The 43,132-nt window shown below is 53.9% G+C and carries 28 protein-coding genes, 1 tRNA gene and 2 pseudogenes; 18 read left to right on the plus strand and 13 right to left on the minus strand.

Translation table 11 applies throughout. The features are described from left to right. Positions 1–860: 860 nt before the first annotated feature. Positions 861–3,572 (plus strand): hypothetical protein, encoded by a 2,712-nt coding sequence (locus tag H8527_RS08675; RefSeq protein ID WP_187547422.1) that lies wholly within the window; start codon positions 861–863, stop codon positions 3,570–3,572. Between the two features lie 132 nt (positions 3,573–3,704). On the opposite strand, the gene H8527_RS08680 is transcribed toward H8527_RS08675, so the two are convergent. After that, positions 3,705–5,978 carry a thiol protease/hemagglutinin PrtT gene (locus H8527_RS08680; protein ID WP_187547424.1) on the minus strand — a complete coding sequence of 758 codons (2,274 nt, stop codon included), beginning with the start codon at positions 5,976–5,978 and terminating at the stop codon, positions 3,705–3,707. Positions 5,979–6,329: 351 nt separating this feature from the next. Beyond that, positions 6,330–7,634, minus strand: a complete 1,305-nt coding sequence (locus tag H8527_RS08685) for a BACON domain-containing protein (protein WP_187547426.1) — start codon at positions 7,632–7,634, stop codon at positions 6,330–6,332. 210 nt (positions 7,635–7,844) lie between these two features. Here H8527_RS08685 and H8527_RS08690 point away from each other — a divergent pair, with 210 nt between their 5' ends. From H8527_RS08690 to H8527_RS08700, 3 genes are all read left to right on the plus strand, one after another. Next, complete coding sequence (locus H8527_RS08690; RefSeq protein ID WP_187547428.1) at positions 7,845–8,690, plus strand: AraC family transcriptional regulator; 846 nt, start codon at positions 7,845–7,847, stop codon at positions 8,688–8,690. Between the two features lie 220 nt (positions 8,691–8,910). Continuing rightward, the gene (locus H8527_RS08695) at positions 8,911–9,837 is read left to right on the plus strand and encodes a magnesium transporter CorA family protein (protein WP_187547430.1); all 927 of its coding nucleotides are present in this window, start codon (positions 8,911–8,913) and stop codon (positions 9,835–9,837) included. A gap of 177 nt (positions 9,838–10,014) precedes the next feature. Next, positions 10,015–11,934, plus strand: coding sequence for a DUF349 domain-containing protein (locus H8527_RS08700; RefSeq protein WP_255498560.1), 1,920 nt, complete (start codon positions 10,015–10,017; stop codon positions 11,932–11,934). Between the two features lie 150 nt (positions 11,935–12,084). On the opposite strand, the gene H8527_RS08705 is transcribed toward H8527_RS08700, so the two are convergent. Beyond that, on the minus strand, positions 12,085–14,016 hold the full coding sequence (locus H8527_RS08705) for an HD domain-containing protein (protein ID WP_187547431.1): 1,932 nt from the start codon (positions 14,014–14,016) through the stop codon (positions 12,085–12,087). A gap of 211 nt (positions 14,017–14,227) precedes the next feature. On the opposite strand from H8527_RS08705, the gene H8527_RS08710 reads away from it, so the two are divergent. The 3 genes from H8527_RS08710 to H8527_RS08720 all read left to right on the plus strand — a co-directional run bounded on the left by H8527_RS08710 (position 14,228) and on the right by H8527_RS08720 (position 18,192). Next, positions 14,228–15,088 carry an RNA polymerase sigma factor RpoD/SigA gene (locus tag H8527_RS08710; protein WP_187547433.1) on the plus strand — a complete coding sequence of 287 codons (861 nt, stop codon included), beginning with the start codon at positions 14,228–14,230 and terminating at the stop codon, positions 15,086–15,088. Positions 15,089–15,337: 249 nt separating this feature from the next. Further along, entirely contained in the window at positions 15,338–16,141 is an 804-nt protein-coding gene (locus H8527_RS08715; protein WP_222935139.1) for an ABC transporter ATP-binding protein, read from the plus strand. Beyond that, positions 16,138–18,192 (plus strand): DNA topoisomerase 3, encoded by a 2,055-nt coding sequence (locus H8527_RS08720; RefSeq protein ID WP_187547435.1) that lies wholly within the window; start codon positions 16,138–16,140, stop codon positions 18,190–18,192. The genes H8527_RS08715 and H8527_RS08720 overlap by 4 nt, the downstream gene beginning before the upstream one ends. 131 nt (positions 18,193–18,323) lie before the next feature. Here the strand turns inward: H8527_RS08720 and H8527_RS08725 are convergent. Both H8527_RS08725 and H8527_RS08730 read right to left on the minus strand, forming a co-directional pair. Beyond that, positions 18,324–18,396: transfer RNA gene (locus tag H8527_RS08725), tRNA-Thr, on the minus strand. A gap of 147 nt (positions 18,397–18,543) precedes the next feature. Then, positions 18,544–19,332, minus strand: coding sequence for a carboxymuconolactone decarboxylase family protein (locus H8527_RS08730; RefSeq protein WP_187547437.1), 789 nt, complete (start codon positions 19,330–19,332; stop codon positions 18,544–18,546). A 462-nt stretch (positions 19,333–19,794) separates the two neighbouring features. On the opposite strand from H8527_RS08730, the gene H8527_RS08735 reads away from it, so the two are divergent. From H8527_RS08735 to H8527_RS09760, 5 genes and pseudogenes are all read left to right on the plus strand, one after another. Next, positions 19,795–20,145, plus strand: a complete 351-nt coding sequence (locus H8527_RS08735; protein WP_187547438.1) for a VOC family protein — start codon at positions 19,795–19,797, stop codon at positions 20,143–20,145. 45 nt (positions 20,146–20,190) lie between these two features. After that, positions 20,191–20,523: a TfoX/Sxy family protein gene (locus H8527_RS08740; protein ID WP_187547440.1), complete on the plus strand. Its 333-nt coding sequence runs from the start codon at positions 20,191–20,193 to the stop codon at positions 20,521–20,523. A gap of 65 nt (positions 20,524–20,588) precedes the next feature. Then, positions 20,589–21,149 carry a flavin reductase gene (locus H8527_RS08745; protein WP_187547442.1) on the plus strand — a complete coding sequence of 187 codons (561 nt, stop codon included), beginning with the start codon at positions 20,589–20,591 and terminating at the stop codon, positions 21,147–21,149. Between the two features lie 13 nt (positions 21,150–21,162). Then, positions 21,163–21,288 (plus strand): annotated as a pseudogene (locus H8527_RS09935) (HXXEE domain-containing protein); the annotation flags it as partial. Positions 21,289–21,631: 343 nt separating this feature from the next. Next, positions 21,632–21,949 (plus strand): annotated as a pseudogene (locus H8527_RS09760) (IS1380 family transposase); the annotation flags it as partial. A gap of 358 nt (positions 21,950–22,307) precedes the next feature. Here the strand turns inward: H8527_RS09760 and H8527_RS08750 are convergent. Beyond that, positions 22,308–23,438, minus strand: a complete 1,131-nt coding sequence (locus H8527_RS08750) for an RES domain-containing protein (RefSeq protein WP_187547444.1) — start codon at positions 23,436–23,438, stop codon at positions 22,308–22,310. A gap of 138 nt (positions 23,439–23,576) precedes the next feature. Here H8527_RS08750 and H8527_RS09765 point away from each other — a divergent pair, with 138 nt between their 5' ends. Next, positions 23,577–23,771 (plus strand): hypothetical protein, encoded by a 195-nt coding sequence (locus H8527_RS09765; RefSeq protein WP_222935140.1) that lies wholly within the window; start codon positions 23,577–23,579, stop codon positions 23,769–23,771. 431 nt (positions 23,772–24,202) lie between these two features. On the opposite strand, the gene H8527_RS08755 is transcribed toward H8527_RS09765, so the two are convergent. The 7 genes from H8527_RS08755 to H8527_RS08785 all read right to left on the minus strand — a co-directional run bounded on the left by H8527_RS08755 (position 24,203) and on the right by H8527_RS08785 (position 37,303). Then, positions 24,203–26,794 carry a BamA/TamA family outer membrane protein gene (locus H8527_RS08755; protein ID WP_187547446.1) on the minus strand — a complete coding sequence of 864 codons (2,592 nt, stop codon included), beginning with the start codon at positions 26,792–26,794 and terminating at the stop codon, positions 24,203–24,205. After that, entirely contained in the window at positions 26,791–31,404 is a 4,614-nt protein-coding gene (locus H8527_RS08760; RefSeq protein ID WP_187547448.1) for a translocation/assembly module TamB domain-containing protein, read from the minus strand. Before H8527_RS08760 ends, H8527_RS08755 begins: the two co-directional genes overlap by 4 nt. A gap of 99 nt (positions 31,405–31,503) precedes the next feature. Continuing rightward, on the minus strand, positions 31,504–32,865 hold the full coding sequence (locus H8527_RS08765) for a dipeptidase (RefSeq protein ID WP_187547450.1): 1,362 nt from the start codon (positions 32,863–32,865) through the stop codon (positions 31,504–31,506). 178 nt (positions 32,866–33,043) lie between these two features. Beyond that, the gene (locus tag H8527_RS08770; RefSeq protein WP_187547451.1) at positions 33,044–33,460 is read right to left on the minus strand and encodes a DUF1934 domain-containing protein; all 417 of its coding nucleotides are present in this window, start codon (positions 33,458–33,460) and stop codon (positions 33,044–33,046) included. 186 nt (positions 33,461–33,646) lie between these two features. After that, positions 33,647–34,492, minus strand: coding sequence for a S1 RNA-binding domain-containing protein (locus H8527_RS08775; RefSeq protein WP_187547453.1), 846 nt, complete (start codon positions 34,490–34,492; stop codon positions 33,647–33,649). A gap of 12 nt (positions 34,493–34,504) precedes the next feature. Further along, positions 34,505–35,206, minus strand: coding sequence for an ABC transporter ATP-binding protein (locus H8527_RS08780; RefSeq protein WP_187547455.1), 702 nt, complete (start codon positions 35,204–35,206; stop codon positions 34,505–34,507). 33 nt (positions 35,207–35,239) lie between these two features. Next, the gene (locus H8527_RS08785) at positions 35,240–37,303 is read right to left on the minus strand and encodes a cation:proton antiporter (protein ID WP_187547456.1); all 2,064 of its coding nucleotides are present in this window, start codon (positions 37,301–37,303) and stop codon (positions 35,240–35,242) included. A 225-nt stretch (positions 37,304–37,528) separates the two neighbouring features. On the opposite strand from H8527_RS08785, the gene H8527_RS08790 reads away from it, so the two are divergent. From H8527_RS08790 to H8527_RS08810, 5 genes are all read left to right on the plus strand, one after another. After that, entirely contained in the window at positions 37,529–38,545 is a 1,017-nt protein-coding gene (locus H8527_RS08790) for an aspartate-semialdehyde dehydrogenase (RefSeq protein WP_187547458.1), read from the plus strand. A gap of 207 nt (positions 38,546–38,752) precedes the next feature. Continuing rightward, the gene (locus H8527_RS08795) at positions 38,753–39,268 is read left to right on the plus strand and encodes a rod shape-determining protein MreD (RefSeq protein WP_187547460.1); all 516 of its coding nucleotides are present in this window, start codon (positions 38,753–38,755) and stop codon (positions 39,266–39,268) included. 12 nt (positions 39,269–39,280) lie between these two features. Beyond that, a complete protein-coding gene (locus H8527_RS08800; RefSeq protein WP_187547462.1) occupies positions 39,281–41,131 on the plus strand; it encodes a penicillin-binding transpeptidase domain-containing protein in 1,851 nt (616 codons plus the stop codon). 38 nt (positions 41,132–41,169) lie between these two features. Then, a complete protein-coding gene (rodA, locus tag H8527_RS08805) occupies positions 41,170–42,627 on the plus strand; it encodes a rod shape-determining protein RodA (RefSeq protein ID WP_187547464.1) in 1,458 nt (485 codons plus the stop codon). A gap of 65 nt (positions 42,628–42,692) precedes the next feature. Beyond that, the coding region (locus H8527_RS08810) for a hypothetical protein (RefSeq protein WP_187547466.1) at positions 42,693–43,132 on the plus strand (440 nt) is incomplete at its 3' end.

The following is a 43,132-nucleotide window of genomic DNA, read 5'->3' on the forward strand; positions in this document are numbered from 1 at the left end:
CATCTCGACGTCGGATTTGACCACAGAGTTCCGATTTTAACTTGACTTTAACATTTCCGACAGTGGAAGTGTGCGGCGGCCGATTTCTTCATTGCCGCATCCATCTACCTCAGACGTAGAATTTTCTATCTCTGATCTACGAAAAACTACCTCTGAGTTTTTTTGTGCAGCGATGGAGGGTGGAAAACAGAAAAACCGCTGCCGAAAAGGACAGCGGACTCGTTGTGTAGAAGCGCCTCGCGCGCGTATACTACAAGCACAATGATGTTTTTTACCTTCACCTCCTTCACCCGAGGTTTGTAAGGCTTTTGTTTTCAGAGGGTTATGCGAATTGATAAAAGGTACTTCCTCTAAGCCGGATGAAGGAAGAGGGTGAAGGATGGAAAAACAAAAATCCTTCACCCGAAAGTCGCTGAAAAATAACCAGTTAAGCAGTCGGGTGAAGGATTGAAGGATAAAAACTGTTTTAATAGAGGGTAACGCGCACGCGTGAGGGCATGTTATTAACCTGAGTTCGGGCTAAGAAAACGCTTAAAAAAGGATTTCACTTCTATCTTGAAAGTAGAAGTGTGGGGAAATGTACATACGTGCGTCGGTGTGGCGAACGGCTCTCGGACAGACTGCGCAACGAGCGGACGGGGCGGCGGTGAAAAAACATGAAAAGGGGGCGGATTTCTTGAGAATGTCATATCTTTGCACAAGAAAGTGGCGGTAAGCGAGGTGAACCCCGTCGGCCGCGATGCTTTTGGGAGGAGGAAAACCACAGGCCGGCCTGACGCTGGAAGATGTGCAGGCCGTTTCGATATTCCGTGGATTTTCCGTGACAACCTCATTGCTTACATTTACACACAACCCTTTTTATGCAAACATTTTCTTCAAAATATCTCGGTTTAATCTTTGCTTTCCTGTTGCTTATGCTGCTGCCCACCCTTAGCGATGCGCAGACGTGCAATAAGGGTTGGGGAATAGGCTATACGATTGTGCAATCTACCTGCCAATCGAATGGCGTAGTGACACTTGGGGTGACGGGCGTTACCACGGGATTGAATAATATCAACTATCGACTCAAGCAGATTGGAGGACCGCTTACGTTTGGTCCCAGCAATAACAATGTGTTTACGGGGGTTCCGAGTGGTCGCTACACCGTGGAGGTGTCGGCCTATTGTGCTACTGATCCTTCTTATTTCCATACGAAAAGTGTACCTATTCAAGTGGGAGGTAATTATACACCGCCTACGATTGTGCTTCATAGTGGACGCAGTCGTCTTTCCGATCAAAATTGTCCATCGGGTATTATTTCGCTCGATGTGAAATTCGGTCTTAAACCTTATACTTTCCGTATCCTTGAAGCGCCGGCGGGAGAAACTGTTCCTAGTGAGCCTACTTTTACACAAGCAAGTACGTATTTCTACGATTTTGATCGCCAAGACTATCCTGCCGGACACTATAAAGTGGAGGTAGAAGATGCTTGCGGCTATAAGACCAACACAGAGTTTGATCTTGATGGCGGTGACCTACTCTTTACGCCCAGGGTGATGTCGTCGCGCTTCTATGCTGATGTAGATGGGCAACGCGGATTGGATTGCAACACGTTGCGCTACTACTGTGTTGCTGAATTTCCTGCGGGCACAGCGGGCGGTATGATGGGACGCTTGTGGCGGGACGGCCTTTATGAGGTGGCTCTCGCTCCTACCGGCCAAACGCCTACGAACTGGACGGAGTGGGTGCGCACGGACAATGGTGTCGTGAATTTCGACATGACGCCCCATCATTCGCAGGACTTTACCGCCAAAAACTCCCTCGAACTTTGGGTGCGTTTCAAGAATTGTCCCACGCGTGTGAAGAGCTGTGGGACATTTGAAATACAACCCATTTACTTTTACACTACGTTTGAGGATATGCCCTGTGAGCAATATCGATATTATGCCCAACTCAGCTATGGGGCTAACGGTCTTTTTTGCTATCCGCTCCACTACACCATCACGCGCAATAGTGATGGTGCTGTGGTCTACGATGAACCCAATTGGCTCAAAAGCACTCATGGCGACGGAAAATCGACGGCACAGCTTGACTATTACGAAAAATACACTCTGCGCGTGGAAGATGCTGCCGGACAAGTACATACCCAGCAGGTTATACGTAATCGAGAAATACACCCTACTTATGAACGTCTTTGCGATGGGTACAATTTGCTTATCAGCCCTACGGGAAAGGCCGATTGTACGGCACCGCTCATTGCTACACTTTATTCTGTGCAGGGAGCTACGCTTACCAAAGTGTGTGAGAAAACTTTAGCCCAAGATGAACATCCGGAAACCCTTTGTGGAAAACTTACTTATGGAAAGCTTTACCGCGTGATAATTACTTATCCTTCGGGAAAACCTCTCGCGCAAACGAACATTATCCTTTATAACCAATTTCCTGAGGGGTTCAAAACCGTCAATATCTCCTATAATGGCACTATGCGTCATCGAGGGAATACCCGATTTCTTCCCACACCCAACGGACGTGTGTTTCCTGCCGGAGCGATACTCACTCTGACGCGGGACGATACGGGAGAGGTGATTAAGACTGAAACACTCACCGCTGCCCGCACTTATTTTGATACGGGAGATAAGGATATGCCTCCTGGTTCCTATACTCTCACGGCCGATATGAATTGTGGAACCCCCATGCAGTTTCACTACGACCATAAGGGCTACATTGATATTACCGACGTGGGTTATACTGCTGTGGAAACCTGTGCCGGATTGGAGATTACGCCCACGGCTACGGCCACTTTTGAGGGAGGACCCAACCTGCCCGATGGTACTCTGGTAAAGCCTTATTTTCGATTGATACGTTCGGTAGGGTCGGTGAATCCTCCTGTTGTAACCAATGGAGGGAAAATTGTGCTGCCGCGTGCTGCTCCTGGAGAGTATGAAATCGGGGTGGCGGCACACCCCAATGTTTCGATGGCCATTGAGCGTATTCCCATCAGTTGGGCTCCTAAGTCGCTCTCTTTGGTGGGCACCGCCACTGCCGCCTACGCCTGCACCCCGCAAGGCGGTACCACCCCGCAAGGGCACATCCTGCTGAAAGCCGAAGGCGGCGTGCCGCCCTATCATTTTGAGGTGTGGAATGCGGCCAACACGGCCATCGAACCGACCGCCCCTGTAGTAACGTCGGCTACGGGAGAGGTGGAAATCAACTATGGTGCGCCGCAAACGTCTTACACCATCCATGTGCGTGATGCCTGCGGCAACGAGTTTCCACAACGGGTAACGCTCCACGATTTTAGCAACCCTGTCTTTGCCGGTACCACTACGCCCAATATCTGTGCGGGCGACGACATCCACCTGCAATGTGTCAATCTGGGCACCGTGACCTATCAGTGGAGCGGGCCAAACGGCTGGACATCGACCGATAAAAACCCGATCATCCCCCATGCCCGCGAGGCAGCCAGCGGTACTTACACCGTGGCCGTGACGGTGGGCAACTGCGGTGCGCCGGTGAGCAGCAGCGTCAATGTGAAGGTACGCACCTGCGAAGTGCTCGTCAATCCTCACTTACGCTCGGTGCCGCAAGAATAAATTCGGTTCATCACTCCAAATGTCGGATGAACCAGAAATTAACCCCAATTCGGGATAAGCAATGTAGATTTTGCTTCCGCCCGAATTGGGGTTAATAATGTAGTGAAGTGCGAGAGCACACTTAAACTAACATTATCGTTTCAAGATGCGCTGTCTGTGTGAGCGTCCGTTGTTGCCAATTTCAACGATGTAGACGCCCGGTGCGAGGTCGAGGAGAGAGAGAGAAAGTGCGTTTTCTGCACCGACTGAACGATGTTTAAGTAAACGACCATTCAAATCGAAGAGTTTAATCCATTGGAGATTGTGAGCACGCACCATTAAGTTATTTCCATGTTGAGCAATTTTCGCGGAAGATTTGGCTGTATCCTCTATCCCCGTGACTTGAGAGGATATCATAAAGATAGTTTCCTCCTTCGCGTTTACTTTTTCCACATGATGCTGAGAGGCTTCCGGATCATCAATATTCGTACCATCGTCTTGAATGAGAATCAATTTGACTTGGTAACTTCCCTCAGTAAAGGATTCGGGAATGCTGATGGTAAAAGGCAGAAGGGTAGTGTCAAACCCCGGAAAATCGGTCTTTTCTTCTTTGCGAATTTCGTGAGCTACGTTGCCTGCTTCGTCTAACAATTGGAGTTTGGCATAGCAGGTGCGCTCCAAACCTCCTTTGTTCCTTATAGAGAAGACAACTTTTTCTTCACTTCCGGGAGTGAAACGAGTGACGATGGGATGGCTTAATAATTGAAAACCTGCCTTGAAATAGCCTTCTTCCGTGACACGTATAATACCTTTATTCAGTTCTATGACCATGCGCGGGGCGAGCTTCATACGTACCCAGTCTCCCCAATCTCCATCTGCTTTCTTAGGGGCACAGATGGGGAGAAGTTGATAGTAGCCGTCGGACAAACCATTCAAATCAATTTTGATTTTTTGCGGAGTGTTTATGAGATAATCACGATTCATTAAACCGTTATCATACAGCCCATACACTCGTTGCGTAAATCCACCTTTTTCGTAATCATCCGAAGGACAAATCTTTAAGCGTTGGCCATCCATATTGTAGACACCTACCCCGATATCTCCTCGGAAAGGATTTCCTTTGTTTACAAAATAGGCCATCTCAACTGGCGGCATCTCTGCCGCAGCAAAAGTCTTTTGGTGCCCTTCTGGGAGCGTGAGGGAGCCTTCGCCGTTAAATCTGAGTTTGGGGCTGTTGGGGAGTAATGAGGGGTCGATAGGTTTAACCCCCTCCTTGTTAGGATGGGCAAGGATGGCGGTGAGATCAATTTTGAAGGAAAGGGGGCGTCCTCCAAATTCGTTGCCGCTTTTCGCTACATCAGCAGCTGTGAGTGAGAAATAGCCATCGCTCTGTCCACCCCATCCGAAATTCATGTGGAACAATCCACGTTCATCAACGCCATCGGTGACCCAAGCATGACCACCGGCACCTAATTTATAAAAACCGGCGAGGTAAACGGGAAATCCATTGAGCAACTCTTGTCGTACAATCTGAGTAAATCCGGAAGTCCCTTCATCGCTGCGTTTTACGAAAGCCGTAGTATAGTCAAAGTGGTTTTGGAAGGCGCGATCGGCATTTTCGTTCTGGGTACCGCTGGCATAAGGAGTATATTGCATATTTGTGGCTACCCCCACATCGTGCATCAAGAGTGCAACAGCATTTGCTTCATCATCTGTCCAAGGGTAAGCATAGGAATATCGGTCTTTCATATGCTCCCAATCGTAATGCGACTTACTGAAATCGGTGTGCTTCTGTTGCTGATAATAAGTGATGGTGTAGGTGTTTTCTCCCTTTCCTTGTGCCGGCCACTTGTGGAAATACATCATTTGTGCCATTGCCGTGGCCACGCATCCCGTGTAATCATAACCGATTTGTTTATTGTAAGGGGAGTCTTGGCTCCATTTGCAGGACAACAGCGGAGCAACGGCTTTGTAAGTTTCCGTAGTTCGTGTTGCAGGCTGCATCTGTGTCGCCGTCTGCTGTAATTGGGCAAAACTTTCGCGATAGGTTTGCAGTAGAAATTTGATGCCGGGATGAGCGTTCAGCGTGTCTAAGGCGCCTGAATCGCTGTAAGCCAATACTTCGCCCAGGGCATCATCACCTGAAACCACGACGAAACCTCTGCCTTTCTCGTCATTGAACACATAGAAAGGTTCTACGGAGTTTTTCTTAGGAAGACGTGATTGTGCTCCAAGCGTCAAACGGCGATTGGAAGAAGTGATGACGTACTTTTTGGCAATGCTGAATGCCTCTTGCCTCGTCACGCGCTTGGCGGTGAGAGGAAGAATGATGGATAAACTGAAAATAAAAAGGGTCAGAGGACGTAAGAAGGAGCGCGTCAAACGACTGCACCCCCTACATTCGTAGGAGTTGTTCTGTTTCTTCATGTTGTTCTGTTTCTCGTTAGTTTCTATTGAATATATGTTGCCTAAATGTTCTTTATATGAGAAATCCTAACCACACCACCGGCTCTGCTTTGTGGATGGGGAAGGCCGCAGAAAAGAGGTTTTTCCCTTCGACTAAAAGGGGTAATTTCATTATAGATAGAAAAAGCGAGTGCAAAGTTACGAATAAAAATGAAAAAATCAGCACCTGTATTCGGCTGTAACATACAATAAATTATAAAGTTAGGCCGCTGGGTGTGGGATTTCAGGAGAAATACAGCGAGGGACAGAAGGATGAAGGCGGGAGATAGAAAGGAGGTGGGGAGAGACTTGTGGAGTCCACTGCCGTGGCGGTTAAGGCACCCGCACCCACTGCCGCACTACTTGTTTTGAGGTGCGGAGAGAAACGATGTAAAGTCCCGAAGCCGGGAGCGCAAAAGCATGATGCCCTATGCCGCAAGGAGTGTCCACCAGTTGGTGGCCGCGAAGGTCGTGAATGCGGAGGTGAGTAGCTTTCGTCGTGGTGAGATGCAGCGTGCCGGGCTGTGTGTGGAGTTGAAATTCTTCTCCGCTGATGCTTTGTACGGCAGTGGTTCGTCCCTCTTGGCGAACGGTGATTGTGACCGGAGGGCACTCTTCGCTGCCATCAATGGTGAGGGTGGCGGTGCGGGGCGTAGAGTTGGGATTTTCAGTCACGCGGAGGGTTAAGGTGCGGTTGCCATAGCCGTTTTCGGCAGAGCAAGTGAGCCATTCGGCATCGCTGTGAATGAAGTAGAAGGTTTCGGTGGTGAGAGTTACCTCCAACTCCTGCGCTTGATGATTGGGTTGCCAGAGCGTTTGAGAAAGCTGATAGCCTTCATCCTGTTGGTCGAAAGCCAAAACCTCGGATAGGCGCTCGTTGATTTTGCGCACGCAATCCTCTGTGGTCGACCCCATCACGACCCCTTTCCACACTGAGTTGGGCGAAGAAAAAATGGGAGCTTGTTCGACGAGACCTTCTTGAGAGGGGAAGCCCATCACCGTGTAGTAGGGCGCACGACTTGCCCCGACGGCATAGGGGTGTGTGCCGGCATCCATGGCTTCGCGCGAGTGCTGGCAGCCGAAGATGTGGCCGATCTCGTGCACCACGGTGTAACTGCCGGAAGCGGCCGAAGCGCGCACCGAAGCCATGGCGGCCGACTTTTTGGCTTCGAGGGGGGCAACGCCCGAAAGGCCGTCGTTGACCGGTTCGCTGCACAGCACCACGATGTCGGCATGCACACGGCGGCGCTCTGCGGCCACCCCTTCGTGGCTCAACACAAAAGTCAAACCTTGCTGTACACTCTGCACGACGTCGGGAAGGCGAAGTGTACCTGCAAGGCGGAAGTTGGCGGCAATGTGGGAGTTGTTCAACACCACGTTGGAGAGGTCGACGATGCGCTGTGCGTGTGCAGCCTCTCCACCATTGGCTGCGGCATAATCGCCGCCCGTTTTGTCATAGACGATGAGCAAATCGAGGGTGGGCAGGTCGGTTTGTGATGGAGCGCGTTGCGCACGAGAGTGGGCGGTCAGTGTCGCCGTGGGTGTCGGAGCAGCACAAGTTCCGCAGCGTAGGGCGGTTTGTGCGGAGAGGAATTGGACGAGGGTACAGAAAAGCAGGAGTATCGTTTTTCTTTTCATGTTTTTTTGTTTTGAAGCGGAGAGATAAGGTGATTTTTGTGAAGTTGGAAATAAACGCTGCAAAGGTAATAAGAAGTTGGGAAAAGACGAAGCAGAGGGAATGCTTAATTGTCTTGGATATATCAACAGAAAAAATAGAATTTGCTTTGCTTCCTCGTGGGATGTTGTTATCTTTGCGAGTACGTAGATGTTGATTTAACGCCTTTCTTTATGACTTTCGATTCCCCAACGGCGATAGAGCGTTTGCTTTCGCGCCATAACATCCAACCTACCGACTGCGCCGGATATTGTCTTTGTTTGGCGGGCGAGCGCACGATGCTCATCAACAGCCGCTCCTACACGTTGCGGCGCGGAAGTCTTTATGTGGTAAGCCCGATCGTGGTGGGAGAGGTAGTGGAGGAAACTTCGGACTATGAGGAGGTGCGGTTTGTGGAGCGCTTAGAGGTGTTGTTTCCGGTCTTTAACCGTTTGGGAAACATCATTGTGCAACTGGACATTCCGCGCCGTCCCTGCATTGAATTGGTGGAGGCCGAAGTCGAGGAGTATCTGCAACAAGAAGCACGGCGCAGACAGTTGCAGGAGCAGTTGCTCACCACCGAAAGCCCATTGCAACGGACATTGCTGGAAAGGCAGTCTTCCCTCCACATACAGATGGTGATGCTCGACACGCTGCGCCGCTTTGCGCAACGTTTCGAGATGGCGAGTCAAACTAATTTGGAGCACGGACAGCACAGCGTGGCGAGCCAATTTCTTGTGTTGCTCAACCTCAACTTCAAGCACGAGCGCAGCGTGCAGTTTTATGCCGCAGAACTGGGCTTCTCTACGGGGCATTTCACCGCGCTGATCAAAGAGCAAACAGGGCAGCCGCCCTCGGCTTGGATTGCAATGGTGACGATGACGCAGGCACGTGCGCTGCTGACCAACACTCGCCGAAGCATCAAAGAGATTGCGGCAGAACTGGGCTTTCCTGAGCAGTTCACCTTTCGTAAGTATTTCAAGCTCCACGCTGGCGTGTCGCCCAAAGAATTTCGCCTTTCGCAGGCGGTGCAGCCGTAAAAAGACGGCCGAACGTGCGGTGAAGTAAAAAAAAAACGCTACTTTTGCACTCGAAAACAGCGCAAACCCCATCCCCCGGCAGGAGGTTTGCACCTAATTTGAACCCCAAATGGACGACTATCACGCGGAAAATACGACCGTTTCCCGAGGATAGGAAGAGGCAAGGCTTTCTTCCTCCCCACCATCTCTCCTTTTTCGTGCAAGAAGAAAGCAAGCCCCCATGCGTACTTACTGGAACTATCACCGTGGCCTGCGCACTCAAGACGAGTGGCAGCCCAACTGCTGGACACAAGTGAGCTGTCCCACCCCCGATGATGAGGATTTCCTCATCCGCCAACTGCAAATCCCCGACTACTTCCTCGATGACATTCGAGATAAAGATGAGCGCGCTCGTTATGATTATGACGAGGGCTGGATGCTCATTATCCTGCGTATCCCCTACTTGAAGGAGGCGCAGAGCCGCACGCCCCACACCACCATTCCGTTAGGTATCATTCTCAATAAGGATGTTTTTGTGACGGTGTGCCACTTTGAAACGAACATGATGATAGATTTCGTGTCCTATCAGCAGAAGCGCGGTTTGGGATTTACCGATACGGTAGATCTCGTTTTCCGCCTTTTCTTGTCGAGTGCCGTGTGGTATCTGAAGCGCCTCAAGCAAATCAGTACCATCATCGATGCTGCCAAGCGCGACCTTGATCGTCCCATCAACAACGCCGACCTGATCAACCTGTCGCGCTTGCAGGACTCCCTGACTTACTTTGCCACCTCCATTCGTGGCAACGAAACGCTCCTTTCCAAATTGAAGTTTAAGCTCCCCGTTGACGAACTGGATGCGGACATGATTGAGGACGTCAACATTGAGATGAGCCAGGCGAGAGAAACCACTAACATCTACGCCAATATTCTTGAATCGACCATCGACACCTACGCCGCCATCATCAACAACAACATGGGGCAGACGATGAAAACGATGACTTCGGTGAGCATCATTCTGATGTTCCCCACGCTCATTGCCAGTATCTTCGGCATGAACCTCCTCAACGGCATGGAGCATTGGGTAGGCGGCTTCCCCGTGATCATCGCGGCCTCCATCGGCGTGACGTTCCTCTTCATCTGGTTCTTCCGCAAAATCGAATGGATTTGAGCTGCATCGGGCTGCTCTTTTGCGCTATTTCTACCCAAAATGCTCCTTGTTGTGCACTTTTTTGCCAAAACATTTGGTAGATAACTTTATTTTGGCTTTATTTGCAAGCGATATGGCCTCCTCCGTAGAGGCAGAACCTCTCTTTATATCTCACAAACCCTTAACTCCGACACTCTTATGAGTGAAATTGAAGCCCCACAGCTCGAAGTAGCTGCCACTCAACCACAAGCGGTTGAGGCTCAGACTGAAGCACAACCTGCTCAGCCCGAACTTCTCAACAGTAGTGAAAACACCGTAGAGCCTGAATCCACTCCCGAAGCATCTCTCGAAACGCCATCCGAAGCCATGGAGGCCGCGGAAGTTTCGCAAAATGCCGAACAACCTCAGGCCGAAACGGCCGAAGAGCGCCCTGCCACTGCTCCTGCTCCTGCGACCAAGGAGGAGGTCATCGCGCGTCTGCGCCAATACCTCCAAGAGGGTGAGCCGGCCGACCGCGGCGCCACCGACCAGCTGCGCACCATCTTCTACCGTCTGCACAACGAGGAGGGTGCTGCCGCACGCGAAGCATTTGTGGCACAAGGCGGTGATGCGGCCGACTTCAATCCCGAGCCCGACCCTCTCGAAAAGGAGTTTAAGGAACTCATGAGCACCATCAAGGAGCACCGCGCCAAGGCGGCGGCTGAGCTCGAAGCCGAACGCCGGCGCAACCTTGACCGAAAACTGGCCATCATCGAAGAAATTAAGGCTATGGTGGCGGCACCCGACGACGTGGACAAAAACTACGATACCTTCAAGGCATTGCAAGCGGAGTGGAAAACCATCGGTACGATCCCCGCCGAGCAGGTGACGGAAACGTGGAAGAACTTCCAGCACAATGTGGAGCAATACTACGACTTGCTGCGCATCAACCACGAAATGCGGGCCTATGATTTCAAGAAAAATCTCGAAATCAAAACCCATCTCTGCGAAGCGGCCGAAAAGCTCGCCGAGGTGGAAGATGTGATTAGTGCTTTCCACCAACTTCAGAAGTTGCACCAAGAGTTCCGCGAGACCGGACCTGTGGCCAAAGAACTGCGCGAAGAGGTGTGGGCGCGCTTCAAAGCGGCATCGACCCTCGTCAACAAGCGCCATCAAGACCACTTCCTCAACCTCAAACAGCAGGAAGAGGAAAACCTCGCTAAGAAAACCAATCTCTGCGAGCAGGTAGAAGCCCTTACCTTCGATGGACTCTCCTCGCTGGCCGAATGGGAGGCGATGTCGCAACTCGTCATCGGCTTGCAAAACGAATGGAAGACAGTGGGCTTCACCCCGCGTAAGGTCAATCAAGAGATTTTTGAACGCTTCCGTGCGGCTTGTGATAAGTTTTTCACCGCCAAAACACAATACTTCCGTTCGCTCCGCGAGAGTCTGGCACAGAATCTGGCGAAGAAAACGGCCCTCTGCGAGCGTGCCGAAGCTCTGCAGGACAGCACCGATTGGGGCGCTACGACTGCAGCCGTTGTGGCACTTCAAGCCGAATGGAAGACCATCGGCCCGGTGGCACACAAGGTGAGCGATGCCATTTGGAAGCGTTTCAATACAGCTTGCAACACCTTCTTCGATCGCAAGAAAGAAGCCAATTCCGGTCAGCGCGAAGAGGAAGAGGCCAACATGGCACGCAAACTCGACATCATCGCTCGTTTAGAACGTTTGGTGGCCGAAGGCAGTGAACAGCTTCACCAAGACGTCAAGGCCCTCCAAACCGAGTGGAACGAGGTGGGACACGTGCCTTTCCGCAAAAAGGAAAAACTCTATCGTGCCTATCGCGCGGCCTGCGACACGCTCTACGACACCATCCACAAGGAGGCCGGACGCCGCCGCATCGACGGCATCGCCCGCCGTGCCGCACAGAGTGGGGGCAGCGAACTGCAACGCTTGCAACGCGCTTATGACGACAAGAAGGCCGAGATTCAAACTTACGAAACGAACCTCACCTTCCTTACCTCCAAGTCGAAATCCGGCAACACCCTCGTGGCCGACATCGAACGCCGCATCGCCACTCTCAAAAGCGATCTCGAAATGCTCGCTCAGAAGATTGCCGAAGTCAAAGAAGCATAAGATAGGCTTTCTGTCGCGCTTTCTATACAAAAATCCCCTCTTTCATCTCGTTGCAGATGAAAGAGGGGATTTTTTGTAGAGTGTAGAGTAAAGAGGAGTGATGCTTCGAGGAGGGGAGAGAGGGTATTGTCGAGAGATTTTAGTGTTCGCTCAAAGTTTGTACACCTCATCGACGCCCTCAATGCGGCCGAGGGAGCGAACGGCGGTGCGCAGTTCTTCGACAGAGTGGACGGCATAGTGGACGGTGCATTCGACAATGTTGTCGGCCACCTCGGTGTGGAGGTAGTGCATCGAGAGGTGAAGCCCTTTGGTGATGCAGTCGACGATGTCGCTGACGAGGTGGAAGCGGTCGATGGCGCGAATGCGCGTTTTGACGGGATAGGTGGTCGTGGCTTGCGGCAGAAAGTCGACATCGACAATGGAGTCGCCGCGTTGGGCCGAAAGACTGATGGCTAGTGGGCAGTCGCGGCGGTGGAGGGTAGTGTGGCCGGCGTCGTCGACAAATCCGATGACCTCTTGTCCCGGCAGCGGGGCACAATGCGGGCAGCGGTTGGTCTGCCGGCTGCGGAGTTCGGCAGCATAGGTGCGGAGGTAGCACTTGGCCTTGTAGGTACGCACGCTGTCGACCCAGTGGGGGAGGGGATGAGCTTCGGGATGGGTGCAGATTTCCACGCATGCCCCGTGGGTGAGCTCGGTTTGCAGCGACGACAATCGCCCGTCGATGCGCGCATATTGGGCGTGCTCCCCTTCGCCGCGCTCAAAGGCAAAGTCGAGTGCGGTGGCCTGCTGCGGCAGTTTGTAGGCCGTGCCGTGCTCATCGTAGATGGTGATGTCTTCGCTGTAAAGGGAGGCTGAAACCTCCTCCATGAAGTGGACATTGCCCTCGTTTTCAGCCAGTTCCTCAAGGAGGTCGCAAAACTTGTCAATCCAGCGGCGGTCATCTTTGCCTAAGAGGCTGTTGGCGCCCTGGGTGGTGTCGCTCGCTCCCTTTTCGCCGATGCGATCGAGGATGAGTCCCAGGCGGGTGTGCTTCACCATTTCTTCTGAAGAGATGTGCACTTCTTCCCATGCGCCACCCTCACCGAGGAGTTGGATGTGGAGCGACCGGTAGCCGTTTTCTTTGGGGTTGTCGACGTAGTTGAGCAGACTGCCCGTCTTCTCCTTGAAGTGGTTGGTGAGTGCGCCGTAGATGCGCAGACAGATGGCTTTGTCGTTGCGGTTTTTGTCGGAGGGGCTGAGTCGGGTGCGGTCGTAGATGATGCGAATGATGTAGCGGTGCTCCACGTGGGCAAAGTCGCGTCCCGACTTGCGCATGCGCTGGTCGATGCTGTAAGGGCGGCGGTAGCGCACTTCGGTGCGGACGTCCAGCCCGTGGTGGGCGAGGATGGCGCGGATGCGGGTGGTGAAAGCTTCGAGGCGTGGAGCGTTGGCAGCAATGTCGGCATCGAGGAGGGCCTGTAAGCGGTCGTAGCGGTCGGAACAGCGAAATTTGAACGACAAGTTTTCGAGTTCGCGCCGCAGGTTGTTCAGTCCGAGGCGATTGGCAAAAGGCGCATAGAAGAAGTCCGTTTCGCCTCCAATCTTCATCTGCTTAACGGGGAGCATACTGCCCAGTGTGCGCATGTTGTGGAGACGGTCGGCCAGTTTGATGAGCACAGCGCGGATGTCGTGGCGCATGGAGTAGAGCAGTTGCCGAAAGTTGTTCTCCTGCTTGTTGCAATCGGGCAGTCCGCAGTCTTTGCCTTTGGGCTTGGTGACCACCCGCACGAGAAAAGCCACTTCCGTGCCGAAGCGGGCGCAGATGTCGTCGTTGGTGCAGGGCGTGTCTTCCACCACATCGTGGAGAAAGGCCGCGATGATAGAACTGGTGTCCATGCCGAACTCTTCGGCCACGATGCGTGCCACCGCCACCGGGTGCATGATGTAGGGTTCGCCCGTCTTGCGATGTTGGTCGGCATGAGCTTGTGCGGCAAACTCAAACGCTTGCTCTATTCGCTCCAAGTCGGCCTGTGGAAGGCGTTCCGAAAGTCGGTCGAGCATTTGCCGGACAGAAGTGCGAAAAGGAAGAAGAGGGTCGTTCATCGAGGTGGGAATGAAAAAGTGAGAAAGCTTGAAGACAGAATGTGCCTTCAAATTTATCTAAAAATGCTCAAATCTGCAAGCCGATGCTGCAAAATGTGCAAAAGAAAAACGATTTTCGGTGTTTTGAGGTAGAAAATTTGGGATTTCTCCCTGAAATTCGTATCTTCGCACGTCTATTGGCTTATTGTGCCCTAATGTAAAAATCATCAGTATGCGACAACTAAAAATCTCACAAGGCATTACCAATCGTGGTGATGCAGCGATTGACAAATATCTCACCGAGATTGGCCGTCTGGAACTCCTCTCCATGGACGAAGAGGTGGAACTGGCACAGCGCATCCGCCATGGCGACGAAGAGGCACTCAAACGCTTGGTGCAAGCCAACTTGCGCTTTGTGGTGTCGGTGGCGAAGCAGTATCAGAACCAAGGCATGTCGCTCAACGACCTCATCGACGAGGGCAACATCGGCTTGATGAAAGCCGCACAGAAGTTCGACGAGACCCGCGGCTTTAAGTTCATCTCCTACGCCGTTTGGTGGATTCGTCAGAGCATCCTGCAAGCCATCAGCGAACAGAGCCGCATCGTGCGCATGCCCCTCAACCAAGTGGGTTTGCAGGCGAAAATCAGCCGTGCAAGCACCGAGTTTGAGCAGCAGTATCAGCGCCGTCCTTCCGCCGAGGAGTTGGCCGACCTGCTCGACACCGACCTCGACCGCATCAAGGACAGCCTGAATGCCGGTGGTAAGAAGGTGAGTGTCGATGCACCTTTTCAGGACGATGAGAGCAACACGATGATTGACATCATGACCGACGATGGCGCACCCGGCACCGACAGCAGCATGGAGCGCGAATCTCTCTCCACCGACATCGACACCGCCCTGCAAGTGCTCACCGATCGCGAGCGCTTGGTGCTGAAAATGCTCTTCGGCATCGGCCGCGCTGAGATGACGGCCGAAGAAGTGGCCACTTCCCTCGGACTCACCCGCGAGCGTGTGCGCCAAATCAAAGAACGTGCCCTCCGCCGCTTGCGCGAAGAAGCCAATGTTTCCATCCTCATCAAGTATCTCGGATAGCCCCCTTTCGTGTTGTCGCCACAAGTTCGGCCGGCAGCACCTACTGACAAATATGCGAACGATGCACCGATTTCCCCGGCGGAAGTCGGTGCATCGTTTTTTTTGTGGGGCAAGGACGTATAAGGGGAAGACAGGGGAAATGGCCTGCAGCCCCAAACGACTGCGCGAACCCCACAAAAGAGCGCGGAGATGAGAAAAAAGCTCGACTGGAAAGCCCGACCCACAAAAAAATGCTAACTTTGCATCACCATGCTGCAACTTCAACAACTGACCATCGGGCACGGCACGACCGCCCTCACCGCTCCCCTCACCGCCACACTCCCCGTGGGGACACTCACCGCCTTGGTGGGGCGCAACGGCTGTGGGAAAAGCACCCTGCTGCGCACCTTGGCCGGACTGCACGAACCGCTGAGCGGCGAAGTGCGGGTAGGACAACGCGTGGTGGCGCAACTCTCTTCGCAGCAACGGGCACGGGAGTTTGCCCTCGTCCTCACCGACCGCACCCCGCCTCCTCTCCTCACCGTGACCCAACTCGTGGCGTTGGGGAGGCGACCGCACACCTCGTGGCTCGGTGGCTTCTGCTCGGTCGACCATGCAGTGGTGGAAGCTGCCATGGCCGAATGCGGTGTGCTTTCCTTTGCCGACCGCCCACTTACCACCCTGAGCGATGGCGAGCGGCAGCGTGCCATGATTGCGCGGGCTTTGGCGCAAGCCACGCCCCTCATCCTGCTCGATGAGCCCACGGCTTTCCTGGACTTCCCGGCCAAGGTCGAAACCCTCAGCCTTCTGAGCCGCATCGCCCGGGAGCAACAGAAGACCATCCTGCTCTCCACCCACGACCTCGAAATCACCTTCCAACTGGCCGACCGCCTTTGGTTGCTCCACGACCGCCGACTCTACGAAGGGACACCAAAAGCCCTTGCCGATGCCGGCATTTTGGGGCGTACTTTCACCTCAGATGCCCTCACCTTCGATGTCGAAACGCTCCGATTTGAGCGCGCTCCCTTGCCCGAAGCCTCCCCATTCGTTCATCCTTCATCCTCTGACTTATGATAGTTTGCATTGCCGAAAAACCTTCCGTTGCCGCCGATATTGCCAAAATCATCGGGGCCGACCGCCACGTCCGTGTGGGGCGCAATGCCGGCTATTACGAAGGCAACGGCTACCAAGTGACGTGGACCTTCGGACACCTTTGCGAACTCAAGAACCCTGAAGAATACACGCCCTACTGGAAAACCTGGTCGCTCGGAGCGCTCCCCATGGTGCCTACCCGCTTCGGCATCCGTCTCAAAGAGGGAGTGGAGGAGCAGTTTGGCGTCATCGAAAAACTCTTCCTCGCGGCCGACCGCATCGTCAACTGCGGTGATGCCGGCCAGGAGGGCGAACTCATCCAGCGATGGGTGCTCCAGAAGACGCAGGCCCAATGCCCCGTCGAACGCCTTTGGATTTCTTCGATGACGGAAGAGGCCATCCGTGAGGGCTTCGCCCGCCTCCGTCCGCAGGCCGACTATCAAGGGCTCTACGAGGCCGGGCTGTGCCGTGCCATCGGCGACTGGTTGCTGGGCATGAACGCCACGCGCCTCTACACCTTGAAGTTTGGCGACAACAACCGACGCAAGGGCGCACAACCCCTCTCCATCGGCCGCGTGCAGACCCCCACGCTGGCCCTCATCGTCCATCGCCAACTCGAAATCCAAAACTTCCGCCCCGAACCCTATTGGGTGCTCTCCACCATCTATCGAGACACCACCTTCACGGCACGCATGGAGGGCGACGATGAGGAGGGGACGCCCCAGAAAGGCGCTGCCAAACGAGGGTTCACCAACCGCGAGGAAGCGCAGGCCGCTCTGCAAGCCATCGAAGGGACACCTTTCACCGTGACCGAGGTGACGAAAAAGAAAGGTTCGGAGGCGCCCCCGCGTCTTTTCGACCTTACCTCTCTCCAAGTGGAGTGCAACAAAAAGTATGGTTATGGGGCTGAACAAACCCTGCAAATCATCCAGCAACTCTACGAAAACAAACTCACCACCTACCCCCGCGTCGACACCACCTTCCTGCCCGACGATGTCTATCCCAAGTGCAAAGCCATCCTCAACGGCATTGCCGACACCTACGGCGAACTCCTCCAACCGCTCCGCGGCGCGCAGTTGAAGAAATCGAAAAAAGTGTTCGACTCCTCCAAGGTGACCGACCACCACGCCATCATCCCCACCGGCGTTGCCCCTCGTGCGCTCACCGACCTCCAGCGCAATGTCTACGACCTCGTGGCGCGCCGTTTCATCGCCGTGTTCTATCCCGACTGCCGCTTTGCCACTACCACTGTCGATGGGACGGCGGCCGACATCCCCTTTCGCGCCACCGGCAAACTCATCCTCGATCCCGGCTGGCGCGCTGTCTTCCAAAAGGACAAACCCGATGACGACGCCCAGGCGACACGCGCCGAGGAAGAGCGCACCCTCCCCGAATTTCGGAAGGGTGAAACGGGCGAACACACCCCGACCTTGACCCAAAAGGAGACCACCCCGCCCAAGCCTTACACCGAAGCCACACTGCTTCGCGCCATGGAGACGGCCGGGCGCAACGTCGATGATGAAGCCTTGCGCGATGTGCTGAAAGAAAACGGCATCGGCCGTCCCTCCACCCGCGCCGCCATCATCCAGACACTCTACCGCCGCGGCTACATCCGCCAGCAACGCAAAAGTCTGGAAGCCACCCCCACCGGCGTAGAGCTCATCGGCCTCATCAAAGAAGAACTCCTGAAAAGTGCCGAACTCACCGGCATTTGGGAAAACAAACTCCGAAAAATCGAACGCCACGAGTATTCCGCTCGGCAGTTTGTCGATGAACTCAAGCAGATGGTAGCCGACATTGTGCAGCAGGTGCTGGCCGACAATTCCAACCGCCGCATCGCTGCGACCAACCTCGAAGCGCCCAATATCCCAAACACGTCCCCCGATGCCCCCGCCAAGCCCAAGCGCAAGGTGGTGCGCGAGGGAAGCAAATGCCCGGAGTGCGGCGAGGGCAAGGTCATCAAGGGTCACACCGCCTACGGTTGCTCCCGCTGGCGCGAAGGTTGCACTTGGCGCAAGCCCTTCAAAAAATGAAGCGAACGCGCTTCCATACAAAGCTCCCCTCGGTCTCCGAAGTTCGGACGCCGAGGGGATTTGTTTTTGGGTTTTTGTATCGAGGAAAAATAAAAAGACTTCAAGAATGAGGAAGTATCTTGAAGTCTGAGAGCCGAAAACGAGACTCGAACTCGTGACCTACGCATTACGAATGCGTCGCTCTACCAACTGAGCTATTTCGGCAGCCATTGTCGAACAAAAAAAGATTTTTGCCCTAAAAGCGGTGCAAAGATAGAGAGTTTTGGGCAAATGACCAAATTTTCGGAGAGAAAATGCACGCTGCGGAGCAAAAAGTACGTCCCGAATTGGGGTTATAGGAAAAGCAATGCCTTATTTGAGTTTGTCGTAGATGTCATCAGTCACAGATTCCAACCATTCGTTCGATGAGCCATCCTCAACGTGAGTATTGTAAGTCAGGTGCTGCATCCAACTGTCTCTGGCGGCTCCGTGCCAGTGTTTCACGCCCTCGGGGATGGCGATGACAACACCGGGGCGAAGCTCCACAGCCGCCTTGCCCCACTCTTGGTACCAGCCACGGCCGGCAACGCAGATGAGCACCTGAACGGCTTTGTGATGAATGTGCCAGTTGTTGCGGCAACGGGGTTCAAACGTTACATTTACCACGCCCCCCTTGTCAGCCTCCATCGGAGCGAGATAACTCAGCCCTATGAAGTATTTGGCATAGCCCGTGTTAGGCTCGCCAATGGGATAGGGTGTGCTTGCCTGAAATTCTTCTTTGGTCTGTATGTCTGAAGTCCACACCTCCTTGGCCATGTTGAACACCGCCCATGCCTTAGGCCAGCCTACATAGAAAGCGGCGTGAGTGATCATCTCCGAAAATTCCTGTCGGGTCACGCCATTGGCTTTGGCAGTGTTCAGGTGATATTTGAGCGATGAGTCGGTGATGCCTTGCGCCACGAGTGAGAGAATTGTGGTAAGCGAGCGGTCATGCAGGCTCATCTCTTCCTGACGGTTCCACACTTCACCGAAAAGAATGTCATCGTTGAGATGAGCAAATTCCGGTGCGAACTCTCCGAGGGCGGTACGTCCTGCGGTCTGCTTGATTTCTTTCCTTTCCATATTCTTTTGTGCTTGAATGCCCATCACAGCAGTTGCCATGAGAGCCCCAATTATTATTCCCTTAATTCCGCAGCATAAATTCTTGTGATAACTCCAAGTGCCTGAGAGAAACAAAGTCCTCAAAACACTTGGATATACCAGAAATTTCACCTATCTTGGTGCTGCAAACAGAACAAGTAAGCAAAAATCAGACATGACAAAGGTAGCAATTAAAAACGAGAATATCACTTCTCTCGGTGGAATTTACATCATTTCTTTGTGGCTTTTCATACTTCCCCATTGGTTTGGGTGGGAGATTTCATGTCTATGCAAGAACCAAGAACCCCAGAAAATCCCCATATCAATGGATAAATCCCAAAAATGTCACTTCAATATATAAAAGTATCTCACAAGGAATAATGCTGCGGAATTGAGGATTTACATGGAATTACTGTCGGAAGAGTATTTGCTTTCCAAGAAAATTCTATATCTTTGCGAATAGAAACCCAAAATGATGAGCGTATGAAGACAGACAATTATTTCGTTACCGTCAGGGATATGGAGGAAGCACGGCGGTTTTATGGTGAGGTGCTAATGCTCGAAATGAAGTTCGACTTTTCGCAGATGGGCATGATTGCCTACCGGGTGGGGGACGACGAACCTGCCATTATCCTTAAAGACCTTAAAAAGTTTCCCGATGCCAAGCCTGCCGTTTGGTTGGAGGTGGAAGACGTAAGGGAGATTTACCTGAAGCTGAAAGACTGCGGCGTAAAGTTTCTTTCGGAACCGTTCCGTATAAAGACGGGGTGGGCTGCGGAGTTCGACGACCCGTCGGGAAACAGATTGGGTATAACCGATTATAAGGCAGAATAAATATTGCCTCGATACAAAATAGTATATAATAAAAGACTCTCAAAAATGGCATGTAATCAAGATTTTGTACAGTATATCGCCGACCAATGCTCCGAAGCCGGTGAAATAACTGTCAGGAAGATGTTCGGCGACTATGGCATCTATTGCAACGGCAAGATTTTCGGACTTATCTGCGACGACCGTCTCTATCTGAAACCGACAGAGGCAGGGCGCAAACTGCTTCGGAGCGAAGAGCTCCGACCACCGTACGATGGGGCGAAAAACTATTTCTACATCGCCGATGTAGACGACCGGCAGTATCTCTCCTCGCTCGCCCGGGCAACCTATGAGGAACTGCCGGAGAAACCCAAGAAGAAAAAGACTACCCCAAAGTTCTAAAACGTAAAAGAATTATGGAGGTTATGGCACAATTAGTAAATATACAGACGTAAAATACACAAAACATGAAAGTCAAGTTAAAGTCTAAAAAGTTTTATCCTTGCTATCCAGTCTTCATCGTATCTTATTACGGCGAGGACGGTAGTGTTAAGCTCTCCACACTGTCTTCGTCTTACAGTCTGGGCGATACTTTTGTCATGGGTATGCACGCCGGTTCGTATTTGGCACAGAGAATAGAGACTATCAAAGGGTATTGCATCAACTTTTTGCCAACTGCATATTTACACGCCATAGAACGTGCAGGGATGGTCTCTAACAATCGGAAGGCAGACAAAACGGAAGGTACCGGACTCACGTTCGGTAAAAGCCTGACGGTGAATGCCCCACTGATTAACGGAGCCTCGTTCGTGATAGAATGCGAGCCTATCACAGAGCGAATAGTTACGTTTGATGGTGTCAAACATGTGTTCGGTCGTATAAAAGGATATTTGTGTGAAGAGAGTCTGCTAACAGACAATGGCTTTGAATACGGAAAACTGGACGTTCCCCTTTTCGAGGCTGACAGCAGGGGGCGTGTCTATCGGCGAATGACAACAGACACCGAACAGGCGGGCAGCTTCTTTTAATACTGAAATGATGATGAGAGATATTGAACTACCCATGCTGCTTCCCATTGTGTTCATGATTCATGAATACGAGGAAACAATCATATTCAGGCGTTGGCTGAACGGCAACAGAGAGGAACTGCCGGAGCCGAAACCAAAGAAGAAAAAGACTACCCCAAAGTTCTAAAACGTAAAAGAATTATGGTACGACCAACGACAAAGGCACCGACACTTCTCGAATATCTTCTTTCGTCTTTTTTGTATTAAACGTTTAATCCGTTTACGGAGGTATGAATTTTAATGGATACCTTAATTCCGCAGCATAAGTTCTTGTGAGAACTCCAAGTGCCTGAGAAACAAAGTTCTCAAAACACTTGGATATGTCAGAAATTTCACCTATCTTGGTGCTGCAAACATAACAAGTAAGCAAAAATTTGACATAACAAAGGTAGCAATTAAAAACGAGAATATCACTTCTTTCGGTGGAATTTATCACATTATGGACGTTTTATAATGAGCGTGGAGTAAGCGAAAAGAACTTCGACATACAGAACAATGACTTCGGATGGTCGCATCTGCCCTTTTCCTTTATGGCTGAGAACATAGTTTTCATGATGGTTACCGCCATGCTGAAGAACTTCTATCTCTATCTCGTCCGTCATATTAGCGAAAAGGTCAAGCCGTTGAAAAAGACAAGCAGGCTGAAAGCCTTTATCCTACATTTTGTCAGCGTGCCAGCAAAATGGGTGCGAACGGGAAGACAGAACGTTCTAAACCTATATACAAATAAAACCTACTACTCTGAGATCTTCATTGAATAAACATCATTTTTTGTGGCTTTTCATACTTCCCCATTGGTTTGGGTGGGGGATTTCATGAATATGCAAGAACCAAGAACCCCAGAAAATCCCCATATCAATGGATAAATCCCAAAAATGTCACTTCAATATATAAAAGTACCTCACAAGGAATAATGCTGCGGAATTGAGGTATTACTACATTTATATAAAAACTTTCACCTATCTCTTTCTATCTTAATTAAATTAACGATTTTAGAACCATTGGGATACCTCGGCGATTACGCCCCTCTTCACTCGGAGAGGGATTAGAGGGTAAGGCTTATTTCTTTATTTTCTTTCACTATCAGTATTTTATATATATACAAAGAAAAGCAAGCCCTTATTGTATCAATGTAACATTAATAGAGTGAAATTCGTCTTTCGACGAATCGTTGTCAATCTCTTTTATAACTTCCAACGAATCTTCTTCTGAAAGACTTTCACTCGAATGAGAAAAAGTTTTTATATCTGTCATTTTGAACATAGGAGATAGGTATCTGCTATCATAGCCTTCGCGACATATTGTATTTCGAGGAAATAGAGCAAAATTGCGTAATGACAGATCATGTAAGTTATCTATGTGTGGGCTTTTTGTAGACATATACACAATGCCCGCAAACCCCTTATTCGTTGAAGGTTCACCGTTTTCTGGACTACCCTCTTGAGGCATTTCTCTGATAATTTTCGTCATAAGCTGCGGTAGCACATATTCGGGTTTAAAAGGGTCTTGTGGATGTTTTACAGATATTAGACATCCCATTATTAAAGGGTAGAAAACTAAAAAGCTATAATACTCCCAGTCTGCTGGATTCTTATCGATAGGGTAACCTAAATCTAAAAAGCTTAATGCCTTTGTAGTTTTAAATTTTGCATAAGAAAAGGAGTTGATATCAGGGCAGTTCATTTCGTACCAAGCAGTTTCTAAACTTCCAGCAAGATAGAAGACAGGATAGCCTAAGAAGCCATACCTAGTGGAAGCTACTTTGTGACGTAACTGAAGTGGGAGATGGAATAAGTCACCATCTTGTCCTTTACCCTCGCTTGGCTTAAAATCTAGTCGTATTCTAGAAAAGACATTATACTTCTCAATAATTGTTCTTGGAAGCATCTTCAAATAAAAAAAATCATCACTTACAAAGAAAGCACGCAATAATTCATATGCATCTTCATAGTAATTCATATAGCATGATTTTAATGCTCTTTGTATTGTACTGTAAATCTTATCAAAATCTGCTTTAAAATTATGCCTTTTCGTTGGCATATATTCCTCATACCCTACTAATGCTTTTTCAAATGCCTTATTCAGAGTCTTTAGACTTTCATCACTAAGATCATCAATCTTTTTTTTATACTTCTCAACTAAACTACTCCAATAATCAAAATAGTCCTTACTTTCATTATCATATTTAAAAGGGTATACTAAATCAGATTTAGGATTTAGCAATTCTTGGTAGAGTTCTTGATGTGTCATGTCTTTCCTTAATTCCGCAGCATAAATTCTTGTGAGAACTCCAAGTGCCTGAGAAACAAAGTTCTCAAAACACTTGGATATGTCAGAAATTTCACCTATCTTGGTGCTGCAAACATAACAAGTAAGCAAAAATCTGACATGACAAAGATAGCAATTAAAAACGAAAATATCACTTCTTTCGATGGAATTTATCACATTATGAACGTTTTCTCAAAGTTGGGTTTTGAAAAACCTACCGAAATTTCGATTTTGAAATTTCACCCTTTTGCGGACGTCTATCTCACCACGAGAAGCGCGGCAGGCATCCGCCCAATGTGTGCCGCATCATCTTGAAACAACTTACTTCCGAGGTCGTTTGATTTACCTCAGAGATAATTTGATTTACCTCAGAGGAAGAAAAAACTACCTCTGAGGTAGATGAGATGCAGTGGGAAATCGTGGAATGCGCCTCCTTCGTAGTTGAGCGTGAGCCGGTTGAGAGGGAGGGAACGAGAATGAGATGCGGACCTCCTTCTTTTCTTCCTTTCTCCCTTTCTTCCTTTCTTCCTCGCGCGCGTGTGCGTACGCGCATACACTATAATAGTGTTGTTTTTTGCCTTCACTGCCTTCACCCTCGCCATCATTTCTGTCCTTTGCTTTCACCTTTGCCTTCACCCCTATGTTCTTGATTTTCAGGTTCTCTCCCCTATCGGTGAAGGAGTGAAGGCAATTTGCAAGCACTATATGTAGTGTATACGCACGCGCGAGAGGCGCGGCAGAGGAGATCAGAAGGGGTAGCCGATGGCAAAGTGGAAGGCAAAGCGGTCCTTTCCATAGAGAATGTTGAAGAACCCATCTTTTGAGGTGTCGTAGGGGGTGTGCAATCCGACACCGACATCGAAGCGCACCACGAGATATTGGAGATCGTAACGCAGCCCGGCACCGGTACCCACGGCCACGCGCTTCAAGTTGCTGAGTGAGATTTCGCCATCGGGGCGCATGGGGTCGGGTTTCATGAGCCACACGTTGCCCGCATCGAGGAAGACAGCACCGTGGAGCGAACCGAAGAGGCGGGCACGAAGTTCGGCGTTGGCTTCGAGTTTGAGATCGCCCGTCTGGTCGATGTAGGAGTAGCGCGAGCGTGGGGCATAGTAGCCGCCGGGGCCTACGGTGCGGGCAGAGAAGGCCCGGACGGAATTGGCACCGCCGACGTAGAACTGTTCGCCATAGGGCGCACGACTACTATTGCCGTAACTATAGACGGCACCGGCAAAGAAGCGGGTGGCGAGCTGGAAGCGCGAACTGAGGCGACGCGTGTAGCGGGCTTCAAGGGTGGCTTTGACAAACTGGGCAAAGGGAGATCCGAGGAGGTGCTTGTCGGCCTCAGACCAAGGGCGGCCGGCGAGGGCATAAACGCCGGCGAGGAGGTTGCCCGCTTCCTTGACACTCGCCTGCACGAGCAGGGGATGAGGGTCGGCCGCCGGAGAGCGATAGGTCAAGGTGTAGCCGACGGAGGGGACGAACTGGTTGCGCATCGACACGTAGAGGGCGGGGTTGGCATTGGTGATGGAGTCGAAGGCAAAGGTGGTGTTCACCAGCCGGTTGTATTCGATAGAGAACACCGAGAGTTCGTGCTGCAACTGCGGATGTCGACTCCACTTGTAGACTACATCGGCTCCTGTGGAAATGATTTGGAAGAAGCCCGAACGGTTGCGCCAATCGGCATTGAGAGAGAAAGTGGTGCTTCCTACAATGGGGTGGGTGTTGCCAAACCGGAAGGGTTGAATTGTCGGATTCAGAAGACGGGCTTTTTCATACTCCCGACGCCACTTCTGCCGTTGTCGTTCGCGCCATCGGCTGGTGTCCCAAGGGAGCAGCAGACGCGGATATTTCAGGTTGAACTTCGTGCCCAACTCAAAACTGTTGAGCAGGGAGTTGCCGCCGTTGCGACCGTTGCCGAGCTGCCACTCATAGCTGCCGAAGAGTTTTCCCGATATGGTCTCGCCGGCGCGGAAAGCATTGAGTTTGGAAAGTTCGTAGCTGACACCGGGGCCGACCTGCTGGTTGCTCTTGAGCGTGGCATTCATCTCAAAAGAGGAATCGTAGGAGCGTGCTAAGACGGCATTGATGTGGAGATTGAGGGTGTCGCAGGTTGCAGACGTGTCGCTCGGCACATAGTCGATGTCCATGCTGGAGAAGATGCCCATGGCATAGAGGCGCTCGAAGGTGGCTTTTTGGTCGGCCAGGCTGTAGCGGTCGCCTTGGAAGTGGGCGATGGCGCGTCGCCAAAGACTGGGGTAGATGGGGAAGCGTTTCCCAGGGTAGGCAAAACTGAGGTCGTGGTGAACCATGGTGCCTTCGAGCGGATCGTTGTCGAGGTTGCGGATGTTGATGTAGGTGCGGCCGATGTACCATGGGCGGCGCGTGTTGGCCTTGCGGGTGGGATTAGGCTGAACGCGGAGCTGTACAAATCCAGGATGCGCCGTGGTGTCGGCAGCAAAGGTGGTGATGCCGGCGGTGTAGTAATAGTAACCGTTGTTGCGCATGAGCGTTTCGATGCGCGCCTGTTCGCCGGCGAGATTGCGCGTGTTGAAGGCATCGCCGCGGCGGAGGAGGCGTTCAGCGCGTGTGGCGCGGAGGAGGCTGTCGGCCGTGGAGTCAAAACCGCGGTATTCGATGGAATCGAGGTAGAAGAGCTGACCGGGACGAAGAGTGTAGGCGATTTTTGCCTTCTTGGGGTTGCGCTGTGAGAGTACTTCGTAATTGACCGTGCTGTTGAGATAGCCGAAACTGTGAAGGGTGTTGTTGGCCACCTTGGTGCGTGTTTGCGGGGCGACATTGGAGATGAGCACCGGGGCTTCGGCAAAGGTGCGAAACATCCAGCGGCCAAAGATGGTGTGAGAGTTGACGTAGCGATTGTAGGTCCAGAGGCCGAACTTCCACGGCGAAGTGATGGACGAAGAGCCGAAGAGCGCTCCATTGGGCGCATAAGCCAGTACGGCGTCGACCTCCGTCTTGGCTTGCGTCATGGTGCGGCGCTCGGCCTTCTCCTGCGTGCGGAGATAGCGACGTTCGGCCTTGGTGAGTGTTTTCGGGTCGCGGGCTTGGAGTTCGGCAAGGGAGAGTGCGGGGCGTGTTTCACCTTTGATGGCTTGGTCGATGGTCTCAACGGCATCGGCGATGGCTGTGATGACCCCGGTACTGTCGGTCACGGCTTTGGCCGTCTTCTTCTTGATGGGCGTGCGTGGTGTTTCGTAGTGGATGCGCTTGATGCCCGTGTAGAGCTGTTCGCCTTCGGGCAGGTGCTCGGTGGTGGAGCAGGCCGCCAGCGTCAGGGCGAGACCGATGAGGAGGACACAGGAAAGGGAGATTTTCATTGGGCAGAGGTTGCAGCGTTGGGAGAATTGTTCTTTTTGCGACGGAGGAGGAAGAGGTCGCCGATGCGGTCGCTCTTGCGGCGCAACACGATGCCGGCGCCGGTCTTCATGAGCGAACCTTCAAGCGGGTCTTGCGCATCGCGGTCGTAGAAGACACGCACGTAGCGTGTGCTGCCGGCATCGAGGCGGTATTCGAGGGCGATGTTGTCGATGAAGGACTGGGTGCTGGTGGTGGCGTCGCTGCCGGTGGACACCTTTCCGCCCACGATGAGGCGCATGCGGTTGTTCATGAAGCGCTTGGAAAACTGGAAGTTGTAGTCGGTCGTAGAGGCACCGGAAGCCGATGTGCCGTTTTCCATCCCGAAGGAGAGGTCGATGGTCGAAAGAGCCTTGCCGGCGATGTTTTGGATTTCACTCTGCAAGAAGGCATTGAGGGCGTTGGAGGCTTTCAAACCACCGGTGGAGAGGTTGTCGTCGTTGATGTACATGCCGGTGGCCATCAGGGCTACGGCCGCCTTGCCGCGGTCTTCCTCGCTCATGGAGGTGAGTTGGTTCTGAATGGAAAGGTCGTCGGGCGCTTCGATGGTGAATTGGAGACCCATGTCTTCGAGTGAGCGCGTGATTTTTACACCTGCAATGAAGTTGACCGTGCGCTGTCGGTCGTTTTCGGTGATGGTGGTTTTGACGTGGTCGGTGGCGGTGATGTTGAGGGTGGGATTCATCGGGTTTCCTTTGAATTCCACGTATGAGCCGCCGACTAGGGTGAAGGTGCGCAGCGGAATGACGGGAAGCTCGTAGTTCATCTTGCCCTCGTCGAGCGTGAGGCGCCCGGTGACGCGCATTTCGCCCTGTTGGTTCATGCGGAAGGTCAGTCTGCCGTTGCCCGACAAGTCAACGTAGCTGTCGCCATTCGGGGAGAGGTTGCACAAGAAGCGCGCACCGGATTTGATGTTGATGCCCAGCAGAATGTCGATGGCCGAGGTGGCTTTTTCTTCGGGTGGAGTAGTGGCGAGGGTGTCGCTGAAATCGGTGAAGGTCACCAAATCGGCCAGTTCGTCCTTGACAGTGAGGGGTGAATTGGTGAGAATGTAGGTGACGTCGGTGTTGCTGAGGATGTCGAGCCCACCGCGCACCACGATACGATCGAGCGTGCCCTTGACGGTGCCGGTGAAGTTGCTGTAGACCTTGCCAAAGACGAGCGAACCGCTGCTGCGCTTGGCATTGATGAGGGCAAAGTTTTTGGCATCCAGCGCAAAGTTGAGACCGATGGCTTCCAAGCGAGTCATGTCGACATCGCCGTTGATGGTGAGGGCATTTCCGCCTTTGGAACTGAGGAGATAGTCCTCAAAGACGAGGCGGGAGTTGTAGAACACGAGTGGGCGTTCGTCCATCTCAAAGTCGATGCCGTAGACATTGCTGTAAAGGTGGGCCTTGTCGAGATCGAGGCTGCCGTTCATCACGGGGGCATCGAGAGCGCCCGAGAGGGTAAATTCCCCTTCGGCAGTGCCGCGCAGGGCAAAACCGGTGTCGGCCATGAAACTGCTGACGAGTTTGAGGGGGAAATGCTTGAGACGTGCTTTTCCTTCAAAAGCCCCTTGTCCGGTGGTGAAGTAAGAGCCGCTCACCTCGGCCACCTCCTCACCGTTGAAGCGGATGAAGGCATCGGCATAGTGCTCGCTGTCGGATTTGGGCATGTAGACAAGTTCGCCGCCCAAGTTGCCGATGGGCGTGCCTTCGTAGGCAAAGTCGCGTGCTTCGACATTGCCCATGGCCGAAATGGTCTTGTGATTGTCGATGAGGTGGAAGTCGCCGTTGAGGCGTCCGCCGAGTTGCGGCAGATAGGGGAGTACATTGGAGAGCTCGTGCAGGTTGAGGTCCTTGATACTCACAGAAATGTCGTTTTTCGCAGCGTCGTTTCCCTCGCTGTGGATTTGCAGTCCGGTGCCGTCGTCGGCCAGCAGGCGAACGTCGGCACGAATTTGTCGGTTGTCGCCGAGGAAGATGAAATTGTCGTTGTTGACGGCAAACTTCCGGTAGGCCACGATGGGGGTGTCGGGGTAGAGATGGATGTTGTAGCCTCCATCGGCAAGTTCGACCTTTGCACCCAGATTGAGTCCGACATCGCCCTTGCCATCGGCAAAGACGAGTTCGACACCCAGTCCGCGTTCGAAGAGGTAGGACTTGACTTGTGCATTGAAGGGATTGGGATTGGTGCGCTGGTTGTTGTGTACCACGCCGAGGAGTTTCACCCCCTCTGCGTCGTGGGTGAGGTCGACGTGGATGGTGTCGAGGAGCAGGGCGCCGGCTTTGACTTTTCCCATCGCGAGGCGTCCGTTGAGCCCCGTCCGGGCGTTGGATTCGAGTCGGGCGGTGAGCGAGGTGAGGTCGTAGCCGCGATAGCGGAGGAAGCCGGCCAGCAAGTTGTCGGTGCCGGCATCGAGGCGGAGCGAAAGGTCGGGGAGCACCCGTTTCAGCGCCTCCTGGTCGATGTCGCGGTGTCGGATTTGCTGCGTGACGAGGTGCACGAGACGGTCGGACTGTCGGCTGAGACGGGGCAGGTCGCCGGCTGCTGAAAATCGGAAATTGAGATCGCCGGTGCAGAGTTGGGCCGTGGTGGTGTCGGGAGCCGTGCGGAAGGCGAAATCGACGTCCTTGAAGAGAAAACTTTGGTCGGGGGTGAGCAGGCGGATGCTGCCGAACTCCCCTTGTGTGAAGAAGCGCTTGAAGTCGGCCGAACTTTGCAGATGGCCTTTGAAGTGGAGGCCCACAGCGAGGGTATCTTTGATTTCGGCCAAGCGGTGCAAGTCGGCCTCTTCGACGGCGATATCGACATCGGCATTGTAGCCGCGCGCCAGGTGGGCCACCACATTGCCCGATGCCTTGAGGAGAGGATTGTGAGCCGCGAAATCGACTACGGCATCTGTGCCCCGCATCCGCGCTTGGAGGTGGAAGCCATCGAGAGGATACTTGTCGTAGCGCAACTGCTGAATGTGAGCTTTCGCCACGAGATTGGAGCGGACGGCAGGTATGGTAAACCCACGTCCGGAAGCACTCAGACGACCGGTGAAGGGCGAGAGCGGTTGCCCTTTAAGGAAGTGGCCGAGGGGGAGGCGTGTGAATTGGAGCATCGCCTCGTAGCGTTCGCTGTCGAGCCCTACGGCAGCGCGACCGGTGAGCCTTCCGCGACCGAGGTCGATGCGGAATTGCGTGCGATAGTCATTGCGTTGGAAATCCAACACACCTGCCCATTCCAAACCTTCGGGTAGGCGTATGCTGCTCCGTGCCGAGGGGGGCAGGAGGCGTTCAAGACGTTGCAAATGGCGGGTGCGGAGGTCGTAGTTGAGATGGCCGCTGCGCCGGTCGAGAAGGAGATTTTTCAGATAACCATTGACTTCAAACTGCAACATATCGGGCAGTTGAAGTTGTGCGCGGCGGATGGCGAGATTGCCGACATTGCCTTGCACCTCGGCTTGCAGGCGGATGGGCGATTGGGGAAGTCCGTCGTGCATCATCGTGGAGAGTTGCTGCCATTCCTGCGCACTCATATTTCCCCGTGCCGCTGCCAAAATATCGTTGGGCGAAACGGCACCTTCCAGTTGCAGATGCATCGTACCCTTACCTTCGGGTTTGAGAGCCGCCCATTCCATTTCGACTTGGGCATTGAGTTCCGACTGCGGAGTGCGCAGGCGAAGCGCAGGCAGACTGACGCGTGCGGAGTCGAGATAGACGCGACCACCTAAATGCGCCACGGAGAGCCGGCGCAGTTGTTCTTCAAAAGCCAGTTGTGAAACGTGGAGTTGTAAGCGTCCCGCTTGGTCGTAGCTGAGGGTGTCGATGCCCACATTCAGGTGGCGCAAATCGAAAAGCGCGGCTTGAGGCAGAGGGCTACGTGCTTGATTCATCATGGCCGCCCCTTCACGAATTTTCAGCTGTCGAAAAGCGTAATAGGGTTTGCCCAAATCAAAACGTCCGTCTTGCAGAAGCGCATCGGCCAGCGAGGCCGACACATGCATCGAGTCGCCGGGCATCGTGAGTTGCAGCGCGGTGTTGCGCAACCGAGCCTGCACCACCTCAATCACCCATTTGTTGGGCGTGGAGGTGGTGTCTTTTTTGGCCGTGTCGGAAAGTGTTATCTGTAAGTTGGCATCGGCCAACAAGGCACGGTCGAGATGTACCAATTCTTGTTTCCACGCCACACCGTGCGCCACGGCTGAGAGTTCGCCCACACGTCCGCTGATGCGCGCATCAGGCACAAAACTTTTGGTGTCAATCCGCGCCCCGCGCAACTGAAAGCCTTCGATGTCGGCACGTCCTTCAAAAAGAGGGGCGAAGGCCACATCGAGCAGCAGGTCGGTGGTGTGCAGCACGGTGTCTTGCCCTTCGTCGAGAGCGGTCACGTTCTGTAGGCGCAGGTCGAGAAAGGGGGTGAGGCGGACGCTGCCCACACTCACCGTCAGTCCCATCTTTTGGCCCATCGTGTCGGCCGCTTTGTCCACCGCCCATCGCTGGATGGGCGGAAGATAGACGGCAACAACGAGCAGCAAGACGAGGATAATCGGCACAAGGAGGGCGATGCCCACTCCTTTCAAAAATTTGTGGTTGAGGTGCATGAGAAGAGAGGGAGGTGAGGTGCAGGGAGTCTGCACCGAAACAGAACGACTCTCCTGCCGGCTCGGAAAAAGCCGACAAGAGAGCAAACAAAGGGAGATTTATCCTTGATAATTCAAGTGGAAGCCCACAACGGCGGCAATGCCCTTGCGGAAGATGTCGAGGCTGAAGTTTTCGTTGGGCGAATGGATGGCGTTGCGCTCAAGGCCGAAGCCCATCAGCACCGTCTTGACACCCAACACACGTTCAAAGTCGCTGATGATGGGAATGCTTCCTCCGCGACGCACCGCCAAGGGACGCTTGCCAAAGGCTTGGATGAAGCCTTCTTCGGCGGCTTTGTAGGCGGGGAGGGTGATGGGGCAGACATAGCCTTCGCCGCCGTGCATCGGTGTCACTTTGACGCGCACACAATCGGGTGCCATTTTGGTGATGTAGTCGGTGAAGAGCTGCTGAATTTTCTCGTGTTGCTGGTGGGGCACGAGGCGGCAGCTCACTTTGGCATAGGCTTTGGAGGGTAGCACGGTCTTAGAACCTTCGCCTTGATAACCGCTCCAGATGCCGCAGATGTCGAACGAGGGACGGCAGGCGTTGCGTTCGATGGTGGAATAGCCCTCTTCGCCGCGCACGGCATCTACATCGATAGAGCGCTTGTAAGCCTCTTCATCAAAGGGAATGGCGGCTATCATCGCGCGTTCTTCGGCAGAAAGTTCTTCGACATCGTCGTAGAAGTGGGGAATGGTGATGCGGCCGCGTTCGTCCACGATTTTGGCCAACATCTCACACAGCACAAGCGCCGGATTGGCCACGGCACCGCCAAAGTGTCCGGAGTGGAGGTCGCGGTTGGGGCCTGTCACTTCGATTTCCCAATAGGCCAAACCGCGCAAACCGGTGGTGAGCGAGGGGAGGTCGGGAGCGAGCATCGAGGTGTCGCTGACGAGAATGACATCGCATTTGAGGAGGTCGCGGTGGCGCTCTAAGAAGGCGGCCAACGAAGGGCTGCCGATTTCTTCCTCACCCTCAAAAATAAACTTCACATTGTGGCGCAAAAGGTTGTGGCGCACGAGGTATTCAAAAGCTTTGACTTGAATGAACGACTGACCTTTGTCGTCGTCTGCCCCACGCGCCCAAATCCGGTCTTCCCGCACTTCGGGTTCGAAGGGCTTGGAGTGCCACAATTCTAAAGGTTCGGCAGGCATCACATCGTAGTGGGCATACACCAGCACCGTAGGGGCATCATCGCTCACGTGCTTTTCGCCATAAACCAAAGGGTTGCCATCGGAAGGCATCACTTCGACGGTGTCGGCACCGGCTTCGAGGAGCAACTCTTTCCAACGCTCTGCACAGCGCTCAATATCGGGTTTGCGCTCAGGGTGCGCACTGATGCTGGGGATGCGGATGAGCGAAAAGAGTTCTTCGAGAAAACGGGGTTCGTTCTCGGCAATGTAGTTTTGAATGTCTTGCATGGTGGGGAGGGGGATTGAGGGGATTATATCGGGCGGAGTTCCAAGAGCATCTTGTCACCGCTGTGAGTATGGGTAAAAAGGATATGGAAGGGGACTCCTTCGCACCCAGCGCTATGAATGCAAATATAATGAAAGTCGGCTGATGCGACAAATTTTCCTATCAAAAAAGCCGTAAAATCTACGTTTGTCGCTCCCACCACACTTCCAATTCGTTTTGTGCGGCAAGGCTGTCGGAGAGGAAGAGTTCGTAGTGGAGTTCCACGCGCCCTTGTTCCGCTTCGACTGTAGCATTGAAAAGGGTGGTATGGGTGTGCATTTGAAATTCACCCATCGGACTGACGTAAACGCTTTCCAAACGCTCCCCCACACGAAAAAGAAGACGCGAACGGGTGTCGCCATCGCGTGAAATGGACATCCATTGCGGCGCACCTTGCAAAGCCGTCTGTCCGTGATTTTCGGTATCGGTGTAACGGAGCGACCAAGTGCCGTTGTCGCGGAGGGCGACCATGGCGCGGTAGGTTTGGACGATTTCGTCCTGCTGCCCTTCGGGAGTGGTGGAGCGCAGGCGAGTGTGAAGCCGAGCGGGATAAATCATGACGAAAATAAGGAGGAAAACACCTTCTGTGGGAAGGCCTCAAAAAAAGATAGGAGATAGAAAAATTTACCTCAGAGGTAATTTTTTTTATCTCTGAGGTAGAAAAAACTATCTCTGAGGTAAATTCAACTCGATTGGACGGGGGAGAAAACCGCCGCCGTATGGGCAGCTGAACGGCCTTGTGGCTTACGCCTTACGAACGAGGCGGATGCCCTCGTCGTGGAGGGTGATAAGGCGGTTGCGATAGAGCGTACCGACGGCGCGCTTGAAAGTTTTCTTCGACACCGAGAAGCGTTCGGCAATGGCGTCGGCATCGCTATGATCGGTGAAGGGGAGGAAGCCGTCGGCCTCTTCGAGGGCTTCGAGAAGGGTGTCGGCAAAATCGCGGAAGCGCCCCTTTCCCAAACGCTGGAGGGAGATGTCAAGGCGACCATCGGGGCGAACGGACACTACGCTGCCCCGAAGGCGGTGACCGGTGCGGGGTTCGGGCGCATAGAGTTCGTCGTTGTAAATCAAGCCGGCGTGGCGACCATTGACAATGACCTTCAATCCGAGTTGGGTGCGCTGCCACACCAAAAGGTCTACCTCTTCGCCGCGATGGTACTCGTTCATTCGAGCAGGTTGCAGAAAGCGCTCCACCTTGGCCGTGGCGGCCAGACGTTGGGTTTGGGCATCGACGTAAATGCGCACGATGTAACTTTCGCCCACTTCCATCGTCCGCTTTTGTTCGCGGAAAGGCACGAAAAGGTCTTTCATCACACCCCAGTTGAGAAAGGCGCCATGTTCGTTGACCCACGCCACTTCCAAAAAGGCAAAGTCGCCCTCCTCGGCCAGTGGGGTTTCAGTGGTAGCCACGAGCCGCTCCTGCTGGTCGAGGTAGACAAAGAGGGAGAGCGTGTCGCCGGGACGCATTTCGGGGCGGACATAGGCTTTGGGGATGAGGATTTCGCCCAATTCGCCGCCGTCGACATAAGCGCCGTGGTCGGTAAATCGGGTGATGGTAAGGGTGTTGTGTTGTCCGAGATTGATCATAATGCGTTCGGTTTAGAGGGCTTCGGGCGTGTTGTCGGTGGGAGCGGCTTCGGGGCATTCTTCGGGACGTACGATGCCGTCGACGATGTGGATGCAGCGGTCGGCCAGCCGGGCCAGTTCCTCGTCGTGGGTGACGATGACGAACGTCTGCCCCATGTCGCGCCGCAGACGGAAGAAGAGTTCTTGGAGTTCTTGGCGGTTGCGGGAGTCGAGTGAGCCCGTAGGCTCATCGGCCAGAATGATGTCCGGCTCGTTCATCAGCGCGCGCGCCACGGCCACACGTTGCTTTTCGCCACCCGAAAGCGCCGCCGGTTTGTGATCGGTGCGAGCGCTGAGATCGAGGTACTGGAGCAGTTCGAGGGCGCGTGCCTTGGCCGCCGAGCGCGATGTTCCGGCGATGAGGGCGGGTATCATCACGTTTTCGAGGGCGGTAAATTCCGGAAGCAGCTGGTGGAACTGGAAAATGAAACCAATGTGCCGATTGCGAAACTTCGAGAGCGCACTTTTGGAGAGACGGGTGATGTCGGTGCCGACCATCTCAATCGTTCCTTCATCGGGGCGATAGAGCGTGCCCATGACTTGGAGGAGGGTGGTTTTGCCCGCGCCAGAGGGGCCGACGATGCTCACGATTTCACCTTTGTTGATGGTCAAATCGATGCCTTTAAGCACATGAAGATTGCCAAAGGACTTGTGGATATTGTGAAGGTGTATCATGCGGTTGGAGTGGAGGTGAAGTGAGGCAGAGAACTATTTCTGCATGACCGAAATACCGCTGCGAAGGTCGGCGACAGCATTGGCCGCACCACCGGGACGAGCGGGGAAGATGATCAGCGTGGAGCGTGCTGAAAAGTAGCGCTCCACTTGTTGAGGAATGGTTTCGATGTAGCGATGGTAGGACGGCATCCCCTTGTGGGCCGCGATGAACACCACGAGGTGGTCGGGACGGAGGCGTTCGGCCAAGGGGAGGAAATCGTTCCACGAGGAGTAGTCGTGATAGTCGGCTTCGACGGTGTGGTGCTGTGTGCGCCACATGTTGCGCACGGCATCGAGGGTGGTGCTGCCGCTGTAGACGGAGAGGCGGGCGCTGATCTGGGCAGAAAGCGTGGCCACACGGTGACACCAATGTCGGAAACCTGGATCGAACTCGGCTTTGCGTGGCACCACGACATGGAGACGACGGAGGCTGTAGATGGGCACAAGCGGCCGATAGAGGAGAATCTGTTGGCCGGCAGCGGCCAGGAGGTCGGTGGCAAACTTGCCGTAGAAGGTTTCGCCGATGGTGACTTTTTGGTGGAGGCCGATGAGAATGTCGGAGGCCTCGCTTTCTTTGGCAGCATGGACAATGCCGGTCACGGGATTGACCGACCAGCGGCAGTGGGTCTGCATGCGCACATTGATGGCAGCGGCCATTTTTGCGGCGTAGTCCAATTGCTTCTGTGCTTCGGAGCGTACGTTGGCATCATCGCCCAAGATGACCGAAACTGCGGTGAGTTGGGCAGTGGCGGAGGGGGTGCGGAGCATCAAGGCCAGGTTGACCATCGGGATGAGCGTGCGTGGGTTGTGGAGTGCTACGAGGAGGGTGTCTTTGGCTTCGCCCGAACTTTCCTGCTTTGCCTCGCCCGAAAGCACGATGTGGTGAGCGGCACGCTCGGTGGTCATCGAGGCGATGAGGCATGACCCTAAGATGAGCAGCATCGAGGCGTTGAGAATGGAGTCGCCCAAGAGATGAGATCCATCGGGCATGATGATGTCGTAGCCCACGAGGGCGATGGCGAGTGTGGCCGCTGCACGAGCGGTGGAAAGTCCCACAACAATGCTGCCTTCTGCCTTCGACCAGCGAAAAAGCCGCTGCGAGAGTCGGGCGGAAAGCCATTTGCCACCGGTACCGGTGAGCAACATCACTCCGGCAATGAAAAAGACCTGCCAACCTGTGAGCATCGTCTGCACATTGATGAGCATGCCCACACCGATGAGGAAATAGGGAATGAAAAGTGCATTGCCGACAAATTCGATATGGTTCATCAAAGGGCCGGCAGGGGGAATTTCACGATTGAGCACCAAGCCCACGAGAAACGCGCCTAAGATGCCTTCCATACCGACCCATTCCATCAAACCGGCAGCCAAGAACACGAGTGCCAGTACAAAGATATATTGCACGATGCTGTCGTCCAAACGACGGAAGAACCAGCGGCAGATGCGCGGAAACGACCACGCAATCAGGCCGCCTGTCAGACACACTTTTCCCACCAACAGCGCCAGATTGAAACTGTCGGCATCGGGGCGGAACATACCCCCCACCACCGCCAGCACCAAGAGCGTGAGGATGTTGGTGATGATGGTACCTCCTACGGCAATGCCCACGGCACGATGGCGGGAGAGCCCCCAACGCATCACGATGGGGTAAGTGAGCAGGGTGTGGGCGGCATACATCGACGCCACGAGGATGGCGGCGGGCAAGGTCATGTTGAGCACGGAAAGGTTCACGCCCACGCCTACGGCAAAGGGGAGGGCAAAGGAGAGCAGGCCAAAGCCCAGCGCACTGTTGCGGTTTTTCCAGACATCGACCAGATTCATCTCCAGTGAGGCGAGAAACATGATGTAGTAAAGCCCAACTTTACCGAAAATCTCAAACGACGCATCGCGCTCCAACACATGCAAACCGTAAGGCCCAATCACCACACCCGCCACAATCATCCCCACGATGGAGGGAAGACGCAGACGCTCGAGAATCATCGGCGCAAAAAGGACGATGCTCAGCACGAGAAAGAAAATCCACGTGGGGTCGGTGATGGGAATATAAAAGTTGGGCATGCAAAAAAAGGGCGTGAGCACGAGAGTAAACAGGATTTCGCCTACAAAATTAGCAAAAAACTTCGCAATAGTGCCCACTAATAGCGCAGAAAGTTATAATTTTGCAGCACACAAAGGGCTTTCGGAGCAGAAGCCGTATCGCAAAATCTATCCTTTGGATAGGAAGCGGATTGTCTTTACTCCTTTTTTGCTCCTCAACATCATTCAAATCACTCATCCATTTCAATGAACGTAGCCATCGTGGGCGCCAGTGGCGCCGTGGGCCAAGAATTTCTTCGCGTACTGGCCGAACGCAATTTTCCCATTGACGAACTTCGCCTCTTCGGTTCGAGCCGTAGTGCCGGAACGACTTACCGCTTTCGAGATAAGGACATCGTTGTGCGCGAACTTCGCCACGATACCGACGGCTTCAAAGACATCGATATCGCCTTCACCAGTGCCGGAGGAGGAACAAGTCAGGAGTTTGCGGAAGACATCACACGCCATGGCGCCGTGATGATCGACAACACCTCGGCCTTTCGTATGGATCCCGATGTGCCGTTGGTGGTACCCGAGTGCAACGCTGCCGATGCCCTCAATCGTCCGCGTGGCATCATTGCCAACCCCAACTGCACCACCATCATGATGGTCGTTGCCCTTCAAGCCATCGAACGCCTCAGCCACATTCGCCGTGTCCACGTGGCCTCCTATCAAGCCGCCTCTGGAGCCGGTGCAGCAGCTATGACCGAACTCGAAACGCAGACCGCACAACTTGTGCGTGGCGAGCAGCCCACCGTCTCAAAGTTTGCCTACCAACTGGCCTACAATGTCATTCCACAGATTGACGTCTTCACCGAAAACGGCTACACGAAGGAGGAGATGAAGATGTACCACGAGACGAAGAAAATCATGCACTCCGACATCGAGGTGAGCGCCACTTGTGTGCGTGTGCCGGTGATGCGCTCCCATTCCGAAGCCATTTGGGTGGAGACGGAGCGTCCCCTCACGATCGAAGAGGTACGTGCTGCCATCACCGGCGGCGAAGGCCTGACCTTGCAGGACAACCCTGCCGAACGCGACTATCCCATGCCGCTCTTCCTCGCCGGTTGCAACGATGTCTACGTGGGACGCATCCGCGAAGATTTGGCCAATCCCAACGGACTCACCTTCTGGCTGGTCTCCGACCAAATCAAGAAGGGCGCAGCGCTCAATGCCGTGCAGATTGCCGAATGGCTCATCGCCAACAATGGGCTGGCGAAATAAACTCGCCCTTCGTCCTTCCCCCTAAATCTATCTCAAAGGCGAACCGCGTTGGCCTTTGAGATGGACTTTTCTTTTTGCTAAGGTGAAACATCAAGGCGTCCCCATTCGCTCTCCCTTCATCCTCACCTTTCCCTCCGACTGCCCCCTTCACAGCTTCTGCCTTGAAGGCATCGGGGAGCGGTCTCTTCTTCCTTTCTCTTCGTTGCTATGTTGCAAGACTTCCTGACGCGCGCTTTTTGGTTTCTTCTTCTGCTGGCCCTCCAAGTGTTGGTGTTCAACCACATCCACATCGTGGGCTACGCCACTCCTATGCCTTATTTCTACCTCTTGCTCATCCTGCCCAACCACACGGCGCGATGGGTCTACGTGGCGCTGGGGTTTCTGCTCGGACTGACGGTCGATGTCTTTTCTTCCACCATCGGAGAAGCGGCGGCTACCACCACCTTTATCGGACTCATCACTCCGCCGGTGCTCAATCTCTTTACGCCCGCCGATCAGCGCGACGATGAGTTTGCACCTTCAGTACGCACGATGAAGTGGGGGACATTCCTTCGCTATGCCACCTTGATTACACTGGTGCACACGACGCTGTTTTTCTGTCTCGAAAACTTCTCTTTCTTCCACCCCCTCACCCTGCTGCTCAACATCGTCGGGTCGACCCTCCTCACCCTCATTTTCATCGCCGCCACTGAGCGGGTGCGCCTCTCGCGCTCGCCCCGTTAGTCCTTAGTCCGTATGCCCAAAGATTATAGTTTTGAAAAGCGAAAATATGTAGTAGGAGCGGTGGCAATAGCCATCGTTCTTGTCTATATTGTGCGCCTTTTCACCCTCCAACTCATGAGCGACGACTATCGGAAAAGTGCCGACTCCAACGCCTTCCGAAAGGAAATCATCTATCCCTCGCGCGGACTCATCACCGACCGCCACGGCACACTGCTCGTCTACAACGAACCTTCCTACAACATCCTCGTCACCATGCAGGACCAGCGCGGGGTGGACACCCTCGACTTCTGCCGGACGGTGGGCATCACTCGCGAGGAGTACATCGCACGCATGGCCGAAATCAAAGACTCCAAAAAGAATGTGGGTTATTCTCGCAACACGCCGCAGCTCTTCATGAGTCAAATCCCGGCGGGAGAGTTTTCGATGTTCAAGGAAAAACTGTTCCGCTTCCGAGGCTTCTCGGCCGAAAAGCGCTCTGTGCGGCGCTACGCCCAAGGCATCGGAGCGCACATTCTGGGCGATGTGGGCGAAGTGTCGCAGGCCGATGTCGACAGCGACAGCTACTACCGCAGCGGCGACTTCATCGGCAAACTTGGGGTGGAACGCTCCTATGAAAAGGTGTTGCGCGGGGAGAAAGGAATGCGCATCATGCTTCGCGACGTCCACGGTCGCACACAAGGGCGATATAAAAATGGAGCGTTCGACCGCGAAGCTCGTCCCGGGCGCAACCTCTCCCTCGGCATCGACCTCAAAACACAACAACTCGCCGAACGTCTGCTCGAAGGCAAACTCGGGGCGATTGTGGCCATCGAACCGGCTACGGGTGAAATCCTCTGTATGGCTTCTGCGCCCACTTACGACCCCCGCACCATGGTGGGACGCGACCGCGGAAAGCATCATCAGCAACTGATGCGCGACCCCCGACGCCCTCTCCTCAATCGGGCCATCAGCGGCACCTATCCGCCGGGCTCGACCTTCAAAATCACACAGGCCCTCCTCGGACTGCAAGAGGGTTCTATCAATCCGCAAGTGGCCTTTCCCTGTCACCATGGGTTCAACTACAAGGGGCTTCACGTGGGTTGTCACGGCCACGCCTCGCCCATCAATCTCGTTCCTGCCATCGGTACTTCCTGCAACGCCTATTTCTGCTGGAACTTGCTGCGCATGCTCGGCAACCGGCAGAAGTATGGGTCGGTGCAAGCGGCCATGACGCGTTGGAAAGACCAGGTCGTCTCCATGGGCTATGGCTACAAACTCGGGGTGGACCTCCCCGGAGAGCGCCGCGGCATGATTCCCAACGCGGCCTATTACGACAAAGCCTACAAAAAGTCGTGGAACGCACTGACCATCATCTCCATCTCCATCGGACAAGGGGAGGTCACCGCCACTCCGCTGCAGATTGCCAATCTGGCCGCTACCATTGCCAACCGCGGTCACTTCTACGTCCCCCACATCGCCCACAGCGTCCAGGGGGAGTGCATCGACACCCTCTACACCCGCCCCCATCGCACGATGGTCGCCCCTCGTTGGTACAACTATGCCGTGGCCGGCATGCGGCGCGCGGTGCTGGGCGGCACTTGCCGCGGAGCAGACCTGCCGGGATGGGAGGTGTGCGGAAAAACGGGGACTGCACAAAATCGCGGCCACGACCACTCGGCCTTTATGGGCTTCGCTCCGATGAACAACCCGCGCATCGCCCTCTGCGTCTACATCGAAAATGGGGGTTTTGGCGCTGACTTTGCCGTGCCCATCGGCAGTCTCATCATGGAGCAATACCTCACCGGGAAACTCTCCCCCCACTCTCAAGTCAAAGCGGCTGCTTTCCAAGCCCGACGCATCAACTACGGCAGTGCCGAACGCTGAATCGGCCTCTGCCTCTCTCCAATTTTGAACACCTACTTATGTCGCAATCCAACCACATCAACCCTGCTTTTCGTGCCGACGGATGGGTGCTGCTCATCTTTCTGCTCCTGCTCGCCTTCGGGTGGATCAGTGTGTGCGGGGCCAGCCACAGTTTCGGTGAAATGAACTTCTTCTCGTTCGACTCTCGCGCCGGAAAGCAGTTGCTCTGGATCGGCTGTTCCCTCGGTTTGGGCATGATTATCCTCATGTTCGACGACCACTACTTCGACATGCTGGCCGACCTCTTCTATTGGGTCATGATGCTCGTGCTCTTCGTCACTCCCTTCATTGCTCACGACATCAAGGGGTCGAAGTCTTGGATTTCCTTAGGTCCCGTCAGTCTCCAACCTGCGGAGTTTGCCAAGTGCGCCACGGCCCTCATGGTCGCCAAACTTCTCAATCAAAACGGATTTACCCTCAACGTGCGGCGCAATCTGATCAGAGCCGCCGGCTTCGTGCTGCTTCCCCTCGCCCTCATCGTCTTGCAGAAGGAGACGGGGTCGGCTCTGGTTTATTTTGCCTTCTTCCTCATGTTCTATCGTGAGGGGATGCCGGGCGCCATCCTTTTTGTGGCGGTGGCCGCGGTGCTCTATTTTGTCGTCGGCATCGGCTATGGCGAAACCCTCCTCCCCGGCACCACCGGCTCCGTGGGCGAATACGTGGTCATGTCGCTCATCTGGATTTTCACCTACGGCATGCTCCGTATCTATTGCCCGCGGCAGCCCGAACACGCCCGCCGCGTCCTGCTCTTCGGACTGGTGCTCAATTTCCTCCCCTGGGGCGTGAGTGCACTCTTATTCCCCTTCGACATCTCGTGGGTGCAAATCGGCGGAATGGCGCTCCTCATCGCCTACCTCGGTACGCAGTGGCTCGGGCAGCGTGTCAGAACATTTTTGCTCATCTCCATTTTCTCTATCGGGAGTGTGGGCTTCCTCTACGCTTCCGACTATGCGCTCAACAACGTCCTCAAGGACTACCAGCGCACACGAATCAAGGTGCTCCTCGGGGTCGAAGAAGACCGCGATGCCTCCTACAACGTCAATCAGTCGAAGATTGCCATCGGTTCAGGGGGCTTGCGTGGAAAAGGCTTTATGAACGGCACGCAGACCAAACTCGACTACGTGCCCGAACAAGACACCGACTTCATCTTCTGCACCGTCGGCGAAGAAGAAGGTTTTCTCGGCGCCAGTGCTGTACTCCTCCTCTTTCTCGCGCTCATCTTGCGACTTGTCGTGCTGGCCGAACGACAGCCCACCACTTTCGGCCGCGTCTTTGGCTATTCGGTGCTCTCCATCCTTCTCTTCCACGTCTTCATCAACATTGGGATGGTCACAGGGCTTGCCCCCGTCATCGGTATTCCGCTGCCGTTCTTCTCCTACGGCGGTTCGTCCCTCTGGGGCTTCACCCTGCTCCTGTTCATCTTCCTGCGCATTGATGCCGGACGCAAGCGCCGCTGACACCGACCGCCTTTTTCCTCTGCTTTTCACATCACCTTCTTTTCCCATTTTTCCGCTCTCTCACCATGCCACACCCCGATCGCCTTGAAAGCATTCTCCGTGCCCTCATTTTTGGAACGATAGCACTGATTGCCGTCGGGCTCATCCTCTTTCTGAAAAAATCGTCCGACGTTCCCCTCTCTCCCGAACATGCCGCCCGTCGCGACAGCCTCTCTCGCATCGCCACGCCCGACACCACTGCCGCACCCGAACTCACTCCGGCCCTCCACCTTGACGACAATTCCGCGGCCGATGACGACTCTCTTGCCACCGACACGCGCATCCCCTCCGATGCCGGCTACGAAGATGGCTACTTTGCCGGACTGGAAGATGGTGTGACCGGCGACGAGCGACTTTCCTACGACGAAACCTCCCAATTTCCCACAGCTGCCCAGCGCCGCAACTATGCCGAAGCCTATCGTCGCGGCTATGCGCAGGGCTATGAGGACGGACAGGCAGGCAAGGA

It is taken from the genome of Alloprevotella sp. Lung230 (assembly GCF_014385435.1).
GTDB lineage: Bacteria > Bacteroidota > Bacteroidia > Bacteroidales > Bacteroidaceae > Alloprevotella.

Excerpts from the sequence above, each read along its gene's own strand:
- H8527_RS08675 (WP_187547422.1), top strand. The coding sequence starts at position 861 with ATGCAAACATTTTCTTCAAAATATCTCGGTTTAATCTTTGCTTTCCTG.
- H8527_RS08680 (WP_187547424.1), bottom strand. The coding sequence starts at position 5,978 with ATGAAGAAACAGAACAACTCCTACGAATGTAGGGGGTGCAGTCGTTTG.
- H8527_RS08685 (WP_187547426.1), bottom strand. The coding sequence starts at position 7,634 with ATGAAAAGAAAAACGATACTCCTGCTTTTCTGTACCCTCGTCCAATTC.
- H8527_RS08690 (WP_187547428.1), top strand. The coding sequence starts at position 7,845 with ATGACTTTCGATTCCCCAACGGCGATAGAGCGTTTGCTTTCGCGCCAT.
- H8527_RS08695 (WP_187547430.1), top strand. The coding sequence starts at position 8,911 with ATGCGTACTTACTGGAACTATCACCGTGGCCTGCGCACTCAAGACGAG.
- H8527_RS08700 (WP_255498560.1), top strand. The coding sequence starts at position 10,015 with ATGAGTGAAATTGAAGCCCCACAGCTCGAAGTAGCTGCCACTCAACCA.
- H8527_RS08705 (WP_187547431.1), bottom strand. The coding sequence starts at position 14,016 with ATGAACGACCCTCTTCTTCCTTTTCGCACTTCTGTCCGGCAAATGCTC.
- H8527_RS08710 (WP_187547433.1), top strand. The coding sequence starts at position 14,228 with ATGCGACAACTAAAAATCTCACAAGGCATTACCAATCGTGGTGATGCA.
- H8527_RS08715 (WP_222935139.1), top strand. The coding sequence starts at position 15,338 with ATGCTGCAACTTCAACAACTGACCATCGGGCACGGCACGACCGCCCTC.
- H8527_RS08720 (WP_187547435.1), top strand. The coding sequence starts at position 16,138 with ATGATAGTTTGCATTGCCGAAAAACCTTCCGTTGCCGCCGATATTGCC.
- H8527_RS08730 (WP_187547437.1), bottom strand. The coding sequence starts at position 19,332 with ATGGCAACTGCTGTGATGGGCATTCAAGCACAAAAGAATATGGAAAGG.
- H8527_RS08735 (WP_187547438.1), top strand. The coding sequence starts at position 19,795 with ATGAAGACAGACAATTATTTCGTTACCGTCAGGGATATGGAGGAAGCA.
- H8527_RS08740 (WP_187547440.1), top strand. The coding sequence starts at position 20,191 with ATGGCATGTAATCAAGATTTTGTACAGTATATCGCCGACCAATGCTCC.
- H8527_RS08745 (WP_187547442.1), top strand. The coding sequence starts at position 20,589 with ATGAAAGTCAAGTTAAAGTCTAAAAAGTTTTATCCTTGCTATCCAGTC.
- H8527_RS08750 (WP_187547444.1), bottom strand. The coding sequence starts at position 23,438 with ATGACACATCAAGAACTCTACCAAGAATTGCTAAATCCTAAATCTGAT.
- H8527_RS09765 (WP_222935140.1), top strand. The coding sequence starts at position 23,577 with ATGACAAAGATAGCAATTAAAAACGAAAATATCACTTCTTTCGATGGA.
- H8527_RS08755 (WP_187547446.1), bottom strand. The coding sequence starts at position 26,794 with ATGAAAATCTCCCTTTCCTGTGTCCTCCTCATCGGTCTCGCCCTGACG.
- H8527_RS08760 (WP_187547448.1), bottom strand. The coding sequence starts at position 31,404 with ATGCACCTCAACCACAAATTTTTGAAAGGAGTGGGCATCGCCCTCCTT.
- H8527_RS08765 (WP_187547450.1), bottom strand. The coding sequence starts at position 32,865 with ATGCAAGACATTCAAAACTACATTGCCGAGAACGAACCCCGTTTTCTC.
- H8527_RS08770 (WP_187547451.1), bottom strand. The coding sequence starts at position 33,460 with ATGATTTATCCCGCTCGGCTTCACACTCGCCTGCGCTCCACCACTCCC.
- H8527_RS08775 (WP_187547453.1), bottom strand. The coding sequence starts at position 34,492 with ATGATCAATCTCGGACAACACAACACCCTTACCATCACCCGATTTACC.
- H8527_RS08780 (WP_187547455.1), bottom strand. The coding sequence starts at position 35,206 with ATGATACACCTTCACAATATCCACAAGTCCTTTGGCAATCTTCATGTG.
- H8527_RS08785 (WP_187547456.1), bottom strand. The coding sequence starts at position 37,303 with ATGCCCAACTTTTATATTCCCATCACCGACCCCACGTGGATTTTCTTT.
- H8527_RS08790 (WP_187547458.1), top strand. The coding sequence starts at position 37,529 with ATGAACGTAGCCATCGTGGGCGCCAGTGGCGCCGTGGGCCAAGAATTT.
- H8527_RS08795 (WP_187547460.1), top strand. The coding sequence starts at position 38,753 with ATGTTGCAAGACTTCCTGACGCGCGCTTTTTGGTTTCTTCTTCTGCTG.
- H8527_RS08800 (WP_187547462.1), top strand. The coding sequence starts at position 39,281 with ATGCCCAAAGATTATAGTTTTGAAAAGCGAAAATATGTAGTAGGAGCG.
- rodA (WP_187547464.1), top strand. The coding sequence starts at position 41,170 with ATGTCGCAATCCAACCACATCAACCCTGCTTTTCGTGCCGACGGATGG.